The sequence below is a fragment of the Streptomyces sp. NPDC032940 genome (assembly GCF_040636935.1).
GTDB lineage: Bacteria > Actinomycetota > Actinomycetes > Streptomycetales > Streptomycetaceae > Streptomyces.
Genome location: NZ_JBEZVJ010000035.1, coordinates 1 through 56718, shown reverse-complemented (window position 1 = coordinate 56718; position 56718 = coordinate 1). Strand labels below are relative to the sequence as shown.

Annotated in this window: 49 protein-coding genes (1 of these 49 only partly in view); 14 read left to right on the top strand and 35 right to left on the bottom strand. The window is 73.6% G+C overall.

Annotation, left to right across the window (positions count from 1 at the left end; genetic code table 11):
- Positions 1 to 751: the 3' portion of an aldo/keto reductase gene (locus AB0E77_RS30065; RefSeq protein ID WP_361576807.1), read on the top strand. The gene continues 233 nt to the left of window position 1, outside the view; 751 of the gene's 984 nt are visible here — the last part of the coding sequence; its start codon lies off the left edge, out of view; its stop codon occupies positions 749 to 751.
- 42 nt (positions 752 to 793) lie between these two features.
- On the opposite strand, the gene AB0E77_RS30060 is transcribed toward AB0E77_RS30065, so the two are convergent.
- On the bottom strand, positions 794 to 1141 hold the full coding sequence (locus AB0E77_RS30060) for a hypothetical protein (protein ID WP_361576804.1): 348 nt from the start codon (positions 1139 to 1141) through the stop codon (positions 794 to 796).
- A 151-nt stretch (positions 1142 to 1292) separates the two neighbouring features.
- Here AB0E77_RS30060 and AB0E77_RS30055 point away from each other — a divergent pair, with 151 nt between their 5' ends.
- Entirely contained in the window at positions 1293 to 1802 is a 510-nt protein-coding gene (locus AB0E77_RS30055; RefSeq protein WP_361576801.1) for a DUF6328 family protein, read from the top strand.
- Between the two features lie 19 nt (positions 1803 to 1821).
- Here the strand turns inward: AB0E77_RS30055 and AB0E77_RS30050 are convergent, their stop codons facing one another.
- The 9 genes from AB0E77_RS30050 to AB0E77_RS30010 form a co-directional block, all read right to left on the bottom strand.
- Positions 1822 to 2247: an SsgA family sporulation/cell division regulator gene (locus tag AB0E77_RS30050; protein ID WP_361576798.1), complete on the bottom strand. Its 426-nt coding sequence runs from the start codon at positions 2245 to 2247 to the stop codon at positions 1822 to 1824.
- A 98-nt stretch (positions 2248 to 2345) separates the two neighbouring features.
- On the bottom strand, positions 2346 to 3320 hold the full coding sequence (locus tag AB0E77_RS30045) for an LLM class F420-dependent oxidoreductase (protein WP_361576795.1): 975 nt from the start codon (positions 3318 to 3320) through the stop codon (positions 2346 to 2348).
- 58 nt (positions 3321 to 3378) lie between these two features.
- A complete protein-coding gene (locus AB0E77_RS30040; protein WP_361576792.1) occupies positions 3379 to 4971 on the bottom strand; it encodes a serine/threonine protein kinase in 1593 nt (530 codons plus the stop codon).
- A 122-nt stretch (positions 4972 to 5093) separates the two neighbouring features.
- Complete coding sequence (locus AB0E77_RS30035) at positions 5094 to 6053, bottom strand: threonine/serine dehydratase (protein WP_361576790.1); 960 nt, start codon at positions 6051 to 6053, stop codon at positions 5094 to 5096.
- Between the two features lie 113 nt (positions 6054 to 6166).
- On the bottom strand, positions 6167 to 7459 hold the full coding sequence (locus AB0E77_RS30030; RefSeq protein WP_361576787.1) for a CAP domain-containing protein: 1293 nt from the start codon (positions 7457 to 7459) through the stop codon (positions 6167 to 6169).
- A gap of 90 nt (positions 7460 to 7549) precedes the next feature.
- Positions 7550 to 10492 (bottom strand): AAA family ATPase, encoded by a 2943-nt coding sequence (locus AB0E77_RS30025; protein WP_361576784.1) that lies wholly within the window; start codon positions 10490 to 10492, stop codon positions 7550 to 7552.
- A 62-nt stretch (positions 10493 to 10554) separates the two neighbouring features.
- Positions 10555 to 10908 carry a UBP-type zinc finger domain-containing protein gene (locus AB0E77_RS30020; protein WP_361576781.1) on the bottom strand — a complete coding sequence of 118 codons (354 nt, stop codon included), beginning with the start codon at positions 10906 to 10908 and terminating at the stop codon, positions 10555 to 10557.
- Entirely contained in the window at positions 10905 to 12362 is a 1458-nt protein-coding gene (locus AB0E77_RS30015; protein WP_361576778.1) for an ATP-binding protein, read from the bottom strand. The genes AB0E77_RS30020 and AB0E77_RS30015 overlap by 4 nt, the downstream gene beginning before the upstream one ends.
- The gene (locus tag AB0E77_RS30010) at positions 12359 to 14035 is read right to left on the bottom strand and encodes an FAD-dependent oxidoreductase (protein WP_361576775.1); all 1677 of its coding nucleotides are present in this window, start codon (positions 14033 to 14035) and stop codon (positions 12359 to 12361) included. Before AB0E77_RS30010 ends, AB0E77_RS30015 begins: the two co-directional genes overlap by 4 nt.
- Positions 14036 to 14229: 194 nt before the next feature.
- Between AB0E77_RS30010 and AB0E77_RS30005 the strand changes: the two genes are divergently transcribed.
- Positions 14230 to 15102: a universal stress protein gene (locus AB0E77_RS30005; protein ID WP_361576772.1), complete on the top strand. Its 873-nt coding sequence runs from the start codon at positions 14230 to 14232 to the stop codon at positions 15100 to 15102.
- Positions 15103 to 15127: 25 nt separating this feature from the next.
- Here the strand turns inward: AB0E77_RS30005 and AB0E77_RS30000 are convergent, their stop codons facing one another.
- The 3 genes from AB0E77_RS30000 to AB0E77_RS29990 form a co-directional block, all read right to left on the bottom strand.
- Positions 15128 to 16360, bottom strand: coding sequence for a DUF4032 domain-containing protein (locus AB0E77_RS30000; protein ID WP_361576769.1), 1233 nt, complete (start codon positions 16358 to 16360; stop codon positions 15128 to 15130).
- Positions 16361 to 16370: 10 nt separating this feature from the next.
- Entirely contained in the window at positions 16371 to 17117 is a 747-nt protein-coding gene (locus AB0E77_RS29995) for an MBL fold metallo-hydrolase (RefSeq protein ID WP_361576766.1), read from the bottom strand.
- A gap of 69 nt (positions 17118 to 17186) precedes the next feature.
- Entirely contained in the window at positions 17187 to 17816 is a 630-nt protein-coding gene (locus AB0E77_RS29990; protein ID WP_361576763.1) for an alpha-ketoglutarate-dependent dioxygenase AlkB, read from the bottom strand.
- 136 nt (positions 17817 to 17952) lie between these two features.
- Here AB0E77_RS29990 and AB0E77_RS29985 point away from each other — a divergent pair, with 136 nt between their 5' ends.
- Both AB0E77_RS29985 and AB0E77_RS29980 read left to right on the top strand, forming a co-directional pair.
- On the top strand, positions 17953 to 18672 hold the full coding sequence (locus tag AB0E77_RS29985; RefSeq protein WP_361576760.1) for a TetR/AcrR family transcriptional regulator: 720 nt from the start codon (positions 17953 to 17955) through the stop codon (positions 18670 to 18672).
- A 28-nt stretch (positions 18673 to 18700) separates the two neighbouring features.
- Entirely contained in the window at positions 18701 to 20374 is a 1674-nt protein-coding gene (locus AB0E77_RS29980) for an FAD-binding dehydrogenase (RefSeq protein WP_361576757.1), read from the top strand.
- Positions 20375 to 20449: 75 nt separating this feature from the next.
- On the opposite strand, the gene AB0E77_RS29975 is transcribed toward AB0E77_RS29980, so the two are convergent.
- Both AB0E77_RS29975 and AB0E77_RS29970 read right to left on the bottom strand, forming a co-directional pair.
- The gene (locus AB0E77_RS29975; protein ID WP_361576754.1) at positions 20450 to 20701 is read right to left on the bottom strand and encodes a WhiB family transcriptional regulator; all 252 of its coding nucleotides are present in this window, start codon (positions 20699 to 20701) and stop codon (positions 20450 to 20452) included.
- Between the two features lie 126 nt (positions 20702 to 20827).
- Complete coding sequence (locus AB0E77_RS29970; protein ID WP_361576831.1) at positions 20828 to 21721, bottom strand: LysR family transcriptional regulator ArgP; 894 nt, start codon at positions 21719 to 21721, stop codon at positions 20828 to 20830.
- A gap of 138 nt (positions 21722 to 21859) precedes the next feature.
- Here AB0E77_RS29970 and AB0E77_RS29965 point away from each other — a divergent pair, with 138 nt between their 5' ends.
- Both AB0E77_RS29965 and AB0E77_RS29960 read left to right on the top strand, forming a co-directional pair.
- Positions 21860 to 22474, top strand: a complete 615-nt coding sequence (locus tag AB0E77_RS29965) for a LysE/ArgO family amino acid transporter (protein ID WP_361576751.1) — start codon at positions 21860 to 21862, stop codon at positions 22472 to 22474.
- A gap of 101 nt (positions 22475 to 22575) precedes the next feature.
- Positions 22576 to 23892 (top strand): MFS transporter, encoded by a 1317-nt coding sequence (locus AB0E77_RS29960; RefSeq protein ID WP_361576748.1) that lies wholly within the window; start codon positions 22576 to 22578, stop codon positions 23890 to 23892.
- Positions 23893 to 23899: 7 nt separating this feature from the next.
- Here AB0E77_RS29960 and AB0E77_RS29955 read toward each other — a convergent pair whose 3' ends face one another.
- From AB0E77_RS29955 to AB0E77_RS29945, 3 genes are all read right to left on the bottom strand, one after another.
- Positions 23900 to 24355, bottom strand: a complete 456-nt coding sequence (locus AB0E77_RS29955) for a cyclic nucleotide-binding domain-containing protein (RefSeq protein ID WP_361576745.1) — start codon at positions 24353 to 24355, stop codon at positions 23900 to 23902.
- A gap of 375 nt (positions 24356 to 24730) precedes the next feature.
- Positions 24731 to 26209, bottom strand: coding sequence for an aminotransferase class I/II-fold pyridoxal phosphate-dependent enzyme (locus AB0E77_RS29950; protein WP_361576742.1), 1479 nt, complete (start codon positions 26207 to 26209; stop codon positions 24731 to 24733).
- 287 nt (positions 26210 to 26496) lie between these two features.
- A complete protein-coding gene (locus AB0E77_RS29945; protein ID WP_361576739.1) occupies positions 26497 to 26718 on the bottom strand; it encodes a hypothetical protein in 222 nt (73 codons plus the stop codon).
- 137 nt (positions 26719 to 26855) lie between these two features.
- Here AB0E77_RS29945 and AB0E77_RS29940 point away from each other — a divergent pair, with 137 nt between their 5' ends.
- The 4 genes from AB0E77_RS29940 (at position 26856) to AB0E77_RS29925 (ending at position 29800) form a co-directional block, all read left to right on the top strand.
- Entirely contained in the window at positions 26856 to 27299 is a 444-nt protein-coding gene (locus AB0E77_RS29940) for an ATP-binding protein (protein WP_361576736.1), read from the top strand.
- Positions 27300 to 27479: 180 nt separating this feature from the next.
- On the top strand, positions 27480 to 28346 hold the full coding sequence (locus AB0E77_RS29935; RefSeq protein WP_361576733.1) for a SigB/SigF/SigG family RNA polymerase sigma factor: 867 nt from the start codon (positions 27480 to 27482) through the stop codon (positions 28344 to 28346).
- Between the two features lie 139 nt (positions 28347 to 28485).
- On the top strand, positions 28486 to 29319 hold the full coding sequence (locus tag AB0E77_RS29930; RefSeq protein WP_361576730.1) for a DUF1206 domain-containing protein: 834 nt from the start codon (positions 28486 to 28488) through the stop codon (positions 29317 to 29319).
- Between the two features lie 46 nt (positions 29320 to 29365).
- Positions 29366 to 29800 (top strand): hypothetical protein, encoded by a 435-nt coding sequence (locus tag AB0E77_RS29925; RefSeq protein ID WP_361576727.1) that lies wholly within the window; start codon positions 29366 to 29368, stop codon positions 29798 to 29800.
- Positions 29801 to 29804: 4 nt separating this feature from the next.
- Here the strand turns inward: AB0E77_RS29925 and AB0E77_RS29920 are convergent, their stop codons facing one another.
- The 10 genes from AB0E77_RS29920 to AB0E77_RS29875 all read right to left on the bottom strand — a co-directional run bounded on the left by AB0E77_RS29920 (position 29805) and on the right by AB0E77_RS29875 (position 45605).
- Complete coding sequence (locus AB0E77_RS29920; protein ID WP_361576724.1) at positions 29805 to 32051, bottom strand: FUSC family protein; 2247 nt, start codon at positions 32049 to 32051, stop codon at positions 29805 to 29807.
- A 103-nt stretch (positions 32052 to 32154) separates the two neighbouring features.
- Positions 32155 to 33531, bottom strand: a complete 1377-nt coding sequence (locus AB0E77_RS29915) for an NAD(P)/FAD-dependent oxidoreductase (RefSeq protein WP_361576721.1) — start codon at positions 33529 to 33531, stop codon at positions 32155 to 32157.
- A 225-nt stretch (positions 33532 to 33756) separates the two neighbouring features.
- Positions 33757 to 35493 (bottom strand): SpoIIE family protein phosphatase, encoded by a 1737-nt coding sequence (locus tag AB0E77_RS29910; RefSeq protein WP_361576718.1) that lies wholly within the window; start codon positions 35491 to 35493, stop codon positions 33757 to 33759.
- Positions 35490 to 36554, bottom strand: a complete 1065-nt coding sequence (locus tag AB0E77_RS29905; protein WP_361576715.1) for an ATP-binding SpoIIE family protein phosphatase — start codon at positions 36552 to 36554, stop codon at positions 35490 to 35492. The genes AB0E77_RS29910 and AB0E77_RS29905 overlap by 4 nt, the downstream gene beginning before the upstream one ends.
- Positions 36554 to 36994 (bottom strand): anti-sigma regulatory factor, encoded by a 441-nt coding sequence (locus tag AB0E77_RS29900; RefSeq protein WP_361576828.1) that lies wholly within the window; start codon positions 36992 to 36994, stop codon positions 36554 to 36556. Before AB0E77_RS29900 ends, AB0E77_RS29905 begins: the two co-directional genes overlap by 1 nt.
- The gene (locus tag AB0E77_RS29895) at positions 36994 to 37425 is read right to left on the bottom strand and encodes an STAS domain-containing protein (protein WP_361576712.1); all 432 of its coding nucleotides are present in this window, start codon (positions 37423 to 37425) and stop codon (positions 36994 to 36996) included. The genes AB0E77_RS29900 and AB0E77_RS29895 overlap by 1 nt, the downstream gene beginning before the upstream one ends.
- Positions 37422 to 38318, bottom strand: coding sequence for an STAS domain-containing protein (locus AB0E77_RS29890; protein WP_361576709.1), 897 nt, complete (start codon positions 38316 to 38318; stop codon positions 37422 to 37424). The genes AB0E77_RS29895 and AB0E77_RS29890 overlap by 4 nt, the downstream gene beginning before the upstream one ends.
- Before the next feature lie 152 nt (positions 38319 to 38470).
- Positions 38471 to 38863, bottom strand: a complete 393-nt coding sequence (locus AB0E77_RS29885; protein WP_361576706.1) for an STAS domain-containing protein — start codon at positions 38861 to 38863, stop codon at positions 38471 to 38473.
- Between the two features lie 171 nt (positions 38864 to 39034).
- Entirely contained in the window at positions 39035 to 41389 is a 2355-nt protein-coding gene (locus tag AB0E77_RS29880) for a SpoIIE family protein phosphatase (protein WP_361576825.1), read from the bottom strand.
- 226 nt (positions 41390 to 41615) lie between these two features.
- Complete coding sequence (locus tag AB0E77_RS29875; protein WP_361576703.1) at positions 41616 to 45605, bottom strand: HAMP domain-containing protein; 3990 nt, start codon at positions 45603 to 45605, stop codon at positions 41616 to 41618.
- Between the two features lie 303 nt (positions 45606 to 45908).
- Between AB0E77_RS29875 and AB0E77_RS29870 the strand changes: the two genes are divergently transcribed.
- Positions 45909 to 46280: a PRC-barrel domain-containing protein gene (locus AB0E77_RS29870; protein ID WP_361576700.1), complete on the top strand. Its 372-nt coding sequence runs from the start codon at positions 45909 to 45911 to the stop codon at positions 46278 to 46280.
- A 49-nt stretch (positions 46281 to 46329) separates the two neighbouring features.
- Complete coding sequence (locus AB0E77_RS29865) at positions 46330 to 46782, top strand: ATP-binding protein (protein ID WP_361576697.1); 453 nt, start codon at positions 46330 to 46332, stop codon at positions 46780 to 46782.
- Positions 46783 to 46791: 9 nt separating this feature from the next.
- Here the strand turns inward: AB0E77_RS29865 and AB0E77_RS29860 are convergent, their stop codons facing one another.
- Together AB0E77_RS29860 and AB0E77_RS29855 are read right to left on the bottom strand one after the other, a co-directional pair.
- Positions 46792 to 47226 (bottom strand): ATP-binding protein, encoded by a 435-nt coding sequence (locus AB0E77_RS29860; RefSeq protein ID WP_361576694.1) that lies wholly within the window; start codon positions 47224 to 47226, stop codon positions 46792 to 46794.
- Positions 47227 to 47372: 146 nt separating this feature from the next.
- Positions 47373 to 49283, bottom strand: coding sequence for an AMP-dependent synthetase/ligase (locus tag AB0E77_RS29855; protein WP_361576691.1), 1911 nt, complete (start codon positions 49281 to 49283; stop codon positions 47373 to 47375).
- Positions 49284 to 49432: 149 nt separating this feature from the next.
- Between AB0E77_RS29855 and AB0E77_RS29850 the strand changes: the two genes are divergently transcribed.
- Positions 49433 to 49666 (top strand): DUF6480 family protein, encoded by a 234-nt coding sequence (locus AB0E77_RS29850; RefSeq protein WP_361576688.1) that lies wholly within the window; start codon positions 49433 to 49435, stop codon positions 49664 to 49666.
- A gap of 30 nt (positions 49667 to 49696) precedes the next feature.
- On the opposite strand, the gene AB0E77_RS29845 is transcribed toward AB0E77_RS29850, so the two are convergent.
- The 5 genes from AB0E77_RS29845 to AB0E77_RS29825 all read right to left on the bottom strand — a co-directional run.
- The gene (locus AB0E77_RS29845; protein ID WP_361576685.1) at positions 49697 to 50800 is read right to left on the bottom strand and encodes a glutamate--cysteine ligase; all 1104 of its coding nucleotides are present in this window, start codon (positions 50798 to 50800) and stop codon (positions 49697 to 49699) included.
- Between the two features lie 153 nt (positions 50801 to 50953).
- On the bottom strand, positions 50954 to 53176 hold the full coding sequence (glgB, locus tag AB0E77_RS29840) for a 1,4-alpha-glucan branching enzyme (protein ID WP_361576682.1): 2223 nt from the start codon (positions 53174 to 53176) through the stop codon (positions 50954 to 50956).
- A 3-nt stretch (positions 53177 to 53179) separates the two neighbouring features.
- Positions 53180 to 54541: a maltokinase gene (locus AB0E77_RS29835; RefSeq protein WP_361576679.1), complete on the bottom strand. Its 1362-nt coding sequence runs from the start codon at positions 54539 to 54541 to the stop codon at positions 53180 to 53182.
- Between the two features lie 28 nt (positions 54542 to 54569).
- A complete protein-coding gene (gene treS / locus AB0E77_RS29830; protein WP_361576676.1) occupies positions 54570 to 56288 on the bottom strand; it encodes a maltose alpha-D-glucosyltransferase in 1719 nt (572 codons plus the stop codon).
- Positions 56285 to 56718, bottom strand: a 434-nt coding sequence (locus AB0E77_RS29825) for a DUF3459 domain-containing protein (protein WP_361576673.1), incomplete at its 5' end; no start/stop codon positions are given. The genes treS and AB0E77_RS29825, both read right to left, overlap by 4 nt.

Genomic DNA, 56718 nt, shown 5'->3' with positions numbered 1-56718 from the left:
GGTCGCCACGAAGATGGGCCGGCGCGCCGAGCAGATCCCGCAGAACTACGTCCTCGACAACTTCCGCGAGTGGAATGACCGATCCCGGCGCAACCTCGGCGTCGACGTCCTCGACCTGGTGCAGCTCCACTGCCCGCCGACCACGGTGTACTCCTCCGACGAGGTGTTCGACGCCCTGGACACCCTGGTCGAGGAGGAGCGCGTCAAGGCGTACGGCGTCAGCGTCGAGACCTGCGAGGAGGCGCTGACCGCCATCGCCCGGCCGAACGTGGCGAGCGTGCAGATCATCCTCAACCCGTTCCGCATGAAGCCCCTGCGCGAGGTCCTGCCGGCCGCCCGGGAGGCCGGCGTCGGCATCATCGCGCGCGTGCCCCTCGCCTCGGGCCTGCTGTCCGGCAAGTACACCAAGGACACGGTCTTCGCAGCGAACGACCACCGCAACTTCAACCGGCACGGCGAGGCGTTCGACCAGGGCGAGACCTTCTCCGGCGTCGACTTCGCCACCGGTGTGGAGGCCGCCGCCGAGTTCGCCGCCCTCGCTCCCGAGGGATACACCCCGGCCCAGCTGGCGCTGCGCTGGGTCGTCCAGCAGCCCGGCGTGACCACCGTGATCCCCGGCGCCCGTTCGCCCGAACAGGCTCGCGCCAACACGGACGCGGCACGGCTGCCGGAGCTGACCGAGGAGACGCTCACGGCGGTCCGCGAGCTCTACGACCGCCGGATCAGGGAACAGGTCGAAGGCCGCTGGTAGCGCGCTCCGGCCGCCTCACGGCAGCGGGACGCGCCGCACCGCTCACGGCACCAGGACCAGCTGACGTTCCCGCTCCTGGTCGCCGGAGGCGGCGCCCTCGTCCCGGGTCGGGAAGGCGCCGGTCAGCGTCCTGCTCGCGGCTTCGACCGCTTGCGGGGTGCCCTGCACGGTGACCGTGACCGGCGCCGAGAGACCGGCGTCCGCCCGCGACGGCGCCGGATCGGCGTGCGGGGAGGGCGGGGAGCTGAAGGTCGCGGTGCGCACCGTCGCCCGCTCGTCCCCCGGGAGGCCGTCGGGCGCCCCGAAGGTCCCCTCCAGGGCACGGACGACCGCCCGCGCGTCGTCGACGCCGCCGCCACTGAGCGTCACGGTGAGCTGAGTGTCGGACATCCTTCGCCATCCTCCTGTGCCTCGGTGTGGGTCCCGCCCGTGTAACCGTCCGCCGTTCGCCCAAACCGGACACCGTCGCCCGCACCGCGTCTGACCGCGGGGAACGCGGGAAGAGGGAAGAGGACCCAGGCGGCGGCAGGCGGGAGGAACCATGGCGGACACGCACGCGGGGACGACGGGGGAGCCGGGCCGGCGCCGGGGGCGCGACGAGACCGAGGAGGAGCGCGCGGACCGGATGTGGACGGAGCTGATCCAGGAGGTCCGCGTCGCGCAGATGGGTGTGCAGATCCTCTTCGGCTTCCTGCTCACCGTCGTGTTCACCCCGAAGTACGACGACCTGTCGGACGTGAACCAGACGATCTACCTGGTGACGGTCGTCCTCGGGGCCGTGACGACCGGAGCGCTGATCGGGCCGGTGTCCCTGCACCGCCTCGTCTCCGGCCGCAGTGTGAAGCCCCAGGCGGTGCGGTGGGCCTCCCGGCTGACCCTGCTCGGCCTGGTGCTGCTGCTCGTCACCATGACCTCCTCGCTGCTGCTGATCCTGCGCGTGGCGACCCATGACGGCTTCGTGCCCTACCTGGTCGCCGGCGTGGTGCTGTGGTACCTGCTGTGCTGGTTCGTGATCCCGCTGTGGACCCGGTACCGCCACACCTCGCGCTGACGGGCCTCCGACGGCCGTCTCAGCCGTCGGCCATCAGCTCCGCGAGGAAGTCGTCGACGTGCACCTCTTCCTCGCCCGGCCGCACCACCTCGTGGGTCTCCTGCAGGAACGCGGTCACCGCCGCCGCCCACATGAAGACGACCGCGCGATGGCGCTCCCCGTCGGGCCGCTGGTCGCCGAGGAACTCCATGCGCAGTTCCTCCCACATGCCGCGCGACTCGGGACGCAGCCGGACGTCGCCCACCCCGACCGGGCGGACGAGGCCCTCGCCCACCATCTCCCGGTCCAGCGTCCAGCGGGCCAGCACCCGGCCGTCGTGGCTGAACACGATGGTGAAGGCGAACGGGTCCGCCGGGTCGTAGCTCAGATGGGCGAGCACCGGGAAACGGTCGGCGTCGCCCGTCTGGAGCTGCACCACCAGGGTCTTGTGCACGAGGGACTTCACGGCAGGGGCCTCCGGGAGAACAGACGTAGGGCCATCTAGTACCCCGATCCACCGAGGGATGCTCCGGCAACCGGGTGATTCCCCGTCGGCCCCCGTCGTCAGGAGCCCAGGGCGTCGCGCAGGGCCGGCAGCAGGGTCTTCTCCGACCAGTCCAGGAACGCCGGTTGGGACTCGCCGCCGATCTGCACCAGGGCGACCTCGGTGAACCCGGCCTCCGCGTACGGACGCACGGCCTCCACGAACGCGTCGGGGTCGTCGCCGCAGGGGATCGACTCCGCGACGTCCTCCGGTGTGACGAACTGGGTCGCCGCGTCGAACGAATCCGGGTGCGGCAGCTCGGAGTTGACCTTCCAGCCGCTGCCGAACCAGCGGAACTGGGAGTGGGCGCGCCCGATCGCGGCGTCCCGGTCCGGGTCGTAGCAGACCGGCAGCTGGCCGACGCGCGGCTTGCCCCGGCCGCCGTGCCGGTCGAACGCCTCCACCAGGTCCGCCTTGGGCTCGGTGGCGATCACCAGGTCGGCGAGCTCGCCCGCCAGCCGGCAGGAGCGTTCCCCGGAGACGGCCACGCCGATGGGCGGCGGACTGTCCGGCAGGTCCCACAGCCGGGCCGACTCGACGTCGAAGTGCGTGCCCCGACGGTTGACGTGGCCGCCCTCGAAGAGCGCCTTGATGATCTCCACGGCCTCACGGAGCATCTCGTGGCGCACGTCCACGGACGGCCAGCCGCCGCCCACCACGTGCTCGTTGAGGTTCTCGCCCGAGCCGAGCCCCAGCCGGAACCGCCCCTCGGACAGCAGCGCCAGCGTCGCCGCCTTCTGCGCCACCACCGCCGGGTGGTAGCGGAACGTCGGACACGTCACGTACGTCATCAACGGGATGCGCGACGTCGCCTGCGCCGCGGCGCCCAGCACGCTCCACGCGTACGGAGCGTGGCCCTGCGAGCGCAGCCACGGGAAGTAGTGGTCCGAGGTCACCGAGAAGTCGAAACCGACCTGCTCGGCCCGCACCACATGGTCGACGAGCTCACGGGGACCGGCCTGCTCGGTCATCATCGTGTATCCGATTTGCACCATACGCGGCGAGTCCCCGTCCGCGCGCGGTGAAAACGGGCGCACCCGGGAGCGGCCCCGGTCACCCGGACGCCTCGCGGAACGTCGCGAGGAAGGCGGCGAGCGCCCGTTCGTTGGCGGCCTCGTCCCAGTCGCCGGCCGGAGTGGTCCAGCGCAGCGAGAAGCTGCGCCCGCCGCCCAGCAGATACCCGCGCCCGAACGTGCGCACCCGGACGCCGGCGGCCTCGGCCAGCCACTCCATGTCGGCCGCCTCGCGGCCCCGGTACGTCGTCGCGCGGATCCCGCCGACCCTGCGGTACCCGTCCGACCGCTCCAGACCGGGTTCGACGTCGTCGCGCCAGACCGCCACCGGGTCCGCCCCCGCCTGCTCGCTGTAGGTGACCGCGAGGGTCCGCGGATCGCCGGACGCCCCGAAGACGACCCGGTACGCCCCGCCCGGCACGCGCGAGGTGTCCAGCCGCCGCCAGTCCTCGGGCAGGGCCACCGAGAAGCCCTCCGGCGCCTCGTAGCGCCGGAAGCCCGCGGGCACGACGCCGTCCGGCCGCGAGGGCGACGGCGACGGTGTCGCGCTCGGCCGGGGAGCGGGGGAGGCGGGCGCGGTGGCGTCGGCGGGCGGCGCGGCGGGGGACGGGGGGCGCTGCCCCGCGCCGGCGCCGGTGTCGCCGCCCGTGCCGGGCAGGCCGTGGGTGACGGCGAGGACGGCGACCGCGACGGTCACCCCGGCCAGCGCGGTCCCCGCCACCGCCGTCCGGCTCCACCGGCGCCCGGCACGGCACGCGGCTGTGCGCGCGCCGCACAGCCGGGACCGGGACGCCGGGGCCGGCGCGGCGCCGGGGGACTGGGACAGCACGCGGGTGAGGGCCTCGCGCACCACCGGGCGGCTCAGCCGCTCGCGCGCGTTCCCGCGCAGCAGCCCCTGCACGACCTGGGTGAGCGGACCGGCCCGCACCGGGCCGCGCAGCGGCAGCCGGTCCACACCCTTCAGCGTGGCCTCGGACCTGCCCCGGTCCCGGAACGCGGGGCGGCCCTCCGCCATCGCGTAGAGGATCGCGCCCAGCGTCCACAGGTCGGCCGCGGGCCCGATCCGCTCGTCGCGAGCCTGCTCGGGGGCGGCGTACGAGGGAGCGGTGAGCCGCGGGACGAGGGTGGCACCGGCCAGCCCGAAACCGGTGACGACCACGGAGTCGTCCTCGCGCACGAAGACCTGCCCAGGGCTCAGCTCGCCGTGCGTGACGCCCTGGTCGTGCGCCGCGTCCAGCACGTCCAGCAGCCCCAGACCCACACGTGCCGCCCGCGCCGGGTCGAACGCGCCCTGCTCGGCCAGGAGTCCACCGAGCGGTGTGCCGCCCGCCCACTCGGTGACCGTCCACAGGGCGCCCTGCTCCACGACCGCCTCGACCACCGCCGCCACCCCGTCCGGGCAGAGCAGCCGCACCGTCTCGCAGGACCGCACGACCCGGCCGGTCACCCGGCGGGCGCCCTCGGCCGCGAGCTCCTCCGGGAGGCCGACCTGCGTCACCAGGCAGGGACGGCCCGTCCCGGTGTCCTCACCGGACCAGCAGACGCGGTTCGTCTCCCGGTGGAAGACCTCGAGCAGGCGGTACCGTCCGGCGACCAGGTCGTGTGTGGAGACGTGCGCCCTGCCCATGGACATCCCTCGCTCGCGCCGCCGGCTGTCGGTCCAGCCAGAGGTACGGGGAGCGGACCGGGGTGTGTTCAACGCGCGCGCGAAACACCTCCGGACCCTCCCGCGCGTCCCCCACAGGAACGCCCGCCTCAGCGCAGGCCGAAGCGGTCCGCCCAGGCCGTCATGCCGGCGGTCGTGGCATTGCCCCCGCACACCACCAGCCCGAGCCGGGCCCCGTCGCCCACCCGCTCGGCCACCCGCCGGGCCGCGGGCAGCAGACAGCCGGCCGCCGGCTCGGTCCACACCTTCGCGTGCTCGGCGAGCTCGAGCGACCCCTGGACGGCCTCCCGGTCGGACACCACGAGCACATCGGTGACCAGCGCGGACACATGGTCGTACGTCAACTGAGAGACGGACGGGGCGCTGAGCGTGGTGACGACCGACGACAGCGGCACCGGCAGCGGTCCGCCCGCCGCCAGCGCCCGGGACATGGCCTCGGCCCCCGCCGTCTCCACGCCCCAGATCCGCACCTCCGGACGGAGCGCGCGCAAGGCCGCCGCCACGCCCGCGATCAGCCCGCCGCCGCCGATGCTCACGACCACGTCGGTGAGCTCCCCGGCGTCCCGTGCGAACTCCAGCCCCACCGTGCCCTGCCCCGCGATCACCACGGGGTCGTCGAACGGGTGGACCAGCGTCAGCCCCTCCTCCCGCAGCCGGGTCACCAGTGCGAAGGCGCTGTCCATGCCGTCGGTGAGCCGCACCAGCGCGCCCGCATCCTCGGCGGCCTCCACCGAACGGGCCGGCGCCGTACGCGGCATGACCACGGTGGCCTTCACGTCGAGGGCGGCGGCCATGACCGCCACGGCGACACCGTGGTTGCCGCCGCTGACCGCCACGACACCCGCGGCCCGCTCGGCCTCGGTCAGCGACAGCAGCTTCGCCGTCGCGCCGCGCGCCTTGAACGACCCGGTGCGCTGCAACAGCTCCAGTTTGGCGGTGACCGGGACCCCGAGCAGCGCGGTCAGCCCCGGGCTCGGCACGGTCGGGGTGCGTACGACATGGCCGGCGATCCGTGCGGCCGCGGCTTCGATCTCCGTGATCCCGATCAAGGCAGTCATCCTTCCGGCGCGGCTGGTGATCCACACCTCCCGCAGCCTTTCGCGCGGGGTGTCCAAGGTCAACAGGTTCCCCGCAGGGCCCGCCGCGCCCGGGAGAGCGCCGGTCAGCCGCCGAACAGCTGGGTCCAGTACATGCCCGCCCGGCCGCCGCCGGCCAGTCCGACCCCGATGTGCGTGAAGCCGGTCTTCAGGATGTTGGCGCGGTGACCGGGGCTGTTCATCCACCCCTCCACCACCTCGGCGGGGGAGCGCTGGCCGCAGGCTATGTTCTCGCCGACCGTGCGCCGCGTGGCGCCCGCCGCGGCGGCCCGGTCCCAGGGCGCGCCGCCGTCGGGGTCGGTGTGCGAGTAGAAGTCCCGGGCCACCATGTCCGCGCTGTGCGCCTGCGCGGCCGTGGTGAGGCGCGGGTCGGCGGCCAGTGCGGGCAGTCCGGCGCGGGCCCGCTCCCGGTTGGTGAGCTCGACGACCTCGCCCGTCGCGCGGTCCAGGCCGTCCGGCGTCAGCGGCACGGCCCACAGGACCGTCCAGTACGTGTCGCCCGAGGGCCCGCCGGTGACGTGTCCCCAGCCGGCGTGCGTGAAGGCGGCCTCCCGCAGGGTGCGCCGGGCGCCCTCGGTGCGCAGACAGTGGCCGACGAACTCGGCGGGCGTGCGCGGACCGGAGACCAGGTGCTCGCCGACGGTGAGATACGCGTACCCGGCCAGGACGACGCGCTGGTGGACCGAGACGCCGTCCCGGGTCTCCACGCTCAGCGCACCCCCGGCGGCCATGGCACCGGCGTGCGCGCGGGCCGCGGAGGTGAGGCGGGCGTCGGCCGCGACGGGCCGGGAACCGGCCGCCGCACGGGCCGAGTTGACCAGCTCCAGGAAGCCGTCCGGGTCGGCGGGCGGCGGCGCGAGCGTCCCGGAGTCCTCGGCGTCGTCCACGATCGCCACCCCGAAGTCCCGGGCGAGACCGGCCAGTCCGTCCGCGTACCCCTGGCCGAGAGCGCGCAGCTTCCAGCCCTCGCCGCGCCGGTACAGCTCCGCGAGCAGCAGCACGGTCTCCCGGCGCGGGCGGGGCGGGGAGAACCGGGCGAGCGTGCGGCCGGCCGCGTCGGTCACGTGCAGGGCGGGCGAGGGGGAGTCGCTCAGGAGCGCGCCGGGGACGGCGGGGCTGACGGCCACCGTCACCCGCGTGGCGCCGGCGCGCAGCCGCCGCGGGTCGACGGTGAGCGTGCCGTCCCGCAGCCGGGTGCCGGGAGCGTCGGGCTGGTTGTAGAAGACGAAGTCGCCGTCCCCGCCCACCGTGCCGCCGTCGTCCGTGATGAGGGCGGACACGTCCAGCCCGCCGGGCACCCGCAGGAGCACGGGACCGCCCGGCAGGGGTACGTTGCCGCCCGGGACCAACTCGCTCATCCTGTGCCGCCCTGTGTCGTGGTCCGCCGTGGGAGTCGGGGTGCCCGGACAACGTCCCCCGGCGGGCCGGGGTTCCCGCGCCGGCCGAGGTCAGTTGGGGGCGGTCGGCTCCGCGGCGACCAGCCCCTGCCGGTAGGCGACCGCGACCGCCTCCGTACGGCTCGACGCGCTCAGCTTGGCGAGGATGTTGGAGACGTGGACGCTCGCCGTCTTGGCGCTGATGAACAGCTTCTCGCCGATCTGCCGGTTGCTGTGCCCGAGGGCGAGGAGGCGCAGCACGTCCTGCTCACGAGGGGTCAGCACCGCGGCTGCGGCGGCCGGCTGCGGATCCGTGAGCCGGCCGCGGCGGGCCAGGTCGTCGAGCCGCTCACGCAGCAGCGTTGCTCCGAGCCGGTCGGCCTCCCGGCGTACGGCGTCGGCCTCGGCGGCCGCCTCCTCGCGGCGGCCGGCCGCCAGCAGGGCCTCGGCCAGCCGCAGCCGGCACCGCGCCCGCTCGTAGGGATCGCCGTACGCGAAGGCGGCCACCGCCCGCTCCCAGGGCGCCGGGTCGGGCGCGGCGGCCGAGATCCGCGACCACTCGGCCTCCGCCCGCGCCCGCCACGCCTGGCCCTCCGGGCCCTGGGGGAGGTCGTCGAAGCCGTGCCGGGCGGACCAGCGGGCCTCGGCCAGCAGCTCGGACGCCGTCCGCGTCCAGCGGGCCGCCGCGGCCTCGTCCCCGGCCCGGCGCAGTCCGGTCACGGTGTCGGCGACCGCGGACAGCGCGAGGCCGGCGAGCCGCACGGTCACGGCGGGCCGCGTACCCGCCTCGGTGAGCTCCTCCACGGTGGACCGCATCCATCGCACGGCCTCCTCCGGGTCCCCGCGCAGCCCCGCCGCGTCGGTCAGCACGAGCCCGGCCACCAGCCGTGCCATCCAGTCGAACGGCCCTTCCAGCAGGCCCCGGGCCCGTTCGGCCGCCGAGAAGTCGCCCCGCGCCAGCGTCACGTACAGCTCGGGGCCGAGGGTGTGCCCGCCCGCGGCCGGCCGCACCCTGGCCTGCTCGGCGGACTCGCGCAGCACCTCGTCCCAGTGGCCCAGCGTGTACCGCACCAGCAGCCGCAGATACCGCATCTCGCGTGGATAGGGCGAGGACAGCAGCCCGGAGCGGCGGGCCCGGTCCAGCCCCTCCGACGCCCAGTGCAGGCACTTCTCCGGATCACCGGACTCGAAGCTGCCGATGGCCAGGTTGAACAGCGCGCGCAGCTCCACCGGAGCGTTGCCCGCCCGCCGGGCCAGCTCACGGGCCTCGAGGAGCCGCTCACGGCCCGCCGGCGTGGACCGGTTGCCGCCCTCCAGGCTCGTCAGGGAGATCAGCAGATCGGCGCGCGCGTCGGTGACCTCCAGATCCTCCGCGGCCCGCAGGGCCCGCCGGGCGACCCGCAGCGCCGTCTCGTTCTCCCCGACGTGCCGGGCCGCCGTCACATGTGTGGCCGCGGCCCACACCCACGTCGACGACGGCGGCTCGGCGGGGATCAGGTCGAGGGCCTCGCTGCTGTGGGCGTAGGCGGCCGACAGGTTGTCGACGCTCAGCAGGTTCCCGGCGAGCGTGTAGCGGACCCGGGCGGCCAGTTCCAGGTCCGCGTCCTGACCGAGGCCCGCCAGCGCGGACCGGGTCAGGGAGACCGCGCGGTGCAGTTCCCCGGCGTGCGCGGCGGCTGCGGAGGCGCGCAGGGTCAGCGTCACCGCGTCGGGGCCGGCCGGGCGGGCGGCGGCGTCGACCGCCGGCCACAGGTCCAGGACCGCCTCGAGGTGCCGCAGCTCCTCGGCCGGTGCGCCGACGCGCTGGGCGTGGTCGGCGGCCTCCAGCGAGGCGGCCAGGGCCTCGGGCAGATCGTGGCTCTCGCGGTAGTGGTGGGCGCGCTCGGCGGCGCCGCCCGGCCGGCGGCCCGGGCCGGCGAGCAGCCGGGCGAACGCGCCGTGCAGCCGGGCCCGTTCACCCGACAGGAGATCGGCGTAGACGGCCTCGCGCGCCAAGGCGTGCCGGAAGCTGTACGTGTTCCCCTCGCCGGAGACGAGCAACTGCCGCTCCACGGCCTCGCGCAGCGCAGACTCCAGCTCCGCCTCGGGCAGCCCGACGGCGTCCCGCAGCAGATCGTGGTCCACGCGGCGCCCGGCGACGGCGGCGGTGCGCAGCACCTGCTGGGCGGTGTCGGACAGCTGCTCGAAGCGGATGAGCAGGACGTCGGCCAGACCGCTGGGCACACCCACGGCGGGTGTGTCCGTGGCCGCGACCAGTTCCTCCGCGTAGAAGGCGTTGCCCTCGGCCCGTTCGACGATCCGGTGCACGGTGGTGTCCGGCAGCGGCCGCTTCCGCAGCGCGCGCACCAGCCGGGCCACATCGGCGTCCGGCAGGGGCCGCAGTTCCAGGCGCTCCACGGCGGGCAGCCGCACCAGCTCGGCGAGCAGCGGGCGCAGCGGGTGGCGGCGGTGCAGGTCGTCCGCCCGGTACGAGGCGAACACCGCGATGCGGTCCTGCTGGAGCACGCCCCGTCCGAGCAGGAACCTCAGCAGGTCGCGCGAGGACTGGTCGGCCCAGTGCAGGTCCTCCAGGACCAGCAGCAGCGGGGCGACGTCCGCGAGTTCGGTCAGCAGGGCGGCCACGGCCTCGAAGAGCGCCAGCCGCGAGCGCGGGGCGCCGGCGTCGTCCTGCGGGCCGCCCCCGAGCAGCCGCCGGGTCACCGGGTGTGCGGCCGACACGCCGGCGTACCGCTCGTCGGCGGCGAGCGTGCCGAGGATCTCGGTGAACGGCAGATACGGCAGTCCCACGTCGCCCAGGTCGACGCAGTGCCCGGTGAGCACGGTGGTCCCGGCCGCGGCCGCCCGCGCGGCGACCTCGTCCAGCAGCCGGGTCTTGCCGACCCCGGCGTCCCCGGCGACGAGCACCGCGCAGGCCTCACCGGCGCGGGTGCGCTCCAGCGCGCCGGTGAGACGCGCGAGTTCGTCCTCGCGGCCGACGAGTGGGCTGGTGAGTGAGGTCTGTGCCACGCCGCCCATCCTGACACGCGCCGGTGACGACGGACCCGGCCCCACCGGCGGGCGATGCCGGCCGCGCGCGGTCAGCGTCGCAGCGTGGCGGCCCAGTCCGCCGGGACCCGGCCCGCGGGCCCCGGGACGGGCTGGTCCCCGGGATGACTGCCCGGCGGGGCGAGGCCGGGCCCCGCCTGCCGCACCTCTTCGGTCGCGTAGTCCCAGAACCAGTCCTCGCCCGGCTCGAAGCTCTGCACCACCGGGTGCCCGGTGTCCCGGTAGTGGCCGGTCGCGTGCTGCCCGGGCGAGCTGTCGCAGCAGCCGACGTGGCCGCAGGCCGCGCAGCGCCGCAGGTGGAACCACCAGCCGCCCGCCGCCTCGCACTCGGCGCAGCCGGTGCCGCTCGGCGGGACGGTGGGGTCGATGACGGTGTCACGGGTCATGCCGGCTCCTCGGTCGGTTCGGATACGGCCGCGGTGAGCGGGAGGAGGACCTGGAAACGGGTGTCTCCCGGCACGGAGTCGACCCGGAGGGTGCCGTGGTGCTTGTCGACCACGATCCGCCAGGAGATGTCCAGGCCGAGCCCGGTGCCCTCGCCCACCGGCTTGGTGGTGAAGAACGGGTCGAAGATCCGCTCCCGGATCTCCGGATCGATACCCGTGCCGGTGTCGCGGAACTCCACCAGCAGCCGGTCGTGGACCAGCGCGGTCCGCACGGTCAGCGTGCCCTCGCCGCCCGCGCCGTGCATGGCGGAGACCGCGTTGTCGATCAGGTTGGTCCACACCTGGTTCAGCTCGGCCGGATAGGCCGGGACGTCCGGGACCGTGCGGTCGTACTCCTTGACGACCTCGATCCGGGGGCCGATCTTGCCCGACAGCATCAGCAGCGTGCTGTCGAGGAGTTCATGGACGTCCACGGTCCGGTGGGGCGCCCGGTCCAGCTGCGCGTACTGCTTGGCCGCGTCCACCAGGTGCGAGATGCGGGCCGTGGAGTCCGCGATCTCGTTCATCAGCAGCTCGGTCTCGACGGTGTAGTTGAGCCAGCCGACCGCTCCCGGCAGGATCTCCGCGTCCACGGCCGCCGCGACCTGGTCCAGCCACTCCGCGTCCAGCCCGGCCTGCACGAACGTCGGCGCGAGCTGCCAGCCCTGCTCGATGCCGTGGTCCTCCAGCCAGTCGGTGAGCGCGTCCTCACGGTCGGCGGCCTCCAGCGGGCTCAGCGACGGCGCCTTCGCGACCCGCTCGGCCGTGCGCTCCTGGATCTCGATGAGGCCGGCCAGCGCGTCCCGGGAGAACGGGCCCTCGGCGATGACGGCCAGCTTGTGCCGCATCTTCGCCACCCGCTCCCGCAGTGTCGACGTGGCGCGCACGGCCGCCGCCGCCGGGTTGTTGAGCTCGTGCGTGAGCCCCGCGGACAGCGAACCGAGCGCCAGCAGCCGCTCCCGCTGGCCGATGGCCCGCTGGGTGCTCTTCGACCCGAAGAACAGCCCCTCCAGCAGATGCACCGCCATCGGGAACCACTCGCGCATCACGGCCGCGAACGTGTCCGCCGGCAGCACGAAGAACCGCGTCGGCTCGGTGACCCGCATCGAGTTGTTGTAGACCTGCGGCACCCGGTCGCCCACGTACGCCTGCATCGCGCCCGCGTACACCCCGCGCTGCGAGGTCCGGTTGGTCTCCACGTCGTCCCGGCCGACCCGGCGCGAGAGCACGACCGTGCCCTCGAGCATCACGTAGAAGCAGGTCGCGGGATCGCCCTCGGCGTACACCGGACCGGGCTCGAACACCTCCACCCGGCCCTCGGCGCACAGCCGGCCCAGCTGCTCGGGGGACAGCTTCTCGAAGAGGAACAGCTCCCCGATCTCCCGGGGGCTGCACGGCATCGGCCGCCCGCTCACGACTGCTCCAGGTAACGGTGGACGAGCATCACGGCCATGGCACCCTCCCCGACGGCGGACGCGACCCGCTTCGCGGACTCGGCGCGGGCGTCGCCCGCCACGAACACGCCCGGGACGCTGGTCTCCAGGTGGTACGGCGGCCGGTCCAGCTCCCAGCCCGCCGGCGGCCGCCCGTCGGGGGTGAGGTCGGGTCCGGCCAGGATGAAGCCGCGTTCGTCGCGCAGCACGGTGCCGTCCAGCCAGTCGGTCAGCGGGGCCGCGCCGATGAACACGAACAGCCACTGCGCGTCGACGAGTTCGGTGGCGCCGCTCGTCGCGTCGCGCAGCGTCAGCCGCTCCAGGTGCCCGTCGCCGTGCGCGCCCTCGACGACCGTGCCGCAGCGCACCCGGATGTTGGGCGTGTCCTCGATCTGCTGGATCAGGTAGTGCGACATCGACGCGGCCAGCGAGCCGCCGCGCACCAGCAGCGTCACCGACTTGGCGCCCCGGGACAGGTACATCGCCGCCTGCCCGGCCGAGTTGGCGCCGCCCACGATGTACACGTCGTGGTCCTGGCAGGCCGCGGCCTCGGTCAGCGCCGAGCCGTAGAACACCCCGCAGCCGGTGAGTTCTTCCGTGCCCGGCGCGGGGAGCTGCCGGTAGGAGACTCCGGTCGCCAGGATCACGCTGTGCGCGGCGACCGCCGAGCCGTCCGAGAACCGTACGGTCCGCGCCGCCCCGTTGGCCTCCAGACCCGTCACCTCCCGCGCCGTGAGGATCTCCGCGCCGAACTTGGCGGCCTGCCGCCGGGCCCGCTCGGTGAGCTGTCCGCCGGACACGCCGTCGGGGAAGCCGAGGTAGTTCTCGATGCGGGAGCTCTGCCCGGCCTGCCCGCCGGTCGCCGACCGCTCCACCAGCACCGTCCGCAGCCCCTCCGAGGCCCCGTAGACGGCCGCGCCGAGCCCGGCCGGGCCGCCGCCGACCACCACCAGGTCGTAGAACTCGGCCTCCGGCGTCGTCGCCAGCCCCACCCGGGCCGCGAGCTCCGGCGCCTCCGGCTCCACCAGCGGCGTGCCGTCCGGCGTGATCACCACCGGCAGCCGCTGCCCGTCCTGCCCGGCGGCCGCCAGCAGCCGCCGCCCCTCCGGCTCGTCCGAGGAGTACCAGCGGTAGGGCACCTGGTTGCGGGCGAGGAACTCGCGGGCCTCCGAGGAGCGCGCCGACCAGCGGTGCCCGACGACCTTGGTGCTGGGCACCGGCCGGTGGTCCCCGGTGCGCCACGCCGCGAGCAGGTCGTCGAGGACCGGATAGAGCTTCTCCTCCGGCGGGTCCCACGGCTTGAGCAGATAGTGGTCCAGGTCGACCACGTTGATCGCGTCGATGGCCGCGTTCGTGTCGGCGTACGCGGTGAGCAGCACCCGCCGGGCCCCCGGGTACACGTCGAGGGCCTGCTCGAGGAACTCGATGCCGTTCATCTGCGGCATCCGGTAGTCGGCGAGGATCACCGCCACCAGGTCCCCGCGCAGTTTGAGTTCGCGCAGCGCCTCCAGCGCCGACGCGCCGGACTCCGCGCGCACGACCCGGTACGACGCGCCGTAGCGACGCCGCAGGTCACGGGCGACGGCGCGGGAGACCCCCGGATCGTCGTCCACGGTCATGATGACGGTCCGTGTCGCCCCGTCCGCCTGTGCCATACGTCCCCCAGTCGAACGGCCGGATCGACGGCACGGCGTCCCCGTCACCGCACCGGCCTGCGACCCATCGTAGGTTCGTTCGCCCCGTCCCGCTCGGGCCGGCGGGGGCGACGGAGGGACGCCGTGCCCGGCCGGCGCCCGGCGTGGGGAACACTGGGCCCATGGACGTGACCGCGACACAGGAGGGGACCCGCATGACGCGCCCGATCACGGCAGGGGTGGACGGATCCGAGGAGAGCCTGGCCGCACTGGCCTGGGCCGCCAGGGAGGCGGTTCGCCGGAGTGCCCCGCTGCACGTCGTGCACGCCTGGCGCGCCGAGCCGGAGACGGCCGGCGTCGGGGACCGGGACGCGCAGGAGCGCTGGATCCGGGACTCGGTCGCCGAGTCGGTCCGTACCGTCACCGAGCGGCACCCGGACCTCACGGTGTCCACCGACGTCACCGAGGCCGACGACGCGGTCGCCGCGCTGCTCGCCGCCGCGGCCGACGCGCAGACCCTGGTGCTGGGCTCCCGCGGCCACGGAGCGGTCGTCGGCTTCCTGCTCGGCTCCGTCGGCCAGCAGGTGATCGCCGAGGCGCCCCGGCCCGTCGTCCTCGTACGGGCCGGGGACGAGGCGGCGGCGGAGGCCGCGGGACGCGAGATCGTCGTCGGCCAGCAGGGGGAGCCGGAGGACAGCGCCGACGTGATCGGCTTCGCCTTCGAGGCCGCCGCGGCGCGCGGCGCCACCGTGCGGGCCGTGCGGGCCTGGACCCTGCCCACGGTGTTCACCTACAGCCCGGGCTCGATGCGGCTCGCCGACGAGGCCGGGGGTCTGGAGCAGTACGAGCACAAGGCCCTCGGCGAGGCCCTCGCGCCGTGGCGCGAGCGCTTCCCGGACGTCCCCGTCGTCGAACACGTGGAGATGGGCAGCGCGGGACAGGTACTGCTGACGGCGGCCGGGAACGCCCAGATGGTCGTCGTCGGCCGCCGTGCCCGCCGCACCGCCGTCGGAGCCCGGATCGGCTCGGTCGCACACGGCGTCCTGCACCACGCCGCCTGCCCGGTGGCCGTGGTCCCGCACGCCTGACCGGCATCCGGCGGGCCCGGGTGCCTCAGTCCGACGTCGGCTGGAGCGTCTCCCGGGCCTTCGGCAGGACGTTGGCGAGGTAGTCCCGGACCGCGGTGTCCAGGCCGATGTCGTGCTGGGCCCGCTCGGACAGGTACCAGCGGTGCTCCAGCAGCTCGTGGTAGATCTCCGCCGGGTCCATCGCGCCCCGCAGTTCCACCGGCACCGCCCGCACGGTCGGCCGGAACACCTCCCGCACCCAGCGGTGGGCGAGGACCTCCGGGCGGGCGCCGAGGGGGTCGCCGGGGGCGTAGTCGTCCTGGGTGGCCATCCAGCTCTCCAGGTCGTTGAGCAGCCGCCGGGCCTGGTTCTCCTCGGCGTCCAGGCCCGTCAGGCGCAGCAGTTGGCGCTGGTGGTGGCCCGCGTCGACGACCTTGGGCACGAAGGTGACCGTGTCGCCGTGCGAGGCGTGCTCGATCTGCATCTCGGCCACGTCGAAACCGAGGTCGTTGAGCCGCCGGATGCGGCGCTCGATGTAGTGGTGCTTGCCCGCCGGGTAGACCGAGGTGCGGGTCAGCTCCTCCCAGAGCCGGCCGTAGCGCGCGCAGATCTCCCGGCCGAACTCCACCGCGTCGACGGACGGGTGCAGCGCCCCGGACGCCTCCAGGTCGAGCAGTTCGCCGCTGATGTTCACCCGGGCCAGGTCGAGGTCGTAGTCGCGCTGCCCGTCGCTCAGCCGCGGGTGCAGCTCGCCGGTCTCGGCGTCCACCAGGTAGGCGGCGTAGGCACCCGCGTCGCGCCGGAAGAGCGTGTTGGACAGCGAGCAGTCGCCCCAGGCGAACCCGGCCAGGTGCAGCCGGACCAGCAGCACCGCGAGCGCGTCCATCAGACGGTGCATGGTCGCCGGGCGCAGCGTCGTCTCGAACATCGACCGGTACGGCATGGAGCCGCCGAGGTGCCGGGTGATCAGCACCGGCTCCAGCGGCTCACCGGCGCCGTCGGTGCGGCCGGTGACCACACCGAGGGCGTCCACCGCGGGGATGGCCAGCCGGTCCAGGTCGCGCAGCAGCCCGTACTCGCGCAGCGCGGGCCGCTCGGCGAGCTCCTTGACGGCGATCACCTCGTCACCGGCCCGCGCGTAGCGCACCACGTGGCGGGAGATGCCGCGGGGTAGCGGCACGAGGTACTCCTCGGGCCACTCCTCCAGCGGCAGCTGCCACGGCAGTTCGAGCAGGAGCGCCGGGTGCTCCGGATTGGTGGCACTGATCTGCAAGGCCATGGCCCGAACTCTAGGACGTCCGTTCCCGGGCCAGTCGCGCGGCGTCCTTCACCGGTCCGCGGTGGACGGGTCCGTGGCCGGGCAGCAGCACGTCGCCGTCGAGCCCCGCGATGATGTCGAGGGACGCCGCGGTGCGCTCCCGGTCGTGGTCGAACATGCGGGGCAGCAGCTGGGGTCCCCGCACGCGTGAGATGGCGTGCCCGCTGACCAGCGCGTCGCCGGAGACGACCACGCCCGCGTCCGGCAGGTGGTAGACGCAGTGCCCGTCGGTGTGCCCGGGGGTGTGCACCGGCACGGGCCGGCCGGGCAGGTCGAGCGGGCCGTCCGCGGGGAAGGGGGCGGGCGCGGTCACCGGGTGCTGCCGGGTGCCGCCGGAGCGGAGCACGTGCGCCATCCAGGGCAGGACGCCCGGCCGCCAGCTGTTGCGCAGCACCTCGCCGACCGACACCTGCTGGAGGAAGTCCCGCCGCGCGTGCGGCACTTCGGCCTCGTGGAGGAGGACGGGGGTGCCGTGGGCGGAGCGCAGGTACTCGGCCGAGCCCAGGTGGTCGTTGTGGGCGTGGGTGATCAGCACGGCCGTCACCGCCTCGGGCGAACTCCCGATCTGTGCCAGGGAGTCGAGCAGGAGCTGCCGGTCACCGGGGTAGCCGGTGTCGATCAGGGTCACCGCGTCGCCCTCGGTGAGGACGACCCAGTTCGTGTTGCTCCCGTGCACCAGGTAGGTGCCCTCCGCGACGTGCCGCACGTCCGCGCGCATCAGTGTCCCCGCATTCCCAGGTGGCTGCCGACGGGGGACAGCCAACCAGACGCGGTGGGTGCCCGACGCTCAACGCACCCCGTGCGGACGGAACTGGACGCTGATCCGAGGGCCCGCGGCGCGGGCGCTCTTGGGGACGCAGTGCTCCCAGGTGCGCTGGCAGGAGCCGCCCATCACGATCAGGTCGCCGTGGCCCAGCGGCCGGCGCACCGTGTCACCGCCCCCGCCCGCCGGGCGCAGCAGCAGGTCACGGGGTGCGCCGACCGAGAGGATGGCGACCATGGTGTCCCGGCTGGCGCCCCGCCCGATCCGGTCGCCGTGCCAGGCGACGCTGTCCCGGCCGTCGCGGTACTGGCACAGGCCGGCCGTCGTGAACGGCTCGCCCAGTTCCTCGGCGTAGTGCGCGGACAGCGCGTCCCGGGCCTCGTCGAGCACCGGGTCGGGCAGCGGGTCGCCGGCGCCGTAGAAGGCGAGCAGGCGGGGCACGTCGACCACCTGGTCGTACATCGCCCGTCGCTCGGCCCGCCACGGGACCTCGGCCGCCAGCCGTTCGAACAGTGCGTCGGCGCCGCTCAGCCACCCGGGCAGCACGTCGATCCAGGCGCCCGCGCCGAGCACCGTGCGGTGCAGCCCGCCGAGTGAGCCGAGCCGGACCTCGTCCGTCTGGTCGAAGAGGGATCCCTGGAGGTGCCTGGTCATGCGACCAGCGTACCGCGTATTCGAATAGACGTTCTAAGTGTGTCCGGGGTCTTTCGATACGCTGATGTATCCGATACGTTTCCGTATCCAACGGCGGAGGACGTCGCGCGGGACGACGCGGAGGGTGGTGCGGGGCATGGCGGTGCGGGCGACGGACGGGCGCGTGACCAGGCGGCGCGCGCAGACCCGCGCCAAGCTCCTGGACGCGGCTTTCGCGGTGTTCGCCGCCAAGGGCTTCGGCCGGGTGCCCATCGAGGAGGTCTGCGAGGCGGCCGGCTACAGCCGGGGCGCCTTCTACTCGAACTTCGCCAGCCTCGACGAGCTGTTCTTCGCCCTCTACCGCGAACGGGCCGAGCTGATCGCGGACCAGGTCTCCGACGCGCTCGCCCTCGACGGGCCGGACCTGGACGTGCGGGCCGCCGTGGAGCGCGTCACCGAGGTGCTGCTGCTGGACCGGGACTGGCTCCTCGTCAAGACGGACTTCCTGGTGCACGCGGCCCGCGACCCGGAGGTGGCGCGGACCCTGCTGGAGCACCGGGCGCGGCTGCGCCGCGCGATCGCCGACCGTCTCGCCCGGGCGCACGCGCGCACCCCGCTGCCCGCAGTGCTGGGCGACGCCGAGTCCGCCGCGCACGCCGTGGTCGCCGCCTACGACGGCGTCACCACCCAGCTGCTGCTCGACCGGGACGCCGAGCACGCGCGCCGCTGGCTGGGCCGGCTGCTCACCGCCCTGCTCACCGACGCAGGCGGCACCCCGGCCGACGGCCCCGGCGGCACCGCCCCGGACCACACCGGGAACACCTCTGGCACCACGTCTGACATCACCACCGACATCACCACCGAGAACACTCCGTGACCGCACGGAGGAGGAAGGGACGGTCGCCATGGACGCCGACGTCATCGTGGTCGGAGCGGGCCTCGCGGGCCTGGTCGCGGCACACGAGCTGACCAGCCGGGGCCGCCGGGTCGCGCTGGTCGACCAGGAGAACGCGGCCAACCTCGGCGGACAGGCCTTCTGGTCCTTCGGCGGCCTCTTCCTCGTGGACTCCCCGGAGCAGCGGCGGCTCGGCGTCAAGGACTCCTTCGACCTGGCCTGGAGCGACTGGCAGGGCAGCGCCGGCTTCGACCGCACCGAGGACGAGGACTCCTGGGCGGTGCGCTGGGCGAAGGCGTACGTCGAGTGGGCGGCGGGGGAGAAGCGGTCCTGGCTGGCGGGGCACGGCATCACCTTCCTGCCCACCGTCGGCTGGGCCGAGCGCGGCGACCTCACGGCCGGCGGGCACGGCAACTCGGTGCCCCGCTTCCACATCGCCTGGGGCACCGGCACCGGAGTCGTCGAACCGTTCGTGCGGTACGCGCAGCAGGCTGCACGCGACGGGCTGCTCACCTTCCACCACCGTCACCGCGTCGACCAACTGCTCGTCGAGGGCGGCACCGCGCGCGGCGTGCGCGGTACGGTCCTCGTCCCCGACGACTCACCCCGCGGCGTCGCCTCCAGCCGCGACACGGCCGGCGAGTTCGAACTCACCGCCCAGGCCGTCGTCGTCACCTCCGGCGGCATCGGCGCCAACCACGACATCGTCCGCCGCCACTGGCCCGAGCGCCTCGGCACCCCGCCCGCCGAGATGGTCACCGGCGTCCCCGCCTACGTCGACGGGCGGATGCTGGATATCAGCGCCGAGGCCGGCGTCCGCCTGGTCAACCGCGACCGGATGTGGCACTACACCGAGGGCCTGCGCAACTGGGACCCGATCTGGCCCGGCCACGGCATCCGCATCCTGCCCGGTCCGTCGTCCCTGTGGTTCGACGCCCTCGGCCGCCGCCTGCCCTCTCCGTACCTGCCGGGCTACGACACCCTCGGCACGCTCCGGCACCTGCGCACCGCCGAGGACCTCGCGGGCCACGACCACTCCTGGTTCATCCTCACCCAGAAGATCATCGAGAAGGAGTTCGCCCTCTCCGGCTCCGAGCAGAACCCGGACATCACCGCCAAGGACCGCGCCGGGTTCCTGCGCGAACGCGTGCTCGGCAAGGGCGCCCCCGGTCCGGTGGACGCGTTCCTGCGCAAGGGCGCCGACTTCGTGACCGCGCCCGACCTGGAGCAACTGGTCGACCGGATGAACGGACTCACCGGCAAACCGCTCCTGGACGCCGCCTCGATCAGGCGTCAGATCGAGGCCAGGGACCTCCAGATGGCCAACCCGTACGCCAAGGACGCCCAGGTGCAGGGGATCCGCAACGCCCGACGCTACATCGGCGACCGCCTCGGCCGGGTCGCCACCCCGCACCGCGTCCTCGACCCGGCGGCGGGCCCGCTCATCGGGGTCAAGCTGCACATCCTCACCCGCAAGACCCTCGGAGGCATCCAGACCGACCTCGACTCCCGCGCCCTGGGCGCCGACGGCACGCCGGTCGAAGGGCTGTACGCGGCCGGCGAGGTGGCCGGCTTCGGCGGTGGCGGCGTGCACGGCTACAACGCGCTGGAGGGCACCTTCCTCGGCGGGTGCCTGTTCTCGGGGAGGGCGGCGGGCCGGGCCGCCGCACGGCAGACCGCCTGAGCGGTGAAGCCCCGGGGACGTCCCCGGGGCTTCACCGCGCCGCACCGGCCGGCGGCGCTCAGCGTGGTCCGGCGCTCACCCCGAGCGCCGGCGTGCCGCCTCGCGGCGCTTGAGCGCGCGGCGCTCCGTCTCGCTGGTCCCGCCCCAGACGCCGAGCGACTGGCCGGTGTCGAGCGCCCACCGCAGACACTGCTCCTGGACCGGGCAGCGCCGGCAGACCGCCTTCGCCTGCTCGGTCTGCAACAGGGCCGGACCGGTGGTGCCGATCGGGAAGAACAGGTCGGGGTCCTCCGTGCGGCACGCGGCGTGCTCGCGCCAGTTGTCCATCAGAAGTCACCTGCGATCGAATCGAGTCGTGCCCTCGTGAATCCCTTACTCCGTTTCGGGTGACCTGTCGACAGCGGTGTGAAACCGGGGGCGCCCACCGGGCCGCGCCCGGTTCCTGCCGGGCCGTCAGCTCCGCAGCGACGCGGCCGCCGCCGACACCACCGCATCGGCCACCGCCGCCAGCGCGGGGGAGTCGAGCTTCCACTGCTGCCAGTACAGCGGCACGTCGACGGCCCGCTCCGGCGCGAAGTCGACGAGCCGGCCGGCGCGCAGCAGGGGATCGGCCTGCGGTTCGGGCACCATGCCCCAGCCCAGCCCGGCGGCCACCGCCTCCACGAAGCCCTCCGAGGTCGGCACGTAGTGCCGCCCCGCGCCGGCGCCGCCGAGCCCCAGCCGCCGCGCGAAGCCGTCCTGGAAGTCGTCCCGCCGGTCGAAGACCACCACCGGCGCCTCGGCGAGCACCTCCGGCAGCGGCCCGTCCAGGTGCCGGGCGGCGAAGCCGGGGGCCGCGCAGGGCCGGTAGCGCATCCGGCCCAGAGAGCGGACCGTGCAGCCCGGCACCGGATCCGGCGAGGAGGTCACCGCGGCCATCACCACGCCCTCGCGCAGCAGGGCCGCCGTGTGGTCCTCGTCCTCGCGGCGCAGTTCGAAACAGAGCCGGGGCTCCTGGGACACCCGGGTGAGGGCGCCGAGGAACCAGGTCGCCAGCGAGTCCGCGTTGACGGCCACGGAGACCCGGGTCGGCTCCCCGGCACCGCTCAGCCCCAGCTCCGCGTACGCGTCCCGCTCCAGCCGGGTCACCTGCCGGGCCAGCCGCACCAGCACCGCGCCGGACTCCGTGGGGCGCACCGGCTTGGTGCGCAGCAGCAGTACCCGCCCGGTGCGCTGCTCCAGCGCCTTCACCCGCTGGCTGACCGCGGACGGCGTCACGTGCAGCGCGGCGGCGGCCGCGTCGAACGTGCCCTCGTCCACCACGGCCAGCAGGGTGCGCACCTGGTCCAGCGGCAGATCCGCGAGCACCGCGGCCGTACCCGTCGTCACGTCCGCCCCTCCCCCTTGCATCAGGAGTTCACATCAGGAGTTCTCATCAGGACTGCTAAGGATACGTAAGAATCTTTAGCTGTACGCCCGGTGATCGCCTCGCTTAGCGTCGACGCCATGACCAACGCTCTGTCCGCCGCGGCCGCCGGCTTCGGCACCGGCCTCTCGCTCATCGTCGCCATCGGCGCCCAGAACGCCTTCGTCCTGCGCCAGGGCATCCGCCGCGACGCCGTCCTCTCCGTGGTGGGCATCTGCGCACTGTCCGACGCCGTCCTGATCGCGCTCGGCGTGGGCGGGGTCGGCGCGGTGGTGGTGGCCTGGCCAGAGGCGCTGACCGTGGTGGCCTGGGTCGGGGGCGCGTTCCTGCTCTGCTACGGCGCACTGGCCGCCCGGCGGGTGTTCCGGCCGGGCGGCGCGCTGCCGACGGACGGCCACGCGGCCGGCTCACGGCGGCGGGCGGTGCTCACCTGCCTCGCGCTGACCTGGCTCAACCCGCACGTCTACCTCGACACCGTCTTCCTGCTGGGCTCGGTCGCCGCCGACCGCGGCCCGCTGCGCTGGACCTTCGGCCTCGGTGCCGCCTTCGCCAGCCTGTGCTGGTTCGCCGCGCTCGGTTTCGGCGCCCGTCACCTCGGCCGCTTCCTGACCCGGCCCGTCGCCTGGCGCGTCCTGGACGGCCTCGTCGCCGCCACCATGATCGTGCTCGGGCTCACCCTCGTCGCCGGCGCGTGAGCGGGCCGCACCCGGGCGGGCCCGGCGGCGGGGGCGCGTCCGAACAGGGCTGCGATAGTGGGCTCGCACGGAGAAAGATGTAACGAGCATGTAGGAAGCGCGTGGACACGAGCGAGAGCAGTACCGCACCCCCGGGCGAGGTCCCCACCGAGACGGAAGGCGCCGCCCCCGACGGGGCCCGACGGCGCGGCCGGCGGCGCTGGGCCATGGACACCCGGCCCCTGCGCCGGCCCGCCTACCGCAGGCTGTGGTCCTCGACCGTCGTCACGGCCGTCGGCAGCCAGCTCACCGCCGTCGCCGTGCCCAAGCAGATCTACGACATCACCGGCTCCTCCGCCTGGGTCGGCGCCGCGAGCCTCGCCGGACTACTGCCGCTGATCGTGTTCGCGCTGTGGGGCGGCGCGGTCGCCGACATCATGGACCGCCGCAGGCTGCTGCTGATCACCAACACCGGGATCGCCGTCACCTCGCTGCTGTTCTGGGTGCAGGCCGTCACCGGCCTGGAGTCGGTGGCCGTCCTGATGGTCCTGCTCGCCCTGCAACAAGCCTTCTGGGGCCTCAACGCCCCGGCCCGCAACGCCTCCATAGCCCGCCTGGTGCCGGCCGGTGAACTCGCCGCGGCCAACGCGCTCGGTTCGACCGTCATGCAGACCGGCCAGGTGGCCGGGCCGCTGCTCGCGGGCGCCCTCATCCCCGTCATCGGCCTGCCCGAGCTGTATCTGATCGACGCGCTGGCGCTGTGCGTCACGGTGTGGGCGGTCGTCAAGCTGCCCGCCCTGCCGCCGCTCGCGGGCACGGCCGTCCGGCGCGCGGGCGTCCGCGAGGTCGTGGCCGGCTTCCGCTACATCGCCGGGCACAAGGTGCTGCTGCTCTCCTTCCTGGCCGACATCGTCGCCATGGTCCTCGGCATGCCCCGCGCGCTGTTCCCGCAGCTCGCGGCCGAGGCGTACGCCCCCTGGGGCGAGGGCCTCGCCCTCGGCCTGCTGTTCGCGGCCGTCCCCCTCGGCGCGGTGGCCGGGGGACTGTTCTCCGGCACCTTCTCCCGTGCGCGCCGGCACGGCTTGATGGTCATCGGCGCGGTCGTCGTCTGGGGCTCGGCCATCACCGGTTTCGGGCTCAGCGGCAGTCTGTGGCTCGCGGTGGCGTTCCTCGCCGTCGCCGGGGTCGCCGACATGGTCTCCATGGTGTTCCGCGGGGCCATCCTGCTGTCCGCCGCCACCGACGAGATGCGCGGGCGCATGCAGGGCGTCTTCACGGTGGTCGTGGCCGGCGGCCCCCGGCTGGCCGACGTCCTGCACGGCGGTGCCGGTTCGGCCTTCGGCGCACGGCCGGCGGTGGCGGGCGGCGGGCTGCTCGTCGTCGTGGTGATGCTGGCCCTCGCCGCCGCCGTACCGGCGCTGCGCCGCTACCGCGTCTGACGCCGGGTCACAGCATGCTGCGGCCCCGCATCGCGGCGTGCTCCATCAGCCGGCTCCGGGTGGCCTCCAGCCGGTGCGCGAGGATCTCGGCCACCGTCCGCACCAGCACGATGCCGAGCTGCGGGTCCTCCTCGCACAGGGTGAGGACAGACGTCGCGTCGAACTCGTAGGCGCGGACGGGGCTGAAGGCCTCGGCGCCGAAGTCCCACTCGTACGGCGGGAACAGCCAGGACCAGCCGAGCAGGTCGCCGACGCCCAGGCTGGCTACCGTCACCCGCTGCAGGGGCGTCACCTGCTGGGTCAGGGAGACCGCGCCGGAGCGGATGACCCAGAAGCGGTCGGCCCGCTCCCCGGCCTCGAAGATCCGGGTGTCCTCCGGGAAGGAGACCTCGCGGGCGAGGGCCGTGAGGCGATCGCGCTGGGGCGGGGGGAGGGCGGTGAGCAGTTTGATCGCTTTGGTCATGTCCGGGCTCCTCGCCGACGATTCGGGTCCGGTTCCGGTGCTTTCCCTATGCACTATTTGAGCCGCTGACGCCACCCTGAGCACCTCGGCGGACGCACGAATCCCGTACGGATTCCGCGCCGGTTCCGGGGACGCGGTGCCGGGGGCGGGCGGGGATGCGCGGCCGGGGCGCGGGGGTGGGCCGTCGGGACATGAAAAAGCCCTGGCTGGACGGGGGAAGCCAGCCAGGGCCGTAAGCGGTGGCGCACGAAGGACCTCTCCGTCGACTCCGTCGCCACGTATGGATGAACGCTAAACCATCTCTCCGCGTTCCGGAAACCCGGAACCGGGTCACGTGACCCGTTTCACTGGACGGTCACCCACGGTGACACGGCATCACCCGGCGTCCTCGGCGACGACCCTGATCGTGTCCAGCGCCGGGTCGCTCGGGTCCGGCAGGAACATCCCCGCTTCCAGACCGCTGCGCAGGTACCGCAGCACGGGCTCGGTCAGCCGCTCACCCGGCAGCACCGCCGGGATGCCGGGCGGATACGGCGTGATCATCTCCGCGGCCACGCGTCCGGCGGCCCGGTCCAGCGGGACGTCCCGGGTCGGCCCGAAGAACGCGTCCCGGGGCAGCATCACCTGCGGCATCCGCAGCTCCGCCGGCGACGGCACCTCGACGCGCGGCGCGGTGCCCAGGTCCGGCGCCGCCGCGGCGAGGTCCCGCAGCGCGGCCAGCAGTTCGCCGGTGGTCTCCGGGTCGTCGCCGTGGGAGATCTGCGCGCCGATGCGGCGGTGGTCGGTCAGATGCGCCACGATGCCGCGGTGCTCGCGCAGCCAGTCCGCCGCCTGGTAGCCGGAGACCCCGAGCCCTTCTATGTCGATGACCACGGGCAGCGGATCGAAACCGTGGGCCAGCCCCGGGCCGCAGAAGTCGTCCCGGTCGTTGACGTGCATCCCGTCGATCTTCTCCACGGCCGTCCGGACCTCGGCCGCCAGATCCAGCGCGCCGCCCATGATCTCCCGCCCCCGCAGCGCCATCTGGCGGCGCCAGCCGTCCAGCCCGGCGAAGATCAGCGCCGACGGACTGGTCGTGCCCAGCAGGTCCGCCCGCATGCCGAGCAGCTCCGGCGGGACCAGGCCGCCGCGCAGGTGGAACACGGAGCCCTGCTCCAGGCCGCTGCCCATCTTGTGGATGCTGGTCACACAGATGTCGGCGCCGGCGTCCATCGCCCAGGACGGCAGATCGGGGTGGAACGGGAGGTGCGCGCCCCACGCCTCGTCGACGATCAGCGGCGCGGAACGCCGGTGGCAGACCTCGGCCACGGCCCGCAGGTCGGCGCTCGCCCCGTACGGTGTCGGGCTGGTGATCAGCGCGCCCTTGGCGTCGGGGTGTGCGTCGAACGCCCGCTCGAACGCGTCGGCGGACGGGGGGTGGGCCAGATGGCGTTCCGCGTCCCAGCAGGGCTCCACCCAGACCGGTTCGATGCCGGACAGGATCAGGCCCGCCACGACGGACTTGTGGGCGTCCCGGCCGATCAGCAGCTTCTCGTGCGGGCCCGCCACGGCGAGCATCGCCGCCTTCACCGACAGGCTGCTCCCGCAGGTCGAGAAGAAGGTGTGGTCGGCGTGGACCGCGTCGGCCATCAGCTCCTGGGCGCGCTGGAGCACGCGGCCCCGGGTGAGCCGGTCGTCGAGTCCGCCGGTCGCCAGGACGTCACCGAAGAAGACGGCGTCGCCCAACACCTCGCGCACCGCCGGATCGGCACCGCGCGCCTGCTTGTGCCCGGGCGGCGTGAACGACAGCCGGCCCTCGCGGCGGTAGGCGACGAGGGCTTCCAGCACGGGCGCACGGGTGTGGTCGACAGTCATGCCGACCCGGTTTCCCGGCAACCGGCCTCGCCAATCCGCCGCTGGCCCGGTGTCCTGCCGGCCGGGTCGCCCGGGGGCCGGAGGATCCGGCGGCCGGGCGGCCGCGCCGGCGTGCGTCCGCGGGCGTCACCGGGCCTCCTGCCCGCCGTACGAGCCGGACCGGCACCGCCCCGCCGTCCTGCCCGCCGTACGAGCCGGACCGGCACCGCCCTGCCGTACGAGCCGGACCGGCACCCGTCGGCCCGGACGGAGGGGCGCTGCCGGTGCGGCCCGGGGACGGGTCTGCGTCAGCCGGCGCTCGTGCGGCGGCCCGGGGTCAGCACCTCGTCCAGCACCCGCAGCACCGCCTCGTACGCCACCGTCCGCACCGCCGCCTCGCGGGACGCCTCCGGGTCGGTCGTCCGCAGCTCTTCCCTTCGTGCCCGCCACGTCCGTTCCTGTTCCATCGCGCAGGCCCTCGCGCGGTGCATCCGGCGCAGCAGTTCGTCCGAGTCCACAACATCCGTCATGCACTCCGCGTACCCCCGCTCGGCGCCCGGATGGCCGCTGGGCCGTAAGGAGGGCGGAAGGTTTGGGGGTGCGGACGGAGGTCAGCCGGAAAGGGACACGCCCCTCGCGGGCGCACCGGCGACCAGGGAGCCGACGGATGTGCGACAGGCAGACCACCCCATCCGCCCTCGAACGGTCCGGCGTGCGGCGACACCGGCAGTCGACACCCCGCAGACCCGCCGAGGCGCGCAGCACGGTGGAGCACGTGGTCACCGAGTGCTGCCGTGCCGACCACGTGGTGTACGACGACGGCGCCCTGTCGGACGCCGTGCTCGTCGCCTCGGAACTGACCACCAACGCCATCCTGCACGGCGGCGGCATCACCGACTTCCAGGTCGACGTGGACGGTGTCGACGTCCGCCTCTCGGTCAGCGACCGCAGTGCCGAGCTGCCGGTGGCCGTGGCGCCGGCCGACGCCCAGGGCCGCCGACGCGTCGGCGGCCGCGGCTGGCCGATCGTCTGCCGGCTCGCGCGCGACGTGCGCGTGGCAGATCTTCCGTCCGGAGGCAAGCGCATCACCGTCGTCGTTCCGCTGTCCTGAGTACATTTCGAAAAGCGGAGTTTGTTCCTCAGGGGCGGGGGCAGTCGCAAGTTCGTGCTTCGGACCGGAGGCGCAGCAGCGGGAGCGGTGTGACTGCTCCGGCCCCCTCCGGGTGGATACCCGGACAGCGCCGCTTCCGCGGAATGTTCCCCTGAGACCACCGTTCAGGAGCGAATCCGCATGCTCATTGACACGCCCACCGTCCGTCCCGGAACGACCGAGCCCGCGCACGCCCCCGCCGCTCCTGGCGCCGCGAACCGTCGTCGGCACGATGACGCGCCGGACACCGCCGCCCTCTTCGCACGGCTGTCGGGCCTGGCGGACGGGCCCGAACGGGACGCCGTCCGCGACGAGCTCGTCACCGCCTGGCTGCCCATGGCCCACCGGATCGCCGGCCGCTTCCGGGACCGCGGCGAGTCCATCGAGGACCTGCGTCAGGTCGCGGCGCTCGGTCTGGTGAAGGCCATCGACCGCTTCGACCCGGAGCGCGGCGCCTTCGAGAGCTACGCCGTGCCCACCATCACCGGAGAGGTCAAGCGGCACTTCCGGGACCGCATGTGGGCGCTGCGCGTGCCCCGCCGGGTCCAGGAACTGCGCAACAAGGTGCGGGTGGCGCGGCGCGAGCTCACCCAGAGCCCCGGCAGCCCCGAACCGTCCCTCGCCGCCCTCGCCGCCCACACGGGCCTCACCGAGGACGAGGTCAGCGCCGGCATGGAGGCGCTGGAGAGCTTCAGCACCCTGTCGCTGGACGCCGAGCTGTCGGCCGGCGACGACGGCTACAGCCTCGCGGACACCCTCGGGGCGGCCGACGCCTCGTACGACACCGTGATCGACCGCGAGTCCGCCAAGGAAGGCCTGCGCAGGCTGCCCGAACGGGAGCGGGCCATCCTCTACATGCGCTTCTTCGAGGACATGACGCAGAGCCGCATAGCCGACCGCCTGGGCATCTCCCAGATGCACGTCTCGCGGCTCATCAGCCGCAGCTGCGCCCGCGTGCGCGACGAGGCGATGGGACAGCGCCCGGTCCGCCGCCGCACGACGGTGTGACGCGATCCCCCGCACCGCCCCGTGGGCCGGCCGCAGGCCCACGGGGCGGACGCGTGCCCGCGGTGGCCCGGCCGCGGAGAACCTCCCGCGTGTGCGGAGCGCACGGCGGGGCATGCGGAGTCCCGGAGGGGAGGCTCGCATGAGTGTTCTGACACGCACCGCCCGCAGCCGGGCCCGGAGGGCGGCCGGCGGATCGGCCGCCGAGGGGGCCGCGCGCGCGGGACTGACCGCACGCGGCGTCATCTACCTGCTGGTCGGGCTGCTGGCCCTGCGGATCGCCTTCGGCGACGGGCGGCGCCAGGCGGACCGCGGCGGCGCCCTGGCCGAACTGGCGGAGAAGCCGTTCGGCGCCGTCCTGTTGTGGGCCCTGGGCGCCGGTCTCGTCGGCATGGCGCTGTGGCGGCTGTCCGAGGCTCTCTTCGGCGCCGTCGGCAAGGACGGCCGCAGCGCGAAGAAGCGCCTGCCGGCCGCCGCCCGCTGCGTCTTCTACGCGTTCGTCGCCTACTCCGTACTGGCCTTCGCGGCCGGCTCCCGCGACAGCGGCGGCGGATCCGGTGACCGGCAGTCCCGGGACGTCACGGCCCGGGTGCTCGACATGCCCGCCGGACGGTGGGCGGTGGGCGTGGCCGGGGCGGCCGTCGTCGTCGCCGGAGTCGTGATCGCCGTACAGGCCCTGCGCCGCAGCTATCACAAGAAGCTGAAGCCCGGCGAGCTGAGCCCGCGCGTGCGGCGGCTGGTCGACGTCACCGGCGTCGGCGGAGGCACCGCCCGCGGCATCGTCTTCGCCGTGGCGGGCGCCTTCGCCGTACGGGCCGCCGCCGACCACGAGGCGAGCGAGGCCAAGGGCATGGACGACACCCTGCGCTCCTTCGCCGGCACCCCGCTCGGCCCCTGGCTGCTGGTCTGCGTCGCCGCGGGCCTGATGCTGTTCGGCGTGTTCTCGTTCGCCCTGGCCCGCTGGCGCAGGGTCTGAACCGCGGCCGAGGTCTGAGCCGCGCCGCACGGGGAACACGGGGCGAATGAACGAACACGAGATTCCTCCGCCGGACGGACGTCCCGTGGACGTCTACCTGGACCTCCTGCGCTTCCGCATGGAGAGCGCCGACTACCAGCTGCTGCTCAGCGTGGTGGAGCCGGTCCTCCAGGCCATCGACGAGCAGCAGATGCCCACCATCGACTTCTCGCTCGACGGCGACAACGCCGAGGCACTGCCCCAGGAGATCCGCGACGAGGCCGCCCTGGTCATCGCCACCGCCGTCACCGGCCGGCTCGACAACGAGGTCGTCGAGATCAGCACCGAGGAGACCGGACCCGTCCGGGTCGTCACCGACGCGGTCACCGCCTCCGACCCCGAACGCCTGGGCGAGATCGCCGACTACCTCAAGGAACGCCACCGGCAGAACGAGGAACTGCGCGGCATAGCCGAGGCGAGCGGCATGCCGACCGACTTCTGACCCGTCACCGCCTCGGCGTCGCGACGGGCACGCCCAGCGGCCGGGCGAGGCCGACCACGGCCTCGTCCAGCCGTTCCAGGTGCCGCAGGACACGTCCGGTGATCCGGCCGTAGCGCGGCGCCCCGTCGACATCGGGCTCCAGCAGCGACGCGATGCTGGGCCCCGTCTCCACCTCCACCGCGACGTGCTCGTCCTCCACCCGGGCCGCGATCGCCTCGATGTTGCGCACCGTGCGCCGCACCGCCCCGCGCAGCCGCGGATCGGCCGCGATCGACGGATGGGTGGGCAGCAGCTCCGCCGTGGCCGCCAGGGACCGCGCGTGATACGCGCACGTCTCCAGCAGCGCCACCACGTACTGGGCGGTGTTCCGGCGCGCCCGCAGCGGCGTGATCGGATGCGTGAGCGGCTGGGTGGCCGCACGCAGATCGCCCAGCGCCTGGTCCAGATCGCGCGCCGTGTCCAGCAGATCGGCGGCCGGCCCGCCGCTGAGCTGGTCGACGGCGCCCTCGGTGACGTCCACCAGCCGTTCCAGCACCGTGCCCAGCAGCTCGTTCGTCCGCCGGTCCGTGCGGATCGGCAGCACCAGCGCCGCCGCGATGATCCCGCAGGCCGCGCCGAGCGCGGTCTCCTCCACCCGCAGCAGCAGCACCTCCATGCTGTACGTGTGCAGCAGGGTGTACAGCAGCCCGAGCATCGCGGTCACGAAGAACGACATCAGCGTGTAGGACAGCGGCGCCGTGTAGAACATCGCGAAGATGAGCAGCAGCACCAGCCCGAACGCGGTCCAGGTGTGGTTGCCGACCAGGCCGGCCAGCACGATGCCGGCCACCACGCCGAACATCGTTCCCAGCAGCCGACGGTAGCCCTTGACCAGGATCTCGCCGGTGGAGGCCGTGTTCAGGAAGACGATCCAGCAGGTGAGCACCGCCCAGTACCAGCGCTGCGAGGACAGGAACTCCCCGCCCACGATGGCCAGCGAGGACCCCACGGCGACCTGCACGGCCGCGCGCGTGGTGGGCCGCCGCAGCCCGGTCGGCTCCTCCTCCGCGGCGGCCTCCTCACCGGCGTCGATCGCGGCGTCCTCGGCGTCCAGCTCCTCGCGCGAGCGCGCCGTCGCGGGGCTGTCGTCCGACTCGTCCTGCGGCCCGTCCAGCGCGATCCTGAGGCCCATCACCGCGCGGGCGGTCTCACCGATGCCGCGGAAGACGTCCTGCACGGCGGCGGTCGCCTCGGGCAGGTTCTCCTCGTCGCGGTAGCCCAGCAGCCGGTTGCGCAGATGGGACAGGGCCGTGCCGCGGGCCTCGGCCGGGGGCCGCAGCACCAGCGCGCGCAGTGCCTCCAGGTCCCGGCGCAGGACCGCCGTCGCCTCACCGGGCGCCGGAGTGCTCCCCACCGAGGGGGCCGGGGCGCCCGGCAGATGCAGGGTGAGGGTGTCCGCCCGCTCGGCGCTGCGCGCGGTCAGCAGCAGCAGGCCGAGGCGCTCGGCGGCGATCTCGGCGTCCGCGATGCGGCGCTGCACCAGGCGCGCCGTGGACGCGTCCGGGGTGCCCTCCTCCAGCCGGGACTGGATCATCAGAGCCGTCTCGTGCAGCCGCGCGGTACCGTCCCGCAGGTGCTCGAGCGTCTTGTCGATCTCGTCCGGCCCGGCGTCCAGCAGTTCGAGCTGCGCCGAGATCAGCTGCGCCAGCCGGGCCCGGAAGGCCTGCCGCAGCCGGGACAGGACGCGTCCGGGCGTCGCCGGAACGATCGCGAACCGCACCAGGGCACTGCACGCGAAGGCCACGGCGATCGCCGCCCACAGCCCCGGCAGCGCCGACGTCTTCGCACCCACGAACAGGGAGACGAAGTACACCTGGAAGCCGATCAGGCCCAGCGCCGTGCCCCGGTCGCCGAACCGGCGGCTGTAGACGGCGCAGAAGATCAGGACGACGAAGAAGGCGTCGCCGGCGACCACCCGCGAGGTGAGCAGCGAGCTCACCGACACGGACGCCAGCGCCACGGGCAGACCGAGTGCCAGGGTGACGGCCTGCGCTGCGGGCTGCTTCTCGCGGATCGCGAAGGTGGCGACCATCGCCGACATCGCGCCCGCCACCAGATGCTTGACGTCCGACCCGAGCAGGGCCAGCACGGCCAGCGCCAGTGCGATGGCGCCCACCGTCCGCAGCCCGGCCGTCAGCCGCAGCAGACCGGGATCCGACGCGGCGACGCGGTCCCGCAGCCGTCCCCGCACAGAGCGCCCCGCTGACTTCACGCCGCCGTACACTCTCCCGACTCACGCTCGATTTCGGGCCACGGCCCGAGTCTTAGATCCACTTCTCAGCATGTCATGCCGCGAGCGGGACGGCGGCGGCGGGTCACAGCGCGGCCCGGCCCGCCCCCTCGACCTGCTTGCGCACCTGCTCCGGCGACAGATAGGCGTCGGTGTACTCGAAGTCCTTGAGCTTCGCCGGCTTGCGGGCCTGGAATCCGGTGCGCACGAAGTCGTCGCCGGCGACCGCGTTCAGCGTCCAGTTGGCCGCCACCCTGGCCTTGGCGACGCCCGTGCGCAGCGCCGACCAGTGGTAGCCGCGCGCCACCGCCTGCGCGGGCAGGCCGTGCAGTTCGACGCCGAGGGGCTTGGACACCGCGTCGGTGCCGCCGAGGTCGACGACCAGGCCGAGGTCCTTGTGGACGTACGGCCGCATCGGCTGCCCCCGCAGCGTGGCGATGAGGTTCTCGGCGACGTGCTTGCCCTGCCGCGAGGCGTGCTGCGCGGTGGGCGGGCAGACGGCGCCCTCCTCGCCCTTGGCGAGGTCGGGCACGGCCGCGGAGTCGCCGAGTGCGAACACCCCGTCGCTGCCCGGCAGGCACATCTCGGCGGTGACCGCGAGGCGCCCCCTGACCGTCTCGGCGCCGAGCGTGGCGATCAGCGGGCTCGCGACCACGCCCGCGGTCCAGATCAGCGTGCGGGTGGGCACCACCCGGCCGTCGGTGAAGGTGACCTCCTCGGCCCCCGCCTTCTCGATGGACACGCCCAGGGAGATCTCGATGCCGCGCCGGGTCAGGACCTCCTGCGCGCTGCGCCCCAGCTTCTCGCCCAGCTCGGGCATCAGCTTCGGCGCGATGTCGATCAGGTGCCACTTGATCAGGGCCGGGTCCAGGCGCGGGTAGCGCTTGACGGCCGCGTGCGTGAGCCGCTGCAGACAGGCCGCGGTCTCGGTGCCCGCGTAGCCGCCGCCGACCACCACGAACTGGAGCCGGGAGGCGCGCTCGGCCGGATCCTGGCTGGCGTCGGCGAGGTCGAGCTGCGAGATGACGTGGTCGCGGATGTAGGCGGCCTCCGCGAGCGTCTTCATGCCGAACGCGTGGTCGGTGAGGCCCGGGATGTCGAAGGTGCGGGTGATGCTGCCGGGGGCCAGCACGATGTAGTCGTACGGTTCGTTGACGAGCTCGTCGGTGATGGTCCGCACCACGCAGACCTTCGCCTTGAGGTCCACGCCGATGGCCCCGCCCGGGATGATCCGGGTGCGGTACCTGCTGCTGCGGCGCAGGGACAGCGCGATCGACTGCGGCGTCAGCACACCCGAGGCGACCTGGGGCAGCAGCGGCAGATACAGCTGATAGGCGAACGGCGTCACCAGCGTGACGTCGGCCTCGTTCGGGGACAGCCTGCGCTCGAGACGGCGGACGCACTCCACGCCGGCGAAGCCTGCGCCGACCACCAGGATCCTGGGTCGTGTCACGGTGTTCATCCCTTTCTGCGGCTTAGGGCGGTCAGCCGCGAACGCCATTCGCCTGCCCCTGGATCGCTGCTTCGCACCTCGTCGGTCCCATCGCGTCGGCGGCGGACCGGCGAGCCGGGAGCGCCGGGCAGGCGGCACACCCTGTGCACCAGAGTGCCCCGGTAGGCGCCGGTCCGCACCGGGCACGCGTGAACGGCCCGGAACGGGCGGGTGGGGGAGTGGTGACCGGTCCGCTCAGCCGGAGCCGTCGAGGTGGCACAGCAGCAGGCACACGTCGTCGTCCCGCTCGGAGTCGCTGAGCAGGGGCCGCAGGATCCCCTCCGCCGAGGCCTCCAGGTCGGTGTCCAGCTGCTCGGGGGCGAACGATCCCAGCGCCTCGGCCAGGCGCGCGATGCCCGGGTCTATGCCGCGGGCCCGCCGCTCCACCAGACCGTCCGTGTACAGCGCCAGCGTCGAACCCGGAGCGAGCCGCTCGGTGTGGTCGGCGATCTCCTGCTTCAGCGGGATGCCGAGCATCGCCCCCGGTTTGGCGTCCAGCGTGCGCACTCGGCCGTCCGGGGTACGCAGCACCGGCGGCGGATGACCGGCGGCGGCCCACGTCAGGGTCGGCTCGTCGGGGTGGAAGCGCGCGATGACCGCGGTGGCGAACAGGTCCGGCTGGAGGTGGTGCAGGAAGGTGTGCAGCCGGGTCAGCAGCCGGCCGGGGCTGCCGCCGTCGACCGCGTAGGCCCGCAGCGCGGTCCGCAGCTGGCTCATCATCACGGCCGCCCGCAGCCCGTGCCCGGTCACGTCGCCGACCACGACGATCACCCCGCCGTCGGGCTGGCGGAACGCGTCGTACCAGTCGCCGCCGATGTTCAGTCCGTGCGTGGCCGGCAGATAGCGCGCGGCCAGGCGCAGTCCCGGCGGCGCGGGCAGGTCCGTCAGCAGGGCGCGCTGCAGGGTCTCGGCGATGTCGCGGTTGTGCTGGTAGCGCTGGGCGTGGTCGATCGCGGTGGCGGCCCGCCGGGTGAGCTCGATCAGCATCACGGCGTCGTCCGGGTCCCAGCGCTCCCCGGGCGGGGTGAGCGTCAGCACCCCGAGCGGCGCCCCCCGGGTCGGCAGCGGGATGCACAGCAGCGGGCGGTCCGGCTCCAGTGCCGACGGCGGCTGGTCGTCGACGCCCGGCAGCCCGCCCGGCTCCTTCGCGGCGTACTGCGGCCGGCCGGTGCGGGCCGCGACCACGGCCGCGGCGGCGTGCGCCGGGGACCGGTCGCGGTCGCCCTCCTGGTCGAAGATCCAGACGTCGACGGCGGCGGCGTACTCGGGCACGAGCAGGTCCGGCAGCCGCCGCACGATCGCGTGGTGGTCGAGCGAGGCGGTGAGGACCGCGCTCGCGTCCGCGAGGAAGGTCAGCCTGCGGCGGGCGTTCTCCGCCTCGGTACGGGCCTTGCGCTCGGCGGCGAACGCCTCCCGCTGGGCCCGCCCGGCGGCGTCCAGCTCGGCGTGCAGCGCCACCACGCCCTGGTTCGTCTGCTGGAGCTCCTCCCGGTGGAAGGCGACCAGGGCCTCCTGCTCGGTGAGCCGCTCCAGAACCAGCGCCGTGTCCTCGTCGGCGCCCAGCAGGGCTTCCGCCAGCGCGGCGGGGTCGTCCGCCACGGCGCCCTCGCCGGCGGCCGGGACCGCCTCGGGGCAGGACACCGTCATCCGCCACGGGGGCTCACCGGCGGCCGCGGCCTCCCGCGCCGGCGTCACCACGGCGTGCAGCACGCCCCGTCCGGCGTCCGGCGTGCCCGCGGGCGCCGTGGCCGTCTCCAGGGTCAGCCGCCAGATGCCGCCCTTGGTCAGGCACTGCCGCAGCCGCGCGCTCAGCGAGGCCGCCAGCCGGGTCCGCTCCAGCGGCGGCACCCCGTGGGCCGCGGCCAGCCGGGCGGTGGCGATACGGGCGCGGGCGGCGTCGGTGACGTCGTTGATCTGCCAGGTACGGATCATCGGCGGTCCGGCGGGGTCGAGGTCACGACGGCCACGGCGGTGTCGTCCCGCACGGGGCGGGCGGAACTGCTGGCGTCACGGATCGTCACGGCGGCCGTCACGGCCGGGTCGACGCCGGGCGCGCAGGCGTCGGGGGACGGCGTCCAGCGGCTGGGCAGGCCGTCGCTGTGCAGGATCAGCACCCGGTCGTCCCCCCACTCCCGCTCCTCGTCGCGCACGGTCGTGGGCCGGTGCGTGCCGACGATGCCGGGCTGGGACACCAGCGGGCGCCACGTGCCGCCCGCGCAGAGCCGGGCTCCTATGTTGCCGACGCCGGCGAACCGGAGCCGCGCCGCCCGCGTGTCCACCTGGGCGACCGCCACGGCCGCGCCGCGGGTGCCGGCCAGCGCCGCGTCCAGGTGCTTCAGCACCTCGGAGGGCGCCAGGCGGGCGGCGCCGCGCAGCGCCTCCACCGCGGCCGACGAGGCCCGGGCCGCCTCCGGGCCGTGGCCCAGCCCGTCGGCCAGCATCAGCGTCACCCGGTCCTCGGTGCGCACCCACGCCCAGGCGTCGCCCGAGTAGTCGGCACCGGCGAACGGCACGTTCACGCCCCCGGCCCGCACGGCCGCCACCGGGTCCGCCGCCCCGGCACGGTCGCGCGGCGCCCCGCCGAGCCGGGCCAGCGTCACGGTGCCCCGGCCCGGGACGCTGTGGATCTCGAAGTCGTCGGCGAGGCGCGCACAGGTGCCCAGCCCCGCGCCGAGCGAAGTCGTGGTGGTGAAGCCGTCGCTCAGCGCGGCGGACACGTCGGCGATGCCCGGACCGTGGTCGACCGTCGTGATCTGCACGGCCCTGGCGTCCTGGTGGCCGGCCCCGAGGACGGGCGGGGACACCACGTCGATGAGGACCTGGCCGCCCCCGGCGTGCTTGAGCAGATTGGTGGCCAGCTCGGTCGCCACCAGCGCCGCGGAGGCCGTGCACTGCTCGTCCAGTCCGGCCCGGGCCGCCGCGTGTTCGGCGGCCACCCGGGCGTCGCGCACCCGGGTCGAGTCGTGCACGGGCACGTCCCACACACGGGGCATCAGAACTCCTCCCGCGGGCGCGGCGGACGGCCCGCCCAGGAGGTCACCCGCACGGTGGTGCCGATGCCCGGGCCGCTGTCGATCGCGAAGTCGTGCACCAGGCGCCGGGCGCCGCCCAGGCCCATGCCGAGGCCGTCGCCGGAGGTGAAGCCGTCGCTGAGCGCCTGCTCCACGTCGGCGATGCCCGGGCCCTCGTCGCTGAAGGTCAGCCTCAGGCCCCGCACGCCGCCCTCGGTGACGGCCTCCGTGTCCATGGTGCCGCCGCCGCCGTACACCAGCGTGTTACGGGCCAGTTCGCTGGCCGCCGTGACCAGCTTGGTCTGGTCCACCAGCCCGAAGCCGAGCTGGGCGGCGGCCTGCCGCACGTGCTGTCGCACCCACACCAGATCCATGTCGGAACGGATCGGCAGGCGGGCCTGGGCGCCCGCGGCAGTGTGCATCACGGACTCTCCTGGCGCAGGCCGCCGAAGCGGGACGACGGAGCATTCCGCGTGAGGAGGTCCATGGCCACCTCGGTGCTGAGCGCGGTGTGCACCCGCGGCAGGGTCAGGCCCAGCTCCACCAGGGTGATCGCGACCGCCGGCCGCATGCCGACCACCACGGTGCGGGCCGCCAGCAGATCGGTCTGGCCGGCGATCTCGGCCAGCACCCGGCCCAGGAAGGAGTCGACGATCTCCACGCCGGAGATGTCGATGATCACGCCGGCGGCCCCGGTGCGCACGATGGTCTCGGCCAGGTCGTCCTGGAGCTGCCGCGCCGTGCTGTCGTGCAGATCCCCCTGGAGGGTGACCAGCAGGACGTCACCGAGCCGCAGCACCGGTACATGCGCCGTCACGGGACCCGCGTGGGGTCCGGGGAACGCCTCGTTCACCGCGCGACCGGACCGTTCGCGACGGGGTTGACGATGCCGACCCCGAGCTGGTGCAGGACGTAGCCCAGCGCGTCGGCGAGGCTCGCCCGGGTCACCACCGTGCCCAGGTCCAGGCCGAGGTGGACCATCGTCTGCGCGATCGCCGGCCGAATGCCGGAGACGATGCACTCGGCCCCCATCAGGCGGGCCGCCGCGACCGTCTTCATCAGATGCTGGGCCACCAGCGAGTCCACGGTCGGGACCCCGGTGATGTCCAGGATCGCGTACCGCGCCTGCTGCTCGACGACGGACTCCAGCAGGGTCTCCATCACGACCTGGCTGCGGGCGCTGTCCAGCGTGCCGATCAGCGGCACGGCCACGATGCCGTCCCACAGCTTGATGACGGGCGTGGCCACCTCGAGGAGCTGCAGCCGCTGCCGGTCGATGAGCGCCTGGTTCTCGCTCAGCGCCGTCTGCATCACCACGACCCGCAGGGTGCCCATCAGCACGCTCAGCGTGGTGACACAGTCCCGGACGTGTTCGGCCGACGCGTCCGGGAGATCCGAGATCAGCAGCTTCTCGGCCGGCGGACGCAGCGCGGCCAGCTCGCTCGACACCTGCGCGGTGCTCAGGCCCGCCCGGGAGCGGGCCGTGCCCATCCGCGCCAACTGCTCGCGCACCGTGGTGAATCCCGCGGCGTCCGGGTCCTCCACCCGCGACGCGTCGGCGACTTGGGCCAGCGCGTCCACCACGGACTTCCCCGCCTCGACCGCCTCGTCGCGCGAGAGGGTGAACACGGCCCGGAACAAGGGCTCGTCGGCCCAGCGCTGGGCGATCTGCTCACGGCGTCGACGCAGGAACTCCCTGACCTCCTGCGTCGCCGATCCGGCCGTTCCCTCCGCCTGCTCCGGCACCTGTCCACTCCTCATCCGCGTTGCGCCGTACCGGCCCGCGGGCGGCGGGACGGCGACGTGACTCTGCCCGGCGGCAACTGTAACCACCCGCCGACCTCGTACGACACCTGCTCCCGCACGACCGGTCCGGATGAGCGGCGCGGCGGGCCGGCTCAGGCGTCCGGCACCTCGGGACCTTCCGGTTCCCGGTCGACCCGGGCGAGCGCCTCCTCGACGCTGTCGGACACCGGCACGGTGATGCTCACACCGGTCAGATCCAGGATGCGCAGCACCGCCGGGGCGGGCGAGATGATGTGCACGCTGCCCGGAAGGTCGCGCGCCTCCTGATAGACCCTCAGGACGATGTTCATCCCGGAGGAGTCCATGAACGGGACGTCCGACAGGTCCAGCAGGAAGTGCCGTCGGCCATGGTGCAGTTGGTTGGCCAGATGGTGCTGGAACTCGGTCGCGGTGTCGACGTCCAGATAGCCCTCCACCTTGAGCAGCGCGACGTCCTCGCGGGGCAGCGTCACCTCGACGGACAGCGGGTTCTGGGCAATGGGCACGTGTACCTCCAACAAAGCTGACGGCCAGGGGCTGGGCCACCCCCGTGAGCGACTGCGCAGTCCGCGGACGGGGGGCACGTCCGGTGATCGAAGTCTCACCGTCGCTGCGCCCCCCGCCGTGAACACCGCTCACCGCGCCCGCCGCCTACCCCCGAATCCGACGGCCATACGTCACCCGACCCGGATGCCCACCAGACACGTGTCGTCGTCCGTGTCCGACCTGCTGTAGGTGAGCAGCCGGTCCAGGTGCTGGTCCAGTGACCTGGGCATGGGACGGGCAGTGCTGAGCAACTGCGCCAGAGACTCCTCCACCGAGCGGTCACGGCGCTCGATCAGGCCGTCCGTGTACATCAGCAGCGTGTCCCCGTCGGCCAGCTGCACCTCGTCCTCCTCGTAACGGGCCTCCGCCACCGCGCCCAGCAGCATGCCCCGCACCAGGGGCAGCGGCTTCGCCTCCGGCCCCCGCACCAGCACCGGCGGCAGATGCCCCGCGCGGGCCCAGCGCAGCGTCCGCCGGACCGGGTCGTACAGGCCGCACACCGCCGTCGCCGTGACCCCGCCCGTCAGATGGTGCGCCACGATGTTCAGCCACGACAGCAGCTGACCCGGGCCCGCGCCCGTCACCGCCAGTCCGCGCAGCGCGTTGCGCAGCACCACCATGCTGGTCGCGGCCTCTATGCCGTGCCCGGCCACGTCGCCCACGCACAGCAGCACCATGCGGTTGGGCAGCATCACCGCGTCGTACCAGTCGCCGCCCACCAGCTGCTCCGTCTCCGCCGGCCGGTAGCGGACGGCCACCTGGAGATCGGGCACCTTGAGCGGTGTCTGCGCGGGCGGCATGATCGCGTGCTGCAACTGCAGGGTCAGCCGGGCGCGTTCGATGGACTGCTGCTCGGTGTGGGCCAGCTGGTCGCGGGTCGCGGCGAGCGCCACCTCCGTCCAGTGCTGGGCCGAGATGTCCTGGTAGGCGCCGCGGACCAGGAGCAGCCGGTCGCCGGAGTCCAGGACCGGTTCGGCCACCACCCGCACATGCCGGGTCACCCCGTCCGGACGCTGCAGCCGGAAGGCCGCGGACGCCGGTCTGCGGTGGTGCAGCAGCGTGCGCAGGAACCGGCCGATCGGCACGGCGTCGTCCGGATGGGCGTGAGCGGCCAGCTCCTCCAGCGGCACCGGCACGCTCGTCTGCGGACGGCCGTACAGGTCGAAGAGCTGCCCGTTCCAGGTGATCTCACCGGTCAGCAGGTTCTCCTCGAAGCCGCCGATACGGCCGAGCCGCTGGGCGTGCTGGAGGAGGCTGGCCAGCCGGGCCGTCTCGTCCTCGATGCGCCAGATGAGCAGGACGGCGTTGCCGTGCCGGCTGATGCTGATGTCCGCGACCGCCGACAGCGGCACCTGGTCGACCAGCGCGGTCAGATTCATCCGCCGGGCCCGGAACGACTCGCCGGTGGCGTAGACCCGCTCCACGCTCCGGAACAGCTCGCTGTCCCCGGCGGCCATCGGATAGGCCTCCAGCAGCAGCGCGCCGCCCACCACGGCCCGGGGCCGCCCGGCCGGGTCCAGGAAGCGGTTGTTGACGTGCTGGATGCGGAAGTCCGCCAGGTTCCCGGCGGCGTCCAGGTGCGGCACCAGGACCAGTGCGGGGTCGTGCAGCCCGTCCGCCAGGTCCATCAGCTCCGCGGCGTCCGGCAGCACCCGCGGCTCCGGCCCCGCGCCGAGAGACGGCGTGTACGTCTCCAGCGTGTGCGCGCACAGCTCCGCCAGGGCCTCCACCTGCCGCACCACCTGGGGCGGCTGCGCGGGCAGGGGCCCCGGCCAGACGATCTCCAGCACCCCGTGGATGCGTCCCCCGGTGCCGGCGGGCACGGCGACACGGCCTCCCTCCGGATGCTGGTGCCGCCCCACGCTGGGCAGCCCGGTGTCCGCCAGCGACGTGATCCACTGGCCCGCGCGTTCGGTCAGGCCGCGCCGCGCCACCGTCGCCACGTCCGGCGGCACATAACGCCAGCGGGTGGCCTCGGCGGCCGAGAACCCGGCGCAGCCGGCCAGGGTGAGAGACCCGTCGGAGCCGGCCGCCCAGATGGCCACGGCGATCGCGCCGAGCGGGCGCAGGGCCTGCTCGAGGAGGGCGCCCGCGACGGCCTGGGTGTCGTCCGCGGCCAGCGCGCCGCTCTCGGCCGCCCGCAGCCGCACTGCGGCGGACTCGGCGGACGGCTGCCCGGCCTCCTCGGACGCCTCCGCCGCCGAGGTGGCGGCGAGGAAGGCGTCCGTGACCTCCGACATGCGGTCCCGGGCCGCCTGGTTGATGACGTCGACCGCGAACTCCAACGGCGTCACCTGGGACTGCTCGGCCAGCTCGGCGAGCTGCCGCGCGGCCTGTGCCGGGCCGCAGCCGAGCCGGGCGACCAGCACGCCCTTGGCGAGCTCGATCAGGGCCCGGCCCTCGGCCTCCGCCTGGGCGGCCCGCACCTCGCGGCTGAGCCGGTCCACCGTGGCCGCGAGCCGGCCCACGGGCGACAGCGGGGTCATCCCGCGCAGGCCGGCGGCCGGGCCGTCGACCCCGCAGGCCCGGGGCGCAGCGGAGCCCGGGGCCCGCTCCCCGGAGTCACCGCGCGGCTCGGCGCCGCCGGGTCCGGGTGGCTGCTCGGAGTTGCTCACGGTCGGGTCACTCCTCGGCTGGGGGCCGCCGCGGCGCACGACGGGACGCGTCGCGCGCCGCCCGGCCCACCGGCGTACGGGACGGGGGCCGGCGCGCTCATGCGGGCAGCCAGCGCCGGACGCAGGCGACGAGATCCTGCGTGTCCACGGGCTTGGTGACGTAGTCGCTGGCGCCCGAGGCGATGCTCTTCTCCCGGTCGCCCGGCATCGCCTTGGCCGTCACCGCGATGATCGGCAGCTCGGCGTACTCGGGCATCCGGCGGATCTCCGCCGTCGCCGTGTAGCCGTCCATCTCCGGCATCATCACGTCCATCAGCACCAGAGCGACCTCCGGATGGGCCATCAGCGTCTCGATGCCCCGCCGCCCGTTCTCCGCGTGCAGGACGCGGAAGCCGTGCAGCTCCAGGATCCCGCTGAGCGCGAAGAGGTTGCGCGCGTCGTCGTCCACGACCAGGACGGTGCGGCCCGACGGCGGCTCCTCCACGGGCTGGGCCACAAGACGCTGCGGCTCCTCGTGCCGGACCAGGGACAGCACGTCCCCGGGCTCCTCGGCGGCCAGGTGCAGCGCGATCCGCTCCCGCAGCTCGTCGAGGCTGGACAGGAACTCCAGCGCCCCGCCCCCGGCACGGGCCCGCAGGCTCTCCTCCAGCGCCGCGTCCGCGCGGTGACCGCTGTGCACCAGCACCGGCACGCTCGCCAGCGCCGAGTCGCCCCGCAGCGCCTCCAGGAACCGGGACGCCTCGGAGTCCGGCATGCCCAGCTCCAGGACGACGCAGTGGCACGGGTCGGCCGCCAGCGCACCGGCCGCCTCCTGCGCCCCGACCGCGGTGATGACGTCCAGCGGGGGCCTGCCCGCGTCGTCCCGCCCGTGCGACAGGTCCGCGACCACGCTCTCCGCGACCAGCGTCAGCAGACCGCGCGGCCGTTCCTCCACCACGAGCAGGCGCCGCGGACGCCGCCGGTCACCGCTCGTCAGCTCGGGCAGCGGCACCGGGCCGGTGAGCACGTCGGCCGGCGACTCGGCCGGCGCCTGCTCCCCGCCCCGGGCCGGCAGGTCCTCGAAGTCGGGCCGGGCCACCGGCAGGAACAGCGTGAACGTGCTGCCCCGGCCGGGCGTGCTGTCCACCGAGACCGCACCGCCCAGCAACTGGGCGATCTCCCGGGTGATGGACAGACCGAGGCCCGTGCCGCCGTACTTGCGGCTCGTCGTGCCGTCCGCCTGCTGGAAGGCCCCGAAGATCGACTCCAGGTTCTGCTCCGGGATGCCGATGCCCGTGTCCGTGACCCGGAAGGCCACCACGGCACCGCCCCGCACCACGCCCCGGGGCACCTCGTCGTCCGGAGCCGGTTCGACGGACAGCTCCACACCGCCCCGCTCGGTGAACTTCACCGCGTTGGACAGCAGGTTGCGCAGCACCTGACGCAGCCGGGAGTCGTCGGTCAGCAGGTCCGCCGGCGCGCCCGGCGCGGTCGTCACCGTGAACTCCAGACCCTTCTGCGTCGTCATGGGACGGAAGGTGGCCTCGACGTACTCGATGAGCTGGCGCAGCGTCACCCGCTCCGGGGAGACGTCCATCTTGCCGGCCTCGACCTTCGACAGGTCCAGGATGTCGTTGATCAGCTGGAGCAGGTCCGAGCCCGCCGAGTGGATGATCCCCGCGTACTCGACCTGCTTGGGGGTGAGGTTGCGCGAGGGGTTCTGGGCGAGCAACTGGGCCAGGATGAGCAGGCTGTTGAGCGGGGTGCGCAGCTCGTGGCTCATGTTCGCCAGGAACTCCGACTTGTACTTCGAGGCCAGCGACAGCTGCTGCGCACGCGCCTCCAGCTCCTGCCGGGCCTGCTCGATCTGCAGGTTCTTCGCCTCGATGTCCCGGTTCTGGGCGGCCAGCAGGGACGCCTTGTCGCCCAGCTCGGCGTTGGAGCGCTGCAACTCCTCCTGCTGCACCTGGAGTTCCGTGGAACGGGCCTGGAGCTCTGCGGTCAGCCGCTGCGACTCGGCGAGCAGTTCGTCCGTACGGGCGTTGGCCACGATCGTGTTGACGTTGACGCCGATGGTCTCCATCAACTGTTCCAGGAAGTCCCGGTGGATCGGCGTGAACGGGGTGACCGACGCCAGCTCGATCACACCGAGGACCTGCCCCTCGACCACGATCGGCACCAGCACCAGGGCGGCGGGCACCACCTGGCCGAGCCCCGAGGAGATGGTCACGTAGCCCGGCGGCAGCTCGTCCACCACGATGGTGCGGCGGCTGCGCGCGGCCTGGCCGACCAGCGTGCGGCCGAAGGCGATCCGGGTGGGCCGGTCCGCGCCGTCCGGATAGCCGTAGGAGCCGACGAGTCGCAGCTCGGGTCCGTCCTGGCCGTCCTCGGCCAGGTAGAACGCGCCGTACTGCGCCGACACCAGCGGCACCAGCTCGTCCATGATCAGCTCGGCGACCACGGGCAGGTCCCGGTGACCCTGCATCAGGCCGGAGATCCGGGCGAGGTTGGTCTTGAGCCAGTCCTGCTCCTGATTGGCCCGGGTGGTCTCGCGCAGGGACTGCACCATCGCGTTGATGTTGTCCTTGAGCTCGGCGACCTCGCCGGACGCCTCCACGTTGATCGAGCGGGTCAGATCGCCCTCGGCGACGGCGCTGGTCACCCCGGCGATCGCGCGGACCTGACGGGTGAGGTTGCCCGCCAGCTCGTTGACGTTCTCCGTGAGCCGCTTCCAGGTGCCCGAGACGCCCTCCACCTCGGCCTGGCCGCCGAGCCGGCCTTCGGTGCCGACCTCGCGGGCCACCCGGGTGACCTCGTCGGCGAAGGCGGAGAGCTGGTCGACCATCGTGTTGATCGTCGTCTTGAGCTCGAGGATCTCGCCCCGGGCGTCCACGTCGATCTTCTTCGACAGGTCGCCCCGGGCCACCGCCGTCGTCACCAGGGCGATGTTGCGCACCTGGCCCGTGAGGTTGTTGGCCATCGAGTTGACGTTGTCGGTGAGGTCCTTCCACGTGCCCGCGACGTTGGGCACGTGCGCCTGGCCGCCGAGCCGGCCCTCGGTGCCCACCTCGCGGGCCACCCGGGTGACCTCGTCGGCGAACGCGGAGAGCGTGTCGACCATCGTGTTGATGACCTCGGCCAGGGCCGCGATCTCGCCCTCGGCCTTGACGGTGATCCGCTGCGACAGGTCACCGCGGGCCACCGCGGTGGCGACCTGGGCGATGGAGCGGACCTGCCCCGTCAGGTTCGACGCCATCACGTTGACGTTGTCGGTGAGGTCCTTCCAGGTCCCCGACACACCGCGCACCTGCGCCTGGCCGCCCAGGTTGCCGGCCGTGCCGACCTCGCGGGCGACGCGGGTGACCTCGTCGGCGAAGGCGGAGAGCTGGTCGACCATCGTGTTGATCGTGTTCTTCAGTTCCAGGATCTCGCCGCGCGCGTCCACGGTGATCTTCTGGGAGAGGTCGCCCTTGGCCACGGCGGTCGCCACCTGGGCGACGTTGCGCACCTGGTTCGTCAGGTTCCCCGCCATGAAGTTCACCGAGTCGGTGAGGTCCCGCCACGTACCCCTGACACCCTGGACGTCCGCCTGGCCCCCCAGCCGCCCGTCGGTGCCGACCTCGCGGGCGACGCGGGTGACCTCGTCGGCGAAGGCGGAGAGCTGGTCGACCATCGTGTTGATCGTGTTCTTCAGCTCGAGGATCTCGCCGCGCGCGTCGACGTCGATCTTCTGCGACAGATCGCCCTCGGCCACCGCCGTGGCCACCTGCGCGATGTCACGCACCTGGGTGGTGAGGTTGCCCGCCATCGCGTTGACGGAGTCCGTCAGATCGGCCCACGTGCCCGAGACGCCCGGCACCTCGGCCTGGCCGCCGAGCGTGCCCTCGGTGCCGACCTCGCGGGCCACCCGGGTGACCTCGGAGGTGAACACCGACAGCTGGTCCACCATGCCGTTGAAGACCTTGGCGATGTCCCCCAGCAGGCCGTCAGCCTCGTCCGGCAGGCGCGTACCGAAGTCGCCGTCCCGTACGGCCGTCAGGCCCGCCAGGAGGCGCCGCAACTCCTGATCACCCGGAACCGCGTCCACGGCCCCGCTGTCGCTGGTCATGCGCACCCTCGTTCCGCTCCCCAGGAGCCCCCGGCACCCGAGGGCTCGGAACATCTCCGGAGCCGTCGCTCGGCCCGGTCTGATGTGTGTGCATTTCCGCAGTTCACGGATCTGCGAGATGAGAAAAATACGTCAGAGGCTAACCCAGGTACCGGCCCGGCGACAAAGCGGAGAACTCCACGCCGTGCCCGGCGTTCACGGCTTCTGCCGGGGCCGCCACCGAATGCGGCGGCCCCGGCCGGGTATCCGCTGCTGTGGAGCCGGCCCGTGCGGAGCCGAGCCAGGCGGAAGGGAAGGGGCAGCGTGCCGACGGACAGCATCTGGTCGTACCCGGTGGGCAGCGGTCACACGGAGGGGCAGGACCTCACGGGCTGCACCGTCCTCGCCAGCGACGGAACCGTCGGCCACGTCGACCGGCAGGCCGGCCACTTCGGCCTGCGGCACCTGGTCGTCGACACCGGCGTCTGGGTCTTCGGACGCAGCGTCCTCATACCCGTCGGCATGGTCCGGGGCATCGACACCGCGGCCCGCACCGTCACCGTCGCGTGCACCAGGGCCGAGATCAAGGCCGCGCCCCGCTTCCGCACCGACAGCGAAACCCAGGACCGGGGCTATCTGGCGGCCGTGGGCGACTACTACGATCAGTTGCCGCCCCGGGACGCCGCCCAGGACTGAGCCGCGCACAGGACGCCGTACGGCCCGAGCAAGCCAGGGACACCAAGACATGGAACGAACCGGCCAGACCACCACGCCCGCCTCCGGCACCGTGCCGGCCGGCGCGTCCGAGCGGGCCGCCGTGACCAGCGCGGCCGGCGCACGGGCGTACGCGGAGTCGGCGGTGCGCGAGCGATGGGGCGACACGGACCGAGGGGTGCGCGAGGAGGACGTCGTCGACCTGCTGCTCGTGGTCTCGGAACTGGTGACCAACGCGATCCGGCACGGCGACGGGCTGGCCGGCTTCGAGGTCCGGACCACGGACGAGGGCGTGTGGATCGCCGTCCACGACCACAGCCCCGTGATACCCCCGGCGGTGCACGCGTTCCCCACCCGTCATCACGGCAGCGGTTACGGCTGGCCGCTCGTCGCCCGGCTCACGTGCGACGTGGCCGTCGAACGGCGCCCCGAGGGCGGCAAGACGATCAGCGCCCTGGTGCCGATGCGCCCCACCGGCCGCTGACCGGAGCGCTCACCAGGGCAGGAAGACGTGGATGTCCTTGCCCCGGCCGCCGGTGACGACGCTCACCTGGTCGGACAGTGTGTGGATCAGATGCCAGCCGATACCGCCGCCGCCGCTGCTCGGATGGAAGGGGCGCGGTGCGGGCTCCGTGGTGCTCGTGTCGTGCATGACCACGTGCACGCCGTCGAAGGTGCGGCGGAGCCGCAGCTCGAAGGGGCCCGGGGCGTACTGCACCGCGTTGGCCGCCAGTTCCGTGACCACGAGCAGTATGTCGTCCCAGTGCTCGGCCGCCGAGGGCGGTGCCACGCGCGCCAGGTCGTAGAGGAACTCCTCCGCGACAAGGCGTGCACCGGTCACATTGTGCAACTCCCCGGTGAAGCTGGCGGTGCGGCTCGTGATCTCCTCGGAAGCCAGTGTCCTGTCCCAACGCGACTCGGCTGCCATTTCGCCTTCCCGGCCCGGCGTCCGCCGGGCGTCGACCCTTCTTTGCCTCCCCTTCGTTTGTTAGTTCCCGAGTCGGCGGACCCTACGCGCCCGTCCGTGCCGGGCGAGGGCACTTCGCACCGCGGGCGACGCTTCCGGGGCTCACGTCACCGGAAGAAGACGTTGTCCGAGTCCTCCCAGCCGGCCGGGTCCTGCGCCGGCACCCGCGGTGGCCGTCGCGAACGCGCCTCGTACATCGCGTCGATCTCGAAGGCGTAGGTCCGCACGATCTCGTCCCGCCGCAGCTTCATCGACGGGGTCAGCAGCCCGTTGCTCACGTCGAACGGCTCCGGCAGGATGCGGAAGACCCGGATGGACTCCGAGCGCGACACGGCGCTGTTCGCCGCGGCGACGGCCCGCGCGATCTCCTCCCGCAGCGCGTTCTCCTCACGCGCCTCGCGCACCGACGCGTCGCCCTGGAGCGCCAGGGCCGCCCGCCAGTGGTTGAGGAACTCGGGGTCCAGCGTGATCAGCGCGCCGACGCACGGCCGGTTGTCGCCCACGACCACCGCCTGGTGCACGAGCGGATGCATCCGCAGCCGCTCCTCCAGGCCGGCCGGGGCGACGCTCTTGCCGCCGCTGGTGATGATGACGTCCTTCTTGCGGCCCGTGATCGCCAGGTAGTTCTCCTCGTCCAGGTGCCCGAGGTCCCCGGTGGCCAGCCAGCCGCCCGGCAGCACCCGGCGGGTGGCCGCCGCGGCACCGACGTACCCCTGGAACAGGGACGGCCCGCGCACCAGGATCTCCCCGTCGTCGGCCACCCGGACCTCCATGCCGGGCAGCGGCTGTCCGACGGTGCCCGACTTCTCCCGCCCCAGCGGCTGCATGGTGAACCCGCCGCTGGTCTCCGTCAGACCGTAGCCGTCGTGCACGTACACGCCGATGCCCTCGTAGAAGAGGGACAGGTCGCGGCTGAGCGGCGAGCCGCCGCACGTCGCCCGCCGCACCCGGCCGCCCAGGGCGTCCCGCAGCCGGCGGTACACCGTCCGCTCGTACAGGGCGTGCTGGAGCCGCAGATCGAAGCCCGGCCCCGGCCCCCGGCCGAGCCGCTGGCGCTCCAGGGCCGCGGCGAAGTCCCGCGCCGTACCGGCCGCCCGCTCGAACAGTGCCCCCCGGCCCGACTGCTGGGCCGTGCGCAGGAAGTTCTTGTAGAGCTTCTCCAGGACCGACGGGACGGCGTAGAAGTACGTCGGACGGAACGACCGCAGCGCCGAGGACAGCGCCTGGCCGCTCATCGCGGGCTCGTGCGCCATGAGCAGCCCGCCCCGGACGCACAGGCCCTGGATCATCAGCCCGTACACGTGGGAGAAGGGGAGGAACGCCAGGACCGCGCCCTGCTCCCCCTCGGGCGCCGCCGTGCGGCCCCAGCCCGCCAGCAGCGTGTCGCAGGGGAAGGCCATGCTGCGGTGGCTGAGCGCACAGCCCAGCGCCCGGCCCGAGGTGCCGGAGGTGTAGGCGATCACGGCGGTGGAGTCCGGCAGCACGATGCGGCGCATCGAGTCGACCGTCGCGAACGGGATGAACTCACCGCGCGCCACCAGCGCGGCCGTCGCACCCGCGTCCAGCTGCCACACGTGCCGCAGCGACGGCAGCGACGCGCACACCGAGCCGACGGTCATCACGCTCTGCTCGTCCTCGACCACCACGGCCACACAGCCTGCGTCCCGCAGGATCCACTCGACCTGCTCGCGCGAGGAGGTCGGGTAGACCGGGACGACCTCGGCCCCCACCGTCCACAGCGCGTAGCTGAACACCGTCCACTCGTAGCGGGTGCGGGCGAGGATCGCCACGCGGTCGCCGGGCCGGATCCCGGACGCGATCAGCCCCTTGGCCAGGTCGACCACCTCGTCGCGGAACTCGGCGGCCGTCACCTCCTCCCAGACCGCGGAGGACGGCACCGGACGGCGCGCGAGCATCGGCAGGGCGGGCGTGCGGTACGCCGTCTCGAAGAGACTGTCGGCGAGCCCTCCGGTCAGGGGCGGCGGGGCGGCCGGGGGAGCGAGAGCGAGGTCGCGCATGCGCTGCTCCTGACATGTACGGAGGGTTACTTCGCCGACGAGTACCGTCATCGGCGGCTCGAATCTAGCCGAGCCGCGAGCGACGGGGGGCCGGGACGGCAGAAGTGTTCCCACCCGGTGATCCCGGCGGATCGGGGGACCCGGACGGCATGAGTTACACGAACCCCGATCCCGACCCGGAACGCACCACCGGCCTGGAACCCGGCGGCGGCGTACCGCCCGGCGAGACCCCGCCGGCGGAGAGCAGCCTGCCCGAGGCCGGCCCGTTCGAGGCGCACAACCCCCCGAAGGGCTGGGCCAAGGGACCACTGCTGGCGATCCTCGCCCTCGTGGTGCTGATGGCGGCCGGTTTCCTCGCCTACGCGCTGGCCCTGATCCTCTGAGCGGTCACCGCCGGCGGACGGGCCGGCGGGTCAGGGCCCGCACCGGTCCGGCTGGGTGCGGCGCACGCACTCGGTGACCACGGCCCGCAGGCTGCCGGTGCGCTCCAGCAGCCCGCGCTGCACGCGGGCGCCGTTGCCGTGCCGCAGCAGGTCCTCGGCCAGCGTCTCGGCCCGCTCCAGGTCGCCCGCGTCGGCCAGCGCCTCGCGCACGTGCTCCAGCAGCGCCCGGACCACCGTCTCCGCGGGCATGCGCCGCATCGTCGCGGGGTGCAGCAGTTCCTCCGTCAGCCCGGACCGGGCGGCCCGCCAGGCGGCCAGGCGCAGCAGGCTCACACTGTGCCCGACCGGCTCCACGCCCTCCCGCCACTCGCGGGCGGCCGTCTCGACCAGCGCACGGGCCAGGGCGGCGATCAGCACGGCGGTGCTCGCGTCCAGACAGACGTCCATCACCCGGAACTCGACCGTCGGGTAGCGCCGGGACAGCCGGACGTCGAAGTAGATCATCCCCTCGTCGAGGATGGTGCCGGAGGCCACCATGTCCGCGACCCGCCGGTGGTAGGTCTCCGCCGACCCGAACAGTTCCGTCGGCCCGGCCGACGGCCAGCGCTGCCAGACCCGGCTGCGGTAGCTGCTGTACGCCGAGTCCCTGCCCTGCCAGAAGGGGGAGTTGGCGCTCAGCGCGGTGAGCACCGACAGCCAGGGCCGCACCCGGTCGATCACCGCGACGCCCTCGTCGTCGGAGTCCACGGACACGTGCACGTGGCAGCCGAGGACGAGCTGCTCGTGCACGACGACGCCGTACTGCTCGGCCATCCACCGGTAACGGCGGTTCATGCCGACGGCCGGGCTGACCGGCAGCGGGGAGGTGGCGAGCGCGGCGACGGCGCAGCCGATCCCGCCGGCATGCCGCCCGGCCTCCGCACGGCAGCGCCCGATCTCCGTGTGCAGGCGGTCCATGTCCGCCTGCGGATGCGTGGCGAACTCGAGCATCTGCTCGTGCAGTTCCTTCTCGAAGACGTCCTGCCCGGTATCGTCCTGGGCGACCCGGGCGAGCACCGCGGCGGACAGGGCGCGCGGCTCGCCGGACTCGGGATCGACCAGGAGGAGTTCCTCCTCCACTCCGACGGTGCGCACGTGATGCCGCCTTTCTGCGGGGCCGCGGGTCCCGACGACCGGGTGTTCGGTCGTCGGACCCCGACTGCCCCCGGAAAGGTGCCGGACACCTGGTGACGCCGCTTCGCCCCCGCCGAGCCGCTCAGAGCCTCGACGCCCCGGAGCCCCGGAGCCTCAGAGACCGAAGGGCGCCAGCCACACCGTGGCCAGCGGCGGCAGCGTGATCCGGATGCTGCCGTCCTCCGGCTTGACCGGGTCGGGGTTGGCCACCCCGCTGCCGCCGTACTCCTCGGCGTCCGTGTTGAGGACCTCCCGCCACAGCTCGACGTCGTCGCCGACGGCGAGCCCGTACCCCTGCCGGACCACCGGCGAGAAGTTCGACACCGCCAGCAGCGGGTTGCCCTCCTTGTCGAACCGGAGGAACGCGAAGACGTTGTCCTCGGCCGCGTCCACGGCCACCCAGCGGAAGCCCGCCGGATCGGTGTCGCGCTGCCACAGGGCCGGGGTTCGGCCGTAGCGGGTGTTGAGCTCGCGCACCAGGTCCTGGATCCCGCGGTGGTCGCCCGCCGACGCGTACCCCTCGTCCAGCAGCCACCACTCGGGGCCCTGCTTCTCCGACCACTCGGCACCCTGGGCGATCTCCTGTCCCATGAACAGCAGCTGCTTGCCCGGGTGGGCCCACATGAAGCCCAGGTAGGCGCGCACGTTCGCACGCCGCTGCCACCAGTCGCCGGGCATCTTCGACACCAGCGCCTGCTTGCCGTGCACGACCTCGTCGTGCGAGATCGGCAGCACGTAGTTCTCGCTGTACGCGTACACCATCGAGAAGGTCATCTCGTGGTGGTGGTACTTGCGGTGCACCGGCTCGTGGGCGACGTACTCCAGCGAGTCGTGCATCCAGCCCATGTTCCACTTCAGCCCGAAGCCGAGCCCGCCGGTGTCGGTCGGCCGGGTCACCCCGCCCCACGCGGTCGACTCCTCGGCGATGGTCACCACGCCGGGGCAGCGCCGGTACACGGTGGCGTTCATCTCCTGGAGGAACGCCATCGCCGCCAGGTCCTCCCGGCCGCCGTACCGGTTGGGCTCCCACTGCCCGGAGTCGCGCGAGTAGTCCAGGTACAGCATCGAGGCGACGGCGTCGACGCGCAGTCCGTCGATGTGGAACTCCTCGCACCAGTACACGGCGTTGGCGACGAGGAAGTTGCGCACCTCGGTGCGGGCGAAGTCGAAGCAGTACGTGCCCCAGTCCGGGTGCTCGGCACGCCGGGAGTCCCCGGGCTCGTACAGCGGGTCCCCGTCGAAGCGGGCCAGCGCCCAGTCGTCCTTCGGGAAGTGCGCCGGCACCCAGTCCATGATCACGCCGATGCCGGCCGCGTGCAGGGCGTCGACCAGGTACCGGAAGTCGTCGGGCGAGCCGAGCCGCGCGGTCGGCGCGTAGAAGCCGGTGACCTGGTAGCCCCAGGAGGGACCGTAGGGGTGCTCGGCGACCGGCATCAGCTCGACGTGCGTGAAGCCCAGGTCCTTGACGTACGCGGGCAGCACATCGGCCAGCTCGCGGTAGCTCAGCCCCGGACGCCACGAGGGCAGGTGCACCTCGTACACCGAGAACGGCGCCTCGTGGACCGGCGTGGCGGACCGGGTCCGCATCCACTCCGCGTCGTTCCACTCGTAGTGCGACGCCGTCACGACGGAGGCCGTGTTCGGCGGCTCCTGGGCCGCGCGGGCCATCGGGTCGGCCTTGAGGAACCGGTGCCCGTAGCGGGAGTGGATCTCGAACTTGTACCGGGTGCCCTCTCCGACCCCGGGCAGGAACAGCTCCCACACCCCGGACGAGCCCAGTGAGCGCATCGGGAACGCGGTGCCGTCCCAGTGGGTGAAGTCGGCGGCGACCCGCACCCCCTGCGCGTTGGGCGCCCACACCGTGAACCGCGTGCCGGTGACGCCCTCGTGGGTCATCGGCTCGGCCCCGAGCGCCCGCCACAGCTGTTCGTGCCGGCCCTCGCCGATCAGGTGCAGGTCCAGCTCGCCGAGGGCGGGCAGGAAGCGGTACGGGTCGTGCGTCTCCTGCTCGCCCTCCTCGTACGCCACGACGAGGGTGTACGCGGGGATCTCCGCGAGCGGCAGGACGCCGGAGAACAGGCCATCCTCCTCCGACACCAGGGCGTGGCGCACGCCGTCGACGGCCACGCTCACCTCGCGGGCGAACGGACGCAGGGCCCGGAAGGCGATCCCGCCGGGCACCGGGTGGGCGCCGAGCAGGGCGTGCGGGTCGTGATGGGCGCCCGCCAGCAGGCGCCCCCGGTCGGTGGGGTCCAGGGGCGGCGCCGCCACGGTGCTGCCGGGGGCGGACGGGGCGGGCGCGGACGGCTCGGGGAGCGAGGTGTCGCGGAGGGCCACGGGTCAGTCTCCTCTCACGGCGAGTCGTTCGATCGCCGCCATGGGTACGGGAAGCCAGTCGGGGCGGTGCCGGGCCTCGTACAGCACCTCATACACGGCCCGGTCGGTCTCGTAGGCGCGCAGCAGGCCGTGCTTCTTACGGGGGTCCCACCCGGCTCGGGCGGCGTAACCCGCGCAGAACGCCTCCCGGCAGCGGCGCGCCCACTCGGGGCGCCACGGGCGGCGCTGCCGGGCGGCGTAGTCGAAGGAGCGCAGCATGCCCGCGATGTCCCGGACGGGGGAGTGGGCGCTGCGCCGTTCGGCGAGCGGGCGGGACGGTTCGCCCTCGAAGTCGATGACGAACCAGTCCCGGCCGGCCCGCAGCACCTGCCCCAGATGCAGGTCGCCGTGGATGCGCTGGGCCGGCGGCCCCGAGTCGCAGGTGGTCAGTGCGGCGAAGGCCGCCCGCAGACCGGGCACGAACGGCTGCAGCGCCGGCACGCAGTGCGCGGCGGCGGTCAGCCGCTCGGTCATCGCCGCGGCCGTTCGGCCGTTCTCCCCGGGGGGACCGGCCGGGAAGGCCGAGGCCAGTGCCAGGTGCACGTCGGCCATGGCCCGGCCCAGCTCACGGGCCTGCGCGGTGAAGTCGTCCCCGGAGGACAGCGCCTGGAGGGCGAGGGTCCAGCCGTCGGCCGCGTCGTGCAGGAACGGCTGGAGCACCCCGAGCGTCGCCTCGTACGGATGGGTCGTCCGCAGCCACGCCACCGGCGCGGGCACCCGCCCGCACCCCTGCCGGGCCAGGGCGCTCGGCACCTCCAGGTCCGGATTGACCCCCGGCTGGATGCGCCGGAACACCTTGAGGATGAACTCGTCGCCGTACACCAGCGAGGAGTTGGACTGCTCGGCGTCCAGGATCCGGGGCGCGAGCCCGCCGGGCACCGGGCGCGACGGGTCGCACTCGAAGCGCAGCGGACCCGCCTCGCCGGGCTGCCGCAGCCGTTCCAGGAGCAGTTGGGCCGTCCGGGGGTCGTGCAGCGCGTCGTAGACCGTACGGCCGGCCAGCGGGCCGTCCTGCACCTGCCCGATCAGCGCCCGTCCCAGGCGCGGCGACGGCCGTTCGCGCACCCCGAGCAGCAACTGGTAGCAGTCGCCGGCCGAGGGCGCGCCGCCCGGCGCGGGAACGGGGCCGTGCCCGGTGTGGACCAGCAGATGCAGGCAGCCCGGGAACAGCTCGGTCATCGACAGCAGACCGAGCTCGGCCACGGGCCGGTCCTTGCCCGCGAACCAGCGCTGCTTCGGCAGCCACTCCCGCAGCAGCCCGCCGAGCGAGGCCATCGGCTCGGCGGGATGCGCCGGTCTCGTGCGCAGGGGTGCGGTCTTCGGCATGGTGACGCGTCCTTTCCTCGGCCCGTGCTCACACGCGGCGGCCGATGCGGGATGCGACTCGGGTGAGCCGGAACCAGTAGAAGCCGTGGCCTCCGAGGGTCAGCAGGTACGGCAGTTCACCGATGGCGGGGAAGCGGACCCCGCCGAACAGCTCGACCGGATGGCGGCCGGCGAACTCGCGCAGGTCCAGCTCGGTGGGCTGTGCGAACCGCGCGAAGTTGTTCACGCACAGCACCAGGTCGTCCTCGTACTCCCGCAGGAACGCGAGGACGGCGGGGTTGGACGAGGGCAGCTCGGCGTAGGTGCCGAGGCCGAAGGCGGGGTTCTGCTTGCGGATCTCGATCATGCGGCGGGTCCAGTGCAGCAGGGACGAGGGCGAGGCCATGGACGCCTCGACGTTCGTCACCTGGTAGCCGTAGACCGGGTCCATGATCGTCGGCAGGTACAGCCGGCCCGGGTCGCAGGTCGAGAAGCCGGCGTTGCGGTCCGGGGTCCACTGCATGGGCGTGCGCACCGCGTCGCGGTCGCCGAGCCAGATGTTGTCGCCCATGCCGATCTCGTCGCCGTAGTAGAGGATCGGGGATCCCGGGAGGGCGAGGAGGAGGGCGGTGAACAGTTCGATCTGGTCGCGGTCGTTGTCCAGCAGGGTGGCGAGCCGCCGGCGGATGCCGATGTTGGCGCGCATCCGCGGGTCCTTGGCGTACTCCGCGTACATGTAGTCGCGCTCTTCGTCGGTGACCATCTCCAGGGTCAGCTCGTCGTGGTTGCGCAGGAAGATGCCCCACTGGCAGCCGGACGGGATCGCCGGGGTCTTGGCGAGGACCTCGGAGACCGGGTACCGGGACTCGCGGCGCACGGCCATGAAGATCCGCGGCATCACCGGGAAGTGGAACGCCATGTGGCACTCGTCGCCGCCGGAGGCGTAGTCGCCGAAGTAGTCGACGACGTCCTCCGGCCACTGGTTGGCCTCGGCCAGCAGCACGGTGTCCGGGTACTGCGCGTCGATCTCGCGGCGCACGCGCTTGAGGAACTCGTGACTGGCCGGCAGGTTCTCGCAGTTGGTGCCCTCCTCGGCGTAGAGGTAGGGCACGGCGTCGAGCCGGAAGCCGTCGATGCCGAGGTCCAGCCAGAACTTCAGCGCGGCCAGCATCTCCTCCTGGACCGCCGGGTTCTCGTAGTTCAGGTCCGGCTGGTGGGAGAAGAAGCGGTGCCAGAAGTACTGCCCGCGGACCGGGTCGTAGGTCCAGTTGGAGGCCTCGGTGTCGACGAAGATGATCCGCGCGTCCGGGTAGCGCGTGTCGTCGTCGGCCCAGACGTAGTAGTCGCCGTACGGGCCCTCGGGGTTCTTGCGCGACTCCTGGAACCACGGGTGCTGGTCGCTGGTGTGGTTCATGACGAAGTCGATGATCACGCGCATGCCGCGCTGGTGGGCGGCGTCGACGAACTCGACGAAGTCGGCGAGGTCGCCGAACTCGGGCAGGACGGCGGTGTAGTCGGAGACGTCGTAACCGCCGTCCCTGAGCGGTGACTTGAAGAAGGGCGGCAGCCACAGGCAGTCCACGCCGAGCCACTGCAGATAGTCCAGTTTGGCGGTCAGGCCCTTCAGGTCGCCGACGCCGTCGCCGTTGCTGTCCTGGAAGGAGCGGACGAGGACCTCGTAGAACACGGCTCGCTTGAACCATTCGGGGTCCCGGTCCTTGACCGGGGTGTCCTCGAAGGTGTCCGGTACGGGCTCGTTCACGGTCATGAGGCGGGAGACCCTTCGTTCTGCGGCGCGGCGGAGGACGACCGCTGGACGTGGAAGACGTGCGCGGGGGCCCGGCCCGGCTCGAGGCGCACGTAGTTCGTCCTGCCCCAGTGGTAGGTCTCACCCGTGAGTTCGTCGTGGACCGGCACCGACTCGTGCCAGTCGAGGCCGAGCTGCGGCATGTCGAGGGAGATCGTGGCCTCCTGGGTGCGGTGCGGATCGAGATTGACGACCACCAGGACGACGTCGCTCCCCACGCGCTTGCTGTACGCGATGAGGGCGTCGTTGTCGGTCCGGTGGAAGCGCAGGTTCCTGAGCCGGTGCAGCGCGGGATGCTCGCGCCGGAGGGTGTTGAGCCTGGTGATGAGGGGGGCGATGGTGCGGCCCTCGCGGGCGGCGGCGTCCCAGTCGCGGGGTTTGAGCTGGTACT

Bases quoted from the DNA above. Each gene is read 5' to 3' on its own strand.
- AB0E77_RS29865 (WP_361576697.1), top strand. From the start codon at position 46,330: ATGGAACGAACCGGCCAGACCACCACGCCCGCCTCCGGCACCGTGCCG.
- AB0E77_RS29990 (WP_361576763.1), bottom strand. From the start codon at position 17,816: ATGACCAGGCACCTCCAGGGATCCCTCTTCGACCAGACGGACGAGGTC.
- AB0E77_RS29925 (WP_361576727.1), top strand. From the start codon at position 29,366: ATGAACGAACACGAGATTCCTCCGCCGGACGGACGTCCCGTGGACGTC.
- AB0E77_RS30025 (WP_361576784.1), bottom strand. From the start codon at position 10,492: ATGGGCGGCGTGGCACAGACCTCACTCACCAGCCCACTCGTCGGCCGC.
- AB0E77_RS29940 (WP_361576736.1), top strand. From the start codon at position 26,856: ATGTGCGACAGGCAGACCACCCCATCCGCCCTCGAACGGTCCGGCGTG.
- AB0E77_RS29930 (WP_361576730.1), top strand. From the start codon at position 28,486: ATGAGTGTTCTGACACGCACCGCCCGCAGCCGGGCCCGGAGGGCGGCC.
- AB0E77_RS30055 (WP_361576801.1), top strand. From the start codon at position 1,293: ATGGCGGACACGCACGCGGGGACGACGGGGGAGCCGGGCCGGCGCCGG.
- AB0E77_RS29860 (WP_361576694.1), bottom strand. From the start codon at position 47,226: ATGGCAGCCGAGTCGCGTTGGGACAGGACACTGGCTTCCGAGGAGATC.
- AB0E77_RS29905 (WP_361576715.1), bottom strand. From the start codon at position 36,554: ATGCCCCGTGTGTGGGACGTGCCCGTGCACGACTCGACCCGGGTGCGC.
- AB0E77_RS30045 (WP_361576795.1), bottom strand. From the start codon at position 3,320: ATGGTGCAAATCGGATACACGATGATGACCGAGCAGGCCGGTCCCCGT.
- AB0E77_RS30060 (WP_361576804.1), bottom strand. From the start codon at position 1,141: ATGTCCGACACTCAGCTCACCGTGACGCTCAGTGGCGGCGGCGTCGAC.
- AB0E77_RS30010 (WP_361576775.1), bottom strand. From the start codon at position 14,035: ATGGCACAGGCGGACGGGGCGACACGGACCGTCATCATGACCGTGGAC.
- AB0E77_RS29850 (WP_361576688.1), top strand. From the start codon at position 49,433: ATGAGTTACACGAACCCCGATCCCGACCCGGAACGCACCACCGGCCTG.
- AB0E77_RS29910 (WP_361576718.1), bottom strand. From the start codon at position 35,493: ATGATCCGTACCTGGCAGATCAACGACGTCACCGACGCCGCCCGCGCC.
- AB0E77_RS29880 (WP_361576825.1), bottom strand. From the start codon at position 41,389: ATGACCCCGCTGTCGCCCGTGGGCCGGCTCGCGGCCACGGTGGACCGG.
- AB0E77_RS30030 (WP_361576787.1), bottom strand. From the start codon at position 7,459: ATGAGCGAGTTGGTCCCGGGCGGCAACGTACCCCTGCCGGGCGGTCCC.
- AB0E77_RS29950 (WP_361576742.1), bottom strand. From the start codon at position 26,209: ATGACTGTCGACCACACCCGTGCGCCCGTGCTGGAAGCCCTCGTCGCC.
- AB0E77_RS30040 (WP_361576792.1), bottom strand. From the start codon at position 4,971: ATGTCCATGGGCAGGGCGCACGTCTCCACACACGACCTGGTCGCCGGA.
- AB0E77_RS29875 (WP_361576703.1), bottom strand. From the start codon at position 45,605: ATGACCAGCGACAGCGGGGCCGTGGACGCGGTTCCGGGTGATCAGGAG.
- AB0E77_RS29900 (WP_361576828.1), bottom strand. From the start codon at position 36,994: ATGCACACTGCCGCGGGCGCCCAGGCCCGCCTGCCGATCCGTTCCGAC.
- treS (WP_361576676.1), bottom strand. From the start codon at position 56,288: ATGACCGTGAACGAGCCCGTACCGGACACCTTCGAGGACACCCCGGTC.
- AB0E77_RS29980 (WP_361576757.1), top strand. From the start codon at position 18,701: ATGGACGCCGACGTCATCGTGGTCGGAGCGGGCCTCGCGGGCCTGGTC.
- AB0E77_RS29985 (WP_361576760.1), top strand. From the start codon at position 17,953: ATGGCGGTGCGGGCGACGGACGGGCGCGTGACCAGGCGGCGCGCGCAG.
- AB0E77_RS29995 (WP_361576766.1), bottom strand. From the start codon at position 17,117: ATGCGCGCGGACGTGCGGCACGTCGCGGAGGGCACCTACCTGGTGCAC.
- AB0E77_RS29965 (WP_361576751.1), top strand. From the start codon at position 21,860: ATGACCAACGCTCTGTCCGCCGCGGCCGCCGGCTTCGGCACCGGCCTC.
- AB0E77_RS30000 (WP_361576769.1), bottom strand. From the start codon at position 16,360: ATGGCCTTGCAGATCAGTGCCACCAATCCGGAGCACCCGGCGCTCCTG.
- AB0E77_RS29945 (WP_361576739.1), bottom strand. From the start codon at position 26,718: ATGACGGATGTTGTGGACTCGGACGAACTGCTGCGCCGGATGCACCGC.
- AB0E77_RS29975 (WP_361576754.1), bottom strand. From the start codon at position 20,701: ATGGACAACTGGCGCGAGCACGCCGCGTGCCGCACGGAGGACCCCGAC.
- AB0E77_RS29835 (WP_361576679.1), bottom strand. From the start codon at position 54,541: ATGCCGAAGACCGCACCCCTGCGCACGAGACCGGCGCATCCCGCCGAG.
- AB0E77_RS29915 (WP_361576721.1), bottom strand. From the start codon at position 33,531: ATGAACACCGTGACACGACCCAGGATCCTGGTGGTCGGCGCAGGCTTC.
- AB0E77_RS29855 (WP_361576691.1), bottom strand. From the start codon at position 49,283: ATGCGCGACCTCGCTCTCGCTCCCCCGGCCGCCCCGCCGCCCCTGACC.
- AB0E77_RS30020 (WP_361576781.1), bottom strand. From the start codon at position 10,908: ATGACCCGTGACACCGTCATCGACCCCACCGTCCCGCCGAGCGGCACC.
- AB0E77_RS30005 (WP_361576772.1), top strand. From the start codon at position 14,230: ATGACGCGCCCGATCACGGCAGGGGTGGACGGATCCGAGGAGAGCCTG.
- AB0E77_RS29955 (WP_361576745.1), bottom strand. From the start codon at position 24,355: ATGACCAAAGCGATCAAACTGCTCACCGCCCTCCCCCCGCCCCAGCGC.
- AB0E77_RS29935 (WP_361576733.1), top strand. From the start codon at position 27,480: ATGCTCATTGACACGCCCACCGTCCGTCCCGGAACGACCGAGCCCGCG.